The following is a 57,671-nucleotide window of genomic DNA, read 5'->3' on the forward strand; positions in this document are numbered from 1 at the left end:
TGGGACGACCGAGCGGTTTCACGATCTGGCGACAGTCGATTTGGGTCCGGAGGGTGGCCGCACGTTGGTCAACGTATTCCGGGGTCAGCCCAGAGTGTTGCCGTACGAGGTGACGATGCTGGAGCGTCACCCGTTGGGCAGTCAGGCGTTCATTCCGTTGAAGAGCACGCCGTATCTGGTGGTTGTGGCGCCGGCGGGCGAGTTGGACGTTGGGAAGATGCGGGCCTTCGTCTCCGATGGCTGGCAGGGCGTGAACTACGCGAGAGGCGTGTGGCATCATCCGTTGTTGGCGTTGGATGAGGTGAGCGACTTCGTGGTCGTCGACCGGGGTGGCGAGGGTCACAACTGTGACGAGCAGGATTTGCCGGGCGTGTATGAATTGACGCAGGCGGGGTTGGACGCAGTGCGGCTGGCACAGAAGGCAGCGTAGGCAGAGAAATACCGAGAGAAAAAGCGGAGACGCCGGGCAGACGCTCGGCGTTTTGCATTGGGGGGGGAGAAAACGAAGTAAGCGTGTGGAAGATGGGGGGTGAGGCGGGGGGAGGGACAGGAGGCGTGTGGGCGACGGCACGGCCGTCCCGCAGCAGTTGCGGAGCACGTGCGGGGCGGCTGTGGCGTCGCGATGGCGCTGGATGAGAGCGGTGTCGACGGGACGTGGGGGTGGGATAGGGGGTGGGAAGCGGGCGGTGTCGGTTGAGGGACTGGGGGAGAGGAGGGAGACGGACCGGGGCCCCTTTCTGCGGCGAGTTGGGTTTATGTCTGAGCGGCGGAAAGGGGCTCCGGTCCGTCAGGGGGGAGGTTTCAAGGGGGGGGGGGAGCCAGAGGCATCAGAAAAGAAAACAAACCAGAGGGGTAAAACCAGAGGGGTAAACACACTCGACTGAGGGGAAAACCAACTCCTATACTTCCGGAATCCCCTGCGTGGTGCGGTAACGGAGGAGGGTGGCACCGAAAGCGTGCGTGAGGGGAGTCAAAAGGGTGAAAAACAGCTCGGGCATGGATATTGCTCGATCTCGACACGGCAATCTGCGGAGAAGCGTATGGTCGAGAGCTATAACGAAATGGCGAGCATCACGGGTGCGACGCGCGCGCACTATCGGCGGTTTGACGATTGGCTCAAATGTCAGCCGGACGATGTCTTGCACCACAAGCGAGCCGAGGCCGATCTGGCGTTCCGGCGCGTGGGGATCACATTTGCTGTTTATGGAAACGAGGCGGGCACCGAGCGTCTCATCCCCTTCGACCTGATTCCAAGAATCATCCCGGCGCATGAGTGGCAGACCTTGCAGACTGGGTTGCGTCAGCGTGTAGAGGCGTTGAACCGGTTCATACACGACGTCTACCATGAGCAGAACATCTTGCGCGCGGGTGTCATTCCGGCTGAGCAGGTGTTGAAGAATGCGCAATATCGTCCTGAGATGCAGGGCGTCGACGTTCCGGGCGACATCTACTCCCATATTGCGGGGGTGGACGTTGTGAGAGCGGGAACCGGCGACGACGGCGTGTTCTACGTGCTTGAGGACAATCTGAGAGTGCCGTCCGGGGTGTCATACATGTTGGAGAACCGCAAAATGATGATGCGGTTATTTCCAGAGTTGTTCGCGAGAAACCGAATCGCGCCTGTAGAGCATTACCCGGATCTGTTGCTGGACCACCTGCGCGCAGTGGCGCCCATTGGCGTTGACGATCCCACCGTCGTTGTCATGACCCCGGGCATATACAACTCCGCCTACTTCGAGCATGCCTTTCTGGCTCAACAGATGGGCATTGAACTCGTCGAAGGCCAAGACCTCTTCGTAGAAGACAACCTCGTCTACATGCGGACCACCAACGGTCCCAAGCGAGTCGACGTCATCTATCGTCGAATCGACGACGACTTCCTTGACCCGCTTGCATTCCGTGCCGACTCCACCCTCGGGGTGCCCGGCTTGCTGAGCGTGTACCGGGCGGGACGCGTCACTTTGGCCAATGCCATCGGCACCGGCGTGGCCGATGACAAATCCATCTACCCCTTCGTGCCCGACATGATCGAGTTCTACCTTGGGGAGAAGCCCATCCTCAACAACGTGCCGACCTACCAGTGCCGCCGGCCGGACGAACTGGCGTACACCCTCGACAACCTCGGCGAGCTTGTCGTCAAAGAAGTTCACGGGGCGGGCGGCTACGGCATGCTCGTTGGGCCTGCGTCCACCAAGGCCGAGATCGAAGCCTTCCGGCAGCGGCTCATTGCCAAGCCAGACGGCTACATCGCCCAGCCCACCTTAGCCTTGTCCGCGTGTCCCACCTTCGTTGAAGCGGGTATTGCGCCACGCCACATCGACCTGAGACCCTTCGTCCTGTCGTCCGGCAAAGGTGTGACCATGGTGCCGGGAGGCCTCACCCGCGTGGCGCTCACCGAGGGATCGCTCGTCGTCAACTCCTCGCAGGGCGGGGGGACCAAAGACACCTGGGTTCTGGAGAAATAAGCGGCGCTAGTCAGAGATAACAGACAACCTATCGGGAAGAGATCATGCTCAGCCGTACCGCCGACCACTTATTCTGGATGGCTCGCTACATGGAGCGGGCCGAGAATACTGCGCGCCTGCTCGACGTCAACCTGCAAAACCTGCTGCTCCCGCAAGACCCCATCGACGACGAAGACGACACCGATATTGCGCATGCGCTCGCGGGTGGCATCGACAACGAAGCCGGATGGCGCGCCACCTTGCGCATCTCCGAGCTCGAACCCGCCTTCAATCGAAAACATGCGCGCGCCACACGGGCCAACGTGCTCGACTTCGTTGTGCGCGACCGGGACAACCCGTCCAGCATCGCCTGCTGCCTGGCGGCCGCGCGAGAAAACGCCCGCGCCGTGCGGGGCACATTGACCACCGAACTGTGGGAGACCGTCAACAGCACCTGGCTCGAATTCCCTCGCATGCTCGACCTGCTCGAGCGCGACCCCGCTCATCTGTTCGAGTGGGTCAAAGTGCGCTCCCACCTCTCGCGCGGCGTGAGCTTCGGCACCTTGTTTCAGGACGATGCCTTCTACTTCACCCGTCTCGGCCTCTTCCTTGAGCGCGCCGACAACACCGCGCGTATCCTCGACGTGCGCTTTCACGAAGCCGCGCACAAAGCCGGGCCGGACCCCTCGCATCCGACAGACTTCTACTACTGGTCCGCCGTGCTGCGCAGCGTGTCCGGGTTCGAGATTTACCGGAAAGTTTACCGGGACGTCATCACCCCCGAGCGCGTCGTCGAACTGCTCATGCTCAACGCCCATATGCCGCGCTCATTGCTCGCGTCGCTCACGGGTGTGTGCGAAAACCTCGCCACACTCTCCAATGCCCAGTCCGGCGACGTTGAACGATACGCCGGGAAACTCCAGTCCGAACTCAAATACACCGACATCCAGCAAATCCAGCAACAAGGCTTGCACCCCGTCCTGACCGAGTTTCTCGAGCGAGTGTCCGTGCTCGGCAACAAGATCAGCCAGACATTCCTGATCCCGCTCGCCGCCTGACGCCATGCGCCTCACCATCCGCCACGACACCACCTACCGCTACGACACGCCGGTGCGCTACACCATTCAGCAGCTCCGGCTCACGCCCGCGGCGTCCCAAGTGCAGCGCGTCGTACATTGGCGGCTCAGTGCGCCGGGCAAACTCACGCCCGCGCGCGACGCCTACGGAAACGACATGCACACCCTCGTGCTGCACCAGCCGCACAACGAAATCCATCTGCTCGCCGAGGGCGAAATCGAAACCGTGCCGCTCGTCGACGGCAAGCTCGGGGAGACGAGCCACGCCGTCCCAGTGTTATCCTTCGCCAGCCCCACACCGCTGACCGGACGCAGCGACGGCATCGACGCACTGGCCGCCGCCGCTGGCGTGACCACGCCGGGCGAACTGCTCGCGCTCGCCGCGTCCATCTGCGAAAACGTCGACTACGAGTCTGGCATTACCGCCGTCACCAGCACCGCCGCACAGGCGTTGGCGCTGGGGCGGGGCGTCTGCCAGGACCATGCTCACCTCATGCTCGCCGTGTGCCGGGCGCGGGGCGTGCCTGCAAGGTACGTTAGCGGATACATCGATCCGGGCGACGTGCCGCACGCGGCCAGCCACGCGTGGGTCGACGTCTGGGTGGCGGGAGCAGGGTGGGTCAGCGTCGACGTCACCCATGCGTGCTTCGCCAGTGGCAACTACTGCCGGCTGGCCGTGGGGCGCGATTACGAGTCCGCGGCGCCCGTCAGAGGCATGCGCAGCGGCGGGGCGACCGAAGCGCTGCACGTGTCCGTGACCGTCGAGACCGTGTCGCCCGATCAACAACAATAGATTTCAACATGACGAGGCTGAGTGCCTCGTTTGGCAAGACAGGAACGACATGACGTATTGCGTGGCCATGAAGCTCGATGCCGGGCTCGTCTTTCTCTCCGATACCCGTACCAATGCGGGTGTCGACCACGTCAGCACCTTTCGCAAGATGCTCGTCTTCGAGCGTCCGGGCGAGCGCGTGCTCGTGCTGCTCTCCGCGGGTAACCTCGCGCTTACGCAGGCCGTGCGCCAGCAACTCGTCGAAGCGCGCGATACCGACACCCTGTGGACCGCCAAGACCATGAGCGACGTTGCGCGCGTTGTGGGCCAGGCCATTCGCGATGTCTACGCGCGCGACGCCAAGGCGCTCGAAGCCTTCGGCGTCGACTTCAACTGCAGCTTCCTGCTCGGCGGACAAATCGCCGGCACGCCGAGTCGCCTGTTCCAACTCTACTCGGCGGGTAACTTCATCGAAGCGTCGTCCGTCAATCCGTACTTCCAGATCGGCGAGTCCAAATACGGCAAGCCCATCATCGACAGGCTCGTCACGCCCGCCACATCGCTCGACGATGGGGCCAAATGCGCGCTCATCTCCATGGACTCCACGCTGCGCTCCAACGTCTCCGTGGGGCTGCCGCTCGATCTGCTCGTCTACGAAGAAGACAGCCTGCGCGTAACGCGTTTCGCGTCGCTCGACGACGAAAACGTCTACTACAAGATGATTCACGACACGTGGGGCTCGCGACTGCGTCAGGTGTTCGACGAACTGCCCGAGCCGCAATGGGCCGCCGGCGACGTTGGCGTGTCCGCCTTGCCGCCGCCGCGTGCCACGCCGCCCGACGGCGCGCCCGGTGCCGATGACGAGGCCAACGTCCAGTCGCTCGCGCAAACCTTCTCGCTGAAGATGCCGAGCTGAGCTTTCGCAGCGTCACAATGAAAAAACGGCGTGACTACGAAGTCACGCCGTTTTGCGTTGCGCCTGCGCGTTAGCCAGACGTTGCCGGTGCCAGCAACGCTTCGCTGCGGTGACTCCGCCAGTACAGCCATGCGCTGATCGCCAGCGTCAGCACTTCGGTAATCAGCAGCGTGTACCAGATGGCCGCGCCGCCGAGCCAGACGTTGAGCAACCACAGAATGCCCAGCAACACTACCCAGCTTCGCAGCATCGCGATGGCTGCCGACGGGCCCGGCGCTTCCACGGCGGTCAGAAAACCCGCCACGATCAGATTTCCGGCGGCCGGCAGAAACGCCAGCGCGTACCAGAGCACGGCGTGCTCGAGAATCGACCACGCCTGAATGCCCGCAGGCAGGAACAGGAACGTGAGTGGACGAGCCAGCGTTGCCATCGCAACAGCCACCAGCACCGAGAAGCCCGTCACTGCAATCGCGCCCAGCCGGAACGACTCGCGCAGCGCCTTCAGGTCACGCGCGCCACGATAGAAGCTGATCATCGGCTGCATACTTTGCACCAGCGCGACCATCGTGACCGAGGCGCCGAGTGTCATGTACTCCAGAATGGCGTAGGCCGCCAGCCCGGTTTCACCGAAGTTCGACAGAATTACGCGGTTGAACGCGAATACCGTCACCGCCGGCGCGATCGCTCCGAGAAACTCCGACGCGCCGTTGTACATCGCACGCCAGACGTGGACCTCGCCCTTGCCGAACGCGCGCCATGCGGGCACCACGTGTCTGGCCAGCACGAAGTGATACGCGAGCATCACGCTGCTGGAGACCATCATCGACAAGCCCGTGGCGAGAGCGGCGCCGTACATGCCCATTCCCTTCACGGCGATGAACCAATAGTCCAGTCCCACGTTGGCGAGCGCACCCATGAACATCGCGTACAGGCCGAAGCGCGCGGCCGGTGCACCTTCCACGCGCAGGAAAAGCTCCAGCGCATAAAGACCGTTGGAGAAGAGCACGAACCAGCCCCAGCCCGACAGATAGTCCACCACGTCTTGCGTGATCGGACCCTCTGCACCGAGCGCGGCGGCGATTTCGTGGCGCAAGCCCAGCACGCCGGCACTCATCACAATGCTGAAGGCGAGCATGATCCAAAGCACCTGCGAGAACGCACGACGCGCTTCGGCCTCCCGTCCCTCGCCAAGCAGACGGGCAATGAGCGTGGCGCCGCCCACCCCCGCCATCACGCTGAACGCGTAAGGCACGTACAACAGCGGCACAACGAGGTTGAGCGCGGCCAAGGCCTGTTCGCCGGCGTATCGGCCGATGAAGATCCCGTCGATCAGCGTGTAGACGGTGTACACCCAACCGGAAAGAATGGTCGGGATTGCGAGTGAAGTGAATTGTTTGAGCAGCGACGTCCTGACGCCCTGCGTGGATTGGCAGAAAGTGGAATGAGACATGGTCCCCCCGATGACATATCGCCGCGTCGTGTCGGGACGCAGCTCACCGTGGCTTGCACATCGAAAACTTACGAATGGGAGATTGATCGGGCGCGCGCAAGCGATGGCGCACCCGTCCCGCCCGACACATCACGCGCAGCATCAGTGCGCGAGAGACGTTGTCAGGCAGACAGATCGGACGGAGGGAACATCGCCTGATGCAGATGCACCCAGACGACGCCTTGCCGCGAAGCGGAGAAGACGAGGAAGTTCATGGTGTTGTTTGCGTGACGGGCCTGCCGTGGAAAGGCATCGCGCCGGTAGTTGAACGTCATGGGAAGGTTGGGCGGATGCCGTCCTGACAAAACGTCACGCCCGGACTGCCGGGCGCGTAGTACAGACCTGCGTACCTATGCCGAAGTTCCCCAATGGCGGTTTCGGTGTCCTTGCCCGAGGGCAAACCGAACATTCGGCGGTGTTCGCGAGTGAACTGCTGCACGCTTTCGTAGCCCACGGCGAACGCCGCGCGACGGGCCGAAACGTCGTCTGATGTCATCAGCCGTCGCGCAAAAAAGGGGCGCAGAAGCGCCCCAACATGGGTCCAGCAAGAAAGACAGGCGTCGCCGTTATTGTTGTGCGCCGCCGTTGAACCAGGCGGCGATCTTCTGGCGTTCCTCGTCGGTCATCTGCGTCACGTTACCCAGCGGCATTGACTTGAGCGCCACGGATTGCTGATAGATCCGTTGTGCGTTCTGAGAGATCTCCGCGGGCGTGTCGAGCATCACGCCTGCCGGTGCACTGCCCATCATGGTCGGCTTGGCCGAGTGGCAGGTCGCGCAGCGTTGCGTGAGGATCGGCGCAATCTCCGAGAGCTTCACGGCCGGGGCGGCGGTTTCACCGTGAGCGCCGGCGGCCGGCGCCGGGGCGGGGCGCGGTGCGGCGAACACGGCAACGCCTGCGAGCAGTGCGGCGCCGGCGATCGGCAGGGCGTACAGATTCTTGCCTGCGTGACGCAGCACGAAGAACTGACGAATCATTGCCCCTGCGGCCATGATGATCGTGAGGATCACCCAGTTATACGGGTTGCTGTACGTGAACGCATAGTGGTTGCTGATCATGATGAACACGACCGGCAGCGTGAAATACGTGTTGTGCACCGAGCGCTGCTTACCGAGCTTGCCCCAGATCGGGTTCGGCACTTCGCCCTTCGCGAGGGCGTCCACGCTCTTGCGCTGACCCGGAATGATCCAGAAAAACACGTTGGCGGACATCGACGTGGCCATCATCGCGCCCACGATCAGATACGCGGCACGACCGGCAAAGATGTGCGTCGTGGCGTACGTGGCGGCCACCACGAACAGGGCGACGGCGATACCCAGCACGCGCTCGTTCTTGCCCAGCAAGCGGCACATGAAGTCATAGACGAACCAGCCGCCGATCAGGAATGCCACCGCGAGGCCCACGGCCTGGCCCGGTTGCAGATCCATCACGTTCTTGTCGATCAGATACGTCTGCGGTTGCAGCAGATACAGCACGCAGAACAGCGCGAAGCCCGAGAGCCACGTGGTGTACGACTTCCACTTCGACCAGTGCAGCGCTTCCGGCATCTGCGGCGGCGAGTTCAGGTACTTCTGCGCGTGGTAGAAACCACCGCCATGCACCGACCACATCTCGCCGTACACGCCTTTCTGTTTGTCTTCGGCAGCCTTGGGCGGCTTCAGACCGTTGTCCAGCATCACGAAATAGAACGACTCGCCAATCCACGCAATGGCCGCCACCACATGCAGCCAGCGCAGCAACAGATTGACCCAGTCGGTAATAAACGCTTCCATCTTATGTTCTCCTCAACTGCCTGACATTCACGCTCGCGATTTAGCTGCCGCGATACGTGGAAAAGCTCCACGGCGACACCAGAAGGGGCACGTGGTAATGCTGGGCGGGCTCGGCAATGCCGAAGCGCAGCACAACGCGATCGACGAAGCGCGGCGTTGGCACCTCCACGCCCTGGGCGGCAAAGTAGTCGCCCGCGTGGAACACCAGTTCGTATTCGCCCGCGACGAACTCGTCGCCTTCGAGCAGAGGCTTGTCGCAACGGCCGTCGGCATTCGTTTGCACGTCGCGCAGCGAGCGGCGTTCGCCGTCCACGCGCCACAGCTCGACACGGATGCCCGTGCCAGGCTTGCCGTGCGATGTATCAAGTACGTGGGTAGTCAGTCGTCCCATGATGTCTCCTGTGATGGATGGGTGCATTGTAGGGAGATGGCGGCCGGGCAACGGGCGCAATAACAAAGATAAAAACGTGCACATACCGTGTCACGCCAGACAAAAAAATGACGCACATCAACGGGGCACGTCGAGGTGCTGAGCGTGAGCAGCATGCACCGTGTTCGGGGTTTTGGGGACCACTATGCGTTTGCGTTATCCGGGCTATAACGTGGTACGTATGAAGCGTTATCGCAGCGCGAGTCGACTCGTCCGGAAAGTCCAATGGTTACGTGCATTCTTGGGGAAAACCCGGCATGCATCATAAGCATTCATGCATACGTTCCCTGAAAAAAACACTATAGGCCCTGATGGTCTTGCCGCAAAAGGCGTCGACCTGCACCATTGAGTCACCCTAAAAATAGACAACAGCCCCGCGAGGGACGGAGACGCAATGAGTGTGACAACCAATGCCGTAGATCCGGTCGACGAGCGACTGCCGATCGGAAAACTGTTCATGCTGGGCCTGCAACATGTTCTGGTGATGTACGCGGGGGCAGTCGCCGTGCCGCTCATCATCGGCGGCGCCCTCGGTTTGCCCAAGGATCAGATTGCCTTCCTGATTTCCGCGGATCTGATGTGCTGCGGTATCGCCACGCTGATTCAGAGCGTTGGCGTGGGCCGCTTCGGGATTCGCATGCCGGTCATCATGGCCGTGACCTTCGCGGCCGTTGGACCGATGCTCGCGATTGGCACCAATCCGTCGCTGGGGCTGCCCGGGATCTTCGGGGCGACCATCGCCTCGGGCATCATCGGCACGCTGATCGCGCCGCTTGTCGGCAAACTTTTACGATTCTTCCCGCCCATCGTCACCGGCATCGTGATTACCTCCATTGGCCTGACGATTATCGGCGTGGGCATCAATTGGGCGGCCGGTGGTGTGGGCAACCCCGATTACGGCGATCCGGTCTACCTGGGCGTATCGTTTGCGGTGCTCATCTTCATTTTGCTGATCACGCGTTTCGTGAAGGGCTTCTTCTCGAATATCGCCGTGTTGCTCGGCATTCTCTTCGGCTTCGTTATCGCATTGATGCTGCACAAAGTGAACTTCGACGGTCTCGATCAGGTGAAGTGGTTCGACGTCGTGCTGCCGTTCCATTTCGGCATGCCGGTGTTCGATCCGTGGGCGATCGTCACGCTCACCATCGTGATTCTGATTACCTTCATCGAGTCGACGGGCATGTTTCTGGCGCTCGGCGAGATCGTCGGCAAGCCGGTCGATGAGAAGGCGCTGGTGGCGGGGCTGCGTGTCGACGGCGTGGCGACGGTGATCGGCGGGCTGTTCAACACCTTCCCGCATACCTCGTTCTCGCAGAACATCGGTCTGGTTGGCGTGACGGGCGTGAAAAGCCGCTGGGTGTGTGCGTCGGCCGGCGTGATCCTGCTTGTGTTTGGCCTGATTCCGAAAATGTCGGTGGTGGTCGCGTCGATTCCGCAATTCGTGCTGGGCGGCGCCGGTGTGGTCATGTTCGGCATGGTGCTCGCCACGGGCATCAAGATCCTGTCCAAGGTCGACTACACGGATAACCGCTACAACCTGTATATCGTTGCCATCAGTATCGGGATGGCGATGATCCCGGTGGCGTCGAACAAGTTCTTCGCGAAGATGCCGGAACAACTTGCTCCGTTGCTGCACAGCGGGATTCTGCTCGCCACGCTGTCGGCCGTGATTCTGAACGCTTACTTCAATGGCTTCAAGGCGCCGCTGGCCAACGGAAACGGCCACGACGAGAAGAACGGCACAGGTATCGGGCTGGAGGCGCACTGATGAAAACGCTGCTCGTCAAGAATGCCGAAGTGCTCGTGACGATGGACGCTGGCCGCCGCGAGATTGCCCGCGGCGGGCTGTACGTCGAGGACAACCGGATCGTGGCCGTCGGCACCAGCGACACGCTGCCCGATACGGCCGACGAAGTGCTGAACCTCGCCGGGCATGTCGTCATCCCCGGTCTGGTCAATACGCACCATCACATGTACCAGAGCCTCACGCGTGCCATTCCGGCCGCGCAGGACGGCGAACTGTTCAACTGGCTGACAAACCTGTACCCGGTGTGGGCCAATCTCACGCCGGAGATGATTCGCGTCTCCACGCAGACGGCGATGGCCGAGTTACTGCTCTCGGGCTGCACTACGTCGAGCGACCATCTCTACATCTATCCGAACGGCTGCAAGCTCGACGACAGCATCGAGGCCGCGGCGGAGATCGGCATGCGCTTCCATGCGAGCCGGGGCAGCATGAGCGTTGGGCAGAGTCAGGGCGGCCTGCCGCCCGATCGTGTGGTCGAGCGCGAGGACGACATTCTCAAGGACACCCGGCGCCTCATCGAGACGTATCACGACGAAGGCCGCTATGCGATGTTGCGCGTGGTCGTCGCGCCGTGCTCGCCGTTCTCCGTGAGCCGCGATCTGATGCGCGAGTCGGCGACAATGGCGCGTCACTTCGGCGTGTCGCTGCACACCCATCTGGCGGAGAACGTCAACGACATTGCCTACAGCCGGGAGAAGTTCGGCATGACGCCGGCCGAGTACGCCCAGGATCTGGGTTGGGTCGGTCACGATGTGTGGCATGCACACTGCGTGCAGCTCGACGAAGCGGGTATCGCGCTCTTCGCGAAAACCGGCACGGGCGTGGCGCATTGCCCGTGCTCGAACATGCGGCTCGCGTCCGGCATCGCGCCGATTCGCCGGATGCGCGACGCCGGCGTGCCCGTCGGGCTGGGCGTGGACGGCTCGGCATCGAACGACGCGGCCAGCATGATCAACGAAGTGCGTCAGGCATTGTTGCTCCAACGCGTGGGATTCGGCCCGAATGCGATGACCGCGCGCGAGGCGTTGGAAATCGCCACGGTGGGCGGCGCACGCGTGCTCGGCCGTGACGATATCGGCGTGCTCGCCGCGGGCATGGCGGCGGACTTCGTGGCGTTCGACACGCGTGGCGTCGGCATGGCCGGTGGCCTGCATGACCCGGTGGCGGCGCTGGTCTTCTGTAATCCTGGACAAGCTGCGTACAGCGTGGTGAACGGACGGGTGGTGGTGCGCGAAGGGCGTCTGGCGACGCTTGATCTGCCGTCGCTCGTCACGCGTCACAACGCGCTGGCGCGGCAACTGGCCGAGGCTTCCCGATAAGGCGTTGCCACACCGGCCCTCTGTTCATGGCAGGGGGCTTGAGGGCCGGTTCACCCCAATCTCAGGATTCGGGTGAACCGGCCTTCACGTGGCGATGGGTAAACGGGAAGTCGGGGGGCGTTCCTGTGCATGAGGAACGCTGCTGTGCGGTTCGGCGGAGCGGTGGGGGCCGCTCCGTCGGTAAAAACCGGTGTGCAACCCAGAAAGGCATCAACGAATTACGGCTGCGTACGCGATTCGAGTAGTGTACGCGTCGCGTCGGAAATGACGCTACGCAGCCAGCGTACCTCGTCCGAGTAGTGCGTACGCTCGTGCCAGAGTTGGTAATACTGCATCGGCGGGAAGTCGATGGGCGTCTCCAGCACGGTGAGCGGCAGGAATTCCGCGTAATGGTCGGCGAACAACCGCGTCGTCGTAAAGATCAGATCCGATTTGAGCAGCACGTACGGCGCCAGATTGAAGTACGGGATCGTGACGACCACATTGCGCTTGAGACGCTCGCGCGCGAGATGCATATCGATGGCGCCCCGTTGCGCGACGGAATAGGGCGTCGGTGCGAGATGCGGGCTACCGAGATATTGGTCCAGCGTGAGGCCGCGTTTCGCATACGGATGCGTATTGCGCACCAGACACACGATCTGGTCGACGAAAAGATTCGAGAGGTGGAGCTGCTCGGGCGGTTCGGGCCAGTTGCCAATGACGATATCGACCTTGCCGTCTTCTAGCGCATGCTCGTAATCGAAGGCCGGGCCGAGCGAATGCAGTTCGAGTTGCGCGTTGGGGGCCTGCTGGCGGAAGCGTTCGACGACCGTGGGCACGAAGAGCGTATTGAGATAGTCGGGCGAGCCGATGCGGAAGGTGCGCACCGTTGTGGCCGGATCGAAATTCGATTGCTGCACGGTGATGCGCTCGATTTCACGCAACGCGTTCTGCGTCGGCTCCAGCAGCGACTGTCCGTATTCGGTGGGCACCATGCCCGATTTGCCGCGCACCAGCAGCGGGTCGCCGGTGATGTCGCGCAAGCGCCGCAGCGCCGCGCTGATCGCCGGCTGCGACTGGTTCAGTTTGACGGCCGCACGCGTCACACTGCGCTCGATCAACAGGGTGTGAAGAACGCGCAGTAAATAAGTGTCAATCGGTTCGCGGTTTTGGCTCATGAGAAATATAACGATCCGAATATGTCGGACCCTGAATTGCATAAGTAAATCATTATGAAGGACAAGATCGGGGGGCTCTATAGCGGAAACTCCCTATCACCAAAATAGAGGCTTGTCGTTCGTAAAGGAGTTGTAGATGCCGTGTTATTGACACACGCTCGACATTTCTCTGCGAATTGGGTATTTTCGGACCGCCCAAGCCCCGAACTCAGACTCAGTCAGACTCCGCCAGTGACACTTTCCCTGCAATCGACGCCACGTCTGGCGCTGACCGGCATCACCAAACGCTATCCGAGCGTGGTGGCTAACGACGACATCGCATTGAGCGTATTACCCGGCGAGATTCACGCCGTACTCGGTGAGAACGGCGCAGGTAAGAGCACGTTGATGAAGATCATCTACGGCGCCGTGCGCCCGGACGCGGGGGAAATCCGCTGGGAAGGGCAGCTGGTGCGCATCGACAGTCCGGCCGCCGCGCGCAAGCTGGGCATCGGCATGGTGTTCCAGCATTTCTCACTCTTCGAGACGCTGAGCGTCGCGGAGAACATTTCGCTCGCGCTCGATGACGCCGGGCACGACCTGAAGGCGCTGTCTCAGCGGATTCGCGACGTCTCGGCCCAATACGGGCTAGAAGTCGATCCGGCGCGCCATGTTCATAGCCTGTCGGTGGGCGAGCGTCAGCGCGTGGAAATCGTGCGCTGTCTGTTGCAGAATCCGCGCCTGCTCATCATGGACGAACCGACGTCGGTGCTCACGCCGCAGGCCGTCCAGAAACTCTTCACGACCTTGCGGCGGCTGGCCTCCGAAGGTTGCAGCATCGTCTACATCAGTCACAAACTCGACGAGATTCGCGATCTTTGCGACCGCGCGACGGTGCTGCGCGGCGGACGCGTGTCCGGCCACGCCATTCCTCGCGAGGAGACGGCCGAGACGCTGGCGCAAATGATGATCGGGCGCGCATTGCCGCAGATCGAGCGGCGCGCGCATCAGCCGGGCGATGTGCTGCTGTCCCTGCGGAAGCTGTCGATGACCAGCGACGACCCGTTCGGCACTTCGCTGCACGAGGTCAATCTCGACGTGCATGCGGGCGAGATCGTCGGTATCGCGGGCGTGTCCGGCAATGGGCAGGCCGAGTTGCTGGCGGCGCTCTCCGGGGAAACACGTGCACCGCAGGCTGAAGCCATCGTATTGAACGACCGCGCCGTCGGACGCATGGGGGCCGCGACCCGGCGGCGTCTCGGGCTGGCCTTCGTGCCGGAAGAGCGCCTCGGGCGCGGCGCCGTGCCGAGCATGTCGCTCACGGACAATGCGCTGCTCGGCACGTCCGGCACGGCATATCTCGGCTTGTTGCGCGGCGGATGGATTCGCCGCGGCACGCTGCGCAAGTTCGCGTCGCTGTGCATCGAGCGCTTCAACGTCAAGGCCGGCGGCCCGGACGCCGCTGCGCAAAGCCTCTCGGGCGGCAATTTGCAGAAGTTCATCGTCGGACGCGAGATCCTTCAGGAGCCTCGGGTGCTGGTGGTGGCGCAACCGACGTGGGGCGTCGATGTGGGGGCCGCCGCCTTCATCCGTCAGCAACTGCTGGACTTGTCCGCCCGCGGCGTTGCGGTGCTGGTGCTGTCCGAAGAGCTCGACGAGCTTTTCGAGATTTGCGACCGGATCACGGTGCTCGCGCAGGGGCGTCTGTCGCCGGTGCGCAAGCCCGAGCAGACCGATGCGCGCGAGATCGGCCTGTGGATGGCGGGAATGTTCCCCGGCGGTGCGGGCGAGCGTGCAGGGGCTCCGGCCTGAGTTCGTCAGCATCGGCAATACCTGCATCACCCGTTTTTCTCTTTGCGCCAGTGTCTGATTTGCGCTGGCGCGAACGCCGTAACGTTTTCATCGGCTTACCTCGGTTTTCATCGATTTCCAGACACCATGTTCGATTTCACGCTTGAGCCACGGCCAAGTCCTTCGCGCACCATGCGGCTCGCCATGCCGTTGGTGGCCACGCTCATTACGCTCGCTGGCGGCGTGCTCATCTTCAGTTTCCTCGGCAAGAATCCGGCGCAGGCGATGGCCGCGTTCTTCCTCGCGCCCATTAGCAGCCTGAACGGGTGGTCGGAGTTGCTGCTCAAGGCGTCGCCGCTGTGTCTGATCGCGCTCGGGCTGGCCATCGGCTATCGCGCCAACGTGTGGAACATTGGCGCGGAAGGGCAGTTGCTGCTGGGCGGCATCTTCGCGTCCGGCGTGGCGATTCATTTCGACGGTCATGGCGGCCCGTGGCTGCTGCCGCTGATGATGGCCGCCGGTGCGCTGGGCGGCATGTTGTGGGCCGCCATTCCTGCGCTGTTGCGCGTGCGCTTCAATGCCAACGAGATTCTCGTGAGCCTGATGCTCACGTACGTCGCCACGCAGTTGCTGATCTATCTGGTCAGCGGTCCGTGGCAGGACCCGCACGGCATGAACTTCCCGCAGTCGATCAACTTCAGCCGCGACGCGCTGTTTCCTCGCTTCTTCGGCGACTGGCACTGGGCGCCGTGGCGGGGCACGCGTCTGAACGCGTCCGTCTTCATGGCCGTGGTTGCTGTGCCCGCTGCATGGTGCTTCATGCGCAAGAGCTTCGCGGGCTACCGGATGGAAGTGGGCGGACTCGCGCCGCTGGCCGCCCGTTATGCGGGGTATTCGGAGCCGCGCGCCGTCTGGCTCGCGCTGCTGATCGGCGGGGCTGCCGCCGGGCTGGCGGGCACGGGTGAAGTTGCCGGTCCGGTCGGCCAGTTGCAGGCGACGTGGGCGCCGGGGTATGGCTTCACGGCCATCATCGTGGCGTTCGTCGGCCGTCTGCATCCGGTGGGAATCGTGCTCGCGAGCCTGCTCATGGCGCTGCTTTACCTCGGCGGCGAAGCGGTCCAGACATCGCTCCAGTTACCCAAGGCCATCAGTGGCGTCTTCCAGGGGCTGCTGCTGTTCAGTCTGCTCGGCTGCGACGTCTTCGTGAACTACCGCTTGCGCCGTCGCGTTCGTGCGCAGGCGAGCGGCGTCTGAGGAGCGCGGCATGGACTGGATCAATTTGCTGACGCCGCTGGCCGCAAGTGCCGTGATCGCGGCCATCCCGCTCATGCTCGCCGCGTTGGGCGAACTGGTGACGGAGAAGTCGGGCGTGCTGAACCTCGGCGTGGAAGGCACCATGCTCATGGGCGCCATCGGTGCGTTCGCCGTCACCGTGCAGACGGGCAACCTCTGGCTCGGCGTGCTGGCGGGCATTGCGTCGGGCGTTGCCATGTCGGCCATCTTCGCGTGGCTCACGCTCTCGCTCATGGCCAATCAGGTGGCCACGGGACTGGCGCTGACGATCTTCGGCATCGGCCTCTCGGCGTATGTCGGGCGTCCGTACACCGATGCCACGATCCCGATGCTGCGCGATATGCCGATTCCGGGGCTGTCGTCGATTCCGGTGCTGGGGCCGTCGGTCTTCTCGCTCAATCCGCTGGGCTATCTCTCGGTGGCGCTGCTCGCGGCGATTGCCTGGTTTCTGTACCGCACGCGCGCCGGACTGGTGCTGCGCTCGATTGGCGAGGCGCCGTCCGTGGCGCATGCCATCGGCTATCCGGTGGTGCGTATTCGTTATCTCGCGACGCTGTTCGGCGGTGCGATGTCGGGGCTCGCGGGCGCTTATTACTCCGTGGGCTATCTGCGTCTGTGGCAGGAGAACCTGACCGCAGGCCGCGGCTGGATTGCGCTGGCGCTGGTGGTGTTCGCAACGTGGCGTCCCGGCCGTACGGCGCTCGGCGCGCTGCTCTTCGGTGTGGTCATGGCGCTGCAATTCCAGGCGCAGGCGATGGGCATCCGTATCCCGTCGCAAGCGTTGGCGAGCCTGCCGTATCTGGCGACCATCGTCGTGCTGGTGATCATTTCGCGCAATCGTCAGACGATTCGCCTGAATGCCCCGGCGTCGTTGGGGAAGCCGTTCTTTGCGGGGTCATGATTCGCAGATGGGGCGCTGATGCGCCGCTGTCTGCGGGCAGCGCGAGGTGGTGTGCGACACAAGAATTCAACTGAAACAATCGATGACGAGGAGAAAATCGATGCGACGTAAAGTCCTGATCACGATGGCGAGCCTGGCGGCCGCCATGCTGGTTTCCGCCTGCGGCAAGCAGGAGAACAATACGGCGAACGCGCCCGCGGCCGCTTCCGACGCGCAAGCCTCGGCGGCCCCCGCCGGCAAGGGCCCGATGGGCGTGGCGTTCGTCTATATCGGGAACCCGGGCGACGCCGGCTGGACCTATGCCCATGAGCAAGGCGCGAAGGCCGTCGAAGCCAAGTACGGCGACAAAGTTACCGTCACCCGCGTGGAGAACGTGCCGGAAGGGGCGGATTCGGAGCGTGTGTTCCGCGATCTGGCGAGCAAGGGCAACAAGCTGATCTTCGGTACGTCGTTCGGTTACATGGACTCGATGGTCAAGACGGCTGCCGATTTCCCCGATGTCACGTTCGAGCACGCCACCGGCTTCAAGTCGGCGCCGAACCTTGGCACGTACGACGTGCGTACGTACGAAGGTGCACATCTGGCTGGTGTCGTCGGCGGTTATGTCACCAAGTCGAACGTGATCGGCTACGTGGCTTCGGTACCGATTCCCGAAGTGATCCGCAATATCGATGCGTTCACCATCGCCGCGCGCGAAATCAATCCGAAGGTCAAGGTGAAGGTCGTCTGGATCAATAGCTGGTTCGATCCGGGCAAGGAGCGCCAGGCGGCGGAATCGCTCGTCGGTCAGGGCGCAGATGTGCTGATGCAGAACGTCGACTCGGCCGTGGTGATGCAGGTGGCCGAAGAGAAGAAGATCCACGCCTTCGGCTGGGATTCGGACATGAGCAAGTTCGGTCCGAACGCACACCTCGGGTCCGCGGCCATCGACTGGAGCAAGTACTACGTGCGCACCGTCGATGAAGTCATGCAGGGCACGTGGAAGAACACGCCGGTCTGGGGTGGCATCAAGGAAGACGAGATCAACCTCGTGGCCATTAACGACAAGGCCGTATCGGAAGCCGCCCGCAAGGCGGTGACGGCGCGCCACGACGCGATTCGCGACGGCAAGTACGACCCGTTCACCGGCCCGATCAAGGGCCAGGACGGCAAGGAAATCGTGCCGGCCGGCAAGACGCTCAACGACGACGAGAAGCACCAGATCAACTGGTTCGTCGACGGCGTCGAAGGCTCGCTGCCAAAGCAGTAACGACATCTGCCGCCTGTGCGGCGCTCTGTTGTGAGAAAACCGCCGGGGTTTGCCGGCGGTTTTTTTATGCGTGGACGTCTGCAAACGTCCGGGCGCGCGTTATTCGCATTACTCGCTTTACTCGCGTTACCCGCGTTACTCGCTGACGGTTTTCGCGACTTCGTCCAACGCCAGTTTGCCGGTCGGCGGCGACGCGACCGAGAGGGGTTGCTGCACCACCCGCGTGTAGAACACCAGCAGTTCCGCGCCCGCGTCACCCGCCCAGCCCCGGTGCGGGACATCGACCAGCTCCGCGATCGTCTGCCCCGCCGTGAATGCGCGTTGTGCGCCGTTGTCCTCGCGTTCGACCGTCAGTTGGCCCGCCGTCACATAGCCGATGGCGGGCATCGGATGCGCGTGCCGGTCAAACCGGGCGTTCGGGGCGACGGTGATACGCACGAGTGTCGGCTCGGGAATGCCCGAGGGGTACGCCGAGTAGCCGGTCTGGTCCCATGCGGTGGTCGATTGGGACAGGGTCTGGAGGGAGATACCCGATGGGGCGGGGAGGGCGGTCTGGCTGGATAGGCTGGGTTGGCTGATTTTGCCGGTTTGAGCGTTGGGGGCGGTCTGGCTGGTCTGGTGGGTTCGCTCGCCCGGCGCGGTCAGGGGCTCGTCTGCCATGGCGCCGGTCGATACGCCAAGCAACGCGGCGAGGCTCAGTGTGGCGAGGAGGCGGGAAGGACGGGATGGGCTCAAAGGGCTGGCTCGGAGGGTGCGAAGAGCACGAAGAGCACGATTGGCGGACGTCGGAACGAGGATGGTGGTCATCGAAGGCAGGTCGCTCGAAAAAGGGTGACGTGATGGCCGGAGCAAACGTGATGCGTCGTTCCGGCAGGTTTGGCCGCACGGACCAGTCCCGACCGTGAGAACCCGTCGGGGCGCGTCGGACGGCATGTGTGCGGTTCCGGGTATCGTGAGGCCATCGAAATCCCGCCACCGCCTGATGCGTCACAAATCAGAACCTTCACAAGGCGTAGGGCACAGCGCAGGGGCGCGTGACACGCATCGGTGTTAAAATGTCAGGTTTCGTGGCGCAATTTCGTGCCGCCGCACTATCTCTTCCGGATACCGCCTGTGCTGTCTACTGCCAATATCACGATGCAATTCGGCGCCAAGCCGCTCTTCGAGAACATCTCCGTCAAGTTTGGCGGGGGCAACCGCTATGGCCTGATCGGCGCCAACGGTTGCGGCAAGTCGACGTTCATGAAGATTCTCGGCAGCGATCTTGAGCCGAGCGGCGGTAACGTCATGCTCGAACCCAACGTTCGTCTGGGTAAGCTCAAGCAGGACCAATTCGCGTACGAAGACATGCGTGTTCTCGACGTCGTGATGATGGGCCACACCGAAATGTGGGCTGCCATGAGCGAGCGCGACGCGATTTACGCCAATCCGGAAGCGACGGACGACGACTACATGCACGCGGCCGAACTCGAAGCGAAGTTCGCCGAGTACGGCGGCTACACGGCCGAATCGCGTGCGGGCGAATTGTTGCTGGGCGTGGGCATTCCGACGGACCAGCATCAGGGCCGGATGAGCAACGTCGCGCCGGGCTGGAAGCTGCGTGTGCTGCTCGCACAGGCGCTGTTCTCGAATCCGGACGTGCTGCTGCTCGACGAACCGACCAACAACCTCGACATCAACACGATCCGCTGGCTGGAAGATGTGCTCAACGAGCGCAACTCCACCATGATCATCATTTCGCACGATCGCCACTTCCTGAACGCCGTGTGCACGCACATGGCCGATATGGATTACGGCACGCTGAAGATCTACCCGGGCAACTACGACGACTACATGCTGGCGTCGGCACAGGCCCGCGAGCGTCAGATGGTGGCCAACGCGAAGGCGAAGGAGCGCATTACCGACCTGCAGGACTTCGTGCGCCGCTTCTCGGCGAACAAGTCGAAGGCACGTCAGGCGACGAGCCGTCTCAAGCAGATCGACAAGATCAAGGTCGAGGACATCAAGCCGTCGTCGCGTCAGAACCCGTTCATTCGTTTCGAATTCGAGAAGAAGTTGCATAACCTTGCGTTCGAATTTGAGAGCATTTCGAAGGCATACGACCGCCAGATCTTCAAGAACTTCACCGGCGCGGTGCGTGCCGGCGAGCGTGTGGCGATCATCGGCGAGAACGGTGCTGGCAAGACCACGCTGCTGCGCAGCCTGATGGCCGAACTGCCGGTCGACGCCGGCAACGTGAAGTGGGCCGAGAACGCGAACATCGGTTACATGCCGCAGGATACGTCCGAGGCATTCCCGCAAGACCTGACGCTCACCGACTGGATGACGCAGTGGGGCAAAGAAGGCGACGACGATCAGGTGATTCGTGGCTCGCTGGGCCGCCTGCTCTTCGGCGGCGACGACGTGGGCAAGTCCGTGCGCGTGCTCTCCGGTGGCGAGAAAGGCCGCATGATCTGGGGCAAGCTGATGCTCGGCCGTCACAACGTCATGATGATGGACGAGCCGACCAACCACATGGATATGGAATCGATCGAGTCGCTTCAGATCGCGCTCGACAAGTATCCGGGCACGCTGATCTTTGTTTCGCACGACCGTGAGTTCGTGTCGGGCCTGGCCACGCGCATCATCGAAGTGAAGAGCGATGGCACGCTGATCGATTACGCCGGCACCTACGACGAGTATCTGGCCAGCCAGGGCGTGGAAGTCTGACGCTCGCGAGCTAAGGCGTTAGGCAGTACCCCGCAGGGCGCTTGCATGGCAGGCGCCCTGTTTGCGTTTACGCCATTGGCGATGTTTGCGACATGGGGCGATGTCGTGGCATCCGATTGCCGTCTCGGAATATCGGAAGACATGCATCGGAGCAGACCGATTTTGTCGTGAGCATGCAAAGCCTGGCGGTGAGCGGACTACAATGACCGTTCGTCGCTAACCTGCCTGCAGGAGGCATTGCATGAAGACATACGACAAGTTTTTCATCGACGGACAGTGGGTCACGCCGATCGGCCGTGGCACGCTGGACGTCTTCCACTCTGCCGATGCGAAACTCATGGGGCGCATTCCTGAGGGCGCGGCAGAAGATACGGAAGCTGCCGTTGCCGCGGCGCTGAAGGCGCGCGATGCCTGGGCTGCCACGCCGCCTGCCGAGCGTGCCGAATATCTGCGCAAGATCGCAGCGGGCCTCAAGGCGCGCACGGAAGAATTGGCACAGGTCATGACGGGCGAGACGGGCATGCCCATCAAGCTCGTGCGGGCCATCCAGGTGGGTGGCCCCGTCTATCACTGGAACAAGTACGCCGAGCTGGCGCTGGCGTTCGAGTTCGAAGCGCGCATCGGCAATTCGCTGGTAGTGCGTGAGCCGGTGGGGGTAGTGGGTGCCATCACGCCGTGGAATTACCCGCTGAATCAGATCACGTTGAAAGTGGCACCGGCGCTGGCTGCTGGCTGCACGGTCGTGCTCAAGCCCTCGGAGGTGGCGCCGTTCAATGCCTTCATTCTGGCCGAGGTGATTGCCGAGGCGGGTCTGCCCGCCGGTGTTTTCAATCTGGTCACGGGCCTGGGGCCGGTCGTCGGAGAGGTGCTGGCACGGCATCCGGACGTCGACATGGTGTCGTTTACCGGATCGACGCGCGCGGGCAAGCGGGTGTCGGAAGTGGCATCGCAAACGGTCAAACGGGTGGCGCTGGAGTTGGGTGGGAAATCGGCATCGGTGGTACTCGACGATGCGGATCTCGGCGCTGCCGTCAAAGGCACGCTGAGCGCCTGTTATCTGAATTCGGGGCAGACGTGCTCGGCGCACACTCGCATGCTGGTGCCTGCGTCGCGCTATGACGAAGTCAAGGCGCTGGCGAAAGAGGCGGTGGCGCGCTATACGCTGGGAGATCCACGCGAGGAAACAACGCGTCTCGGGCCGTTGGCGTCGGCGGCGCAACGCGAGCGCGTGCAAACCTACATCCGAAAAGGCGTGTCGGAGGGGGCGGAATTGATCGCGGGGGGAGACGCCGTACCCGAGGGCTTCGAGGCAGGGTTTTTCGTCCAGCCGACGGTCCTGGGGCGTGTCACGCCGGATGCCACGGTGGCGCAAGAGGAAATCTTCGGCCCGGTGCTCTCGATCATCACCTATCAGGACGAGGCCGATGCGGTGCGCATTGCCAACGACTCCATTTACGGACTCGGCGGCGGGGTGTGGTCAAAGGACGAGGCGCGTGCGGTGCGTGTGGCGCGTCAGATTCGCACCGGACAGGTGGATATCAACGGCGGGGAGTTCAATGTGCAGGCCCCGTTCGGCGGCTTCAAGCAATCGGGGCATGGGCGTGAGAACGGCGTCTACGGCTTCGAGGAATTCCTCGAATATAAGTCGCTTCAGTTCAAGGCTGCGAAGTCGTAGCGCTGTTGTCGCAAAAGCGCATCGCCGTGCCCTCGCGGGTGATGCGCTCCCACACGGCCGCCTTCTCTTGGTCGGAGAAGAACACCCAGTTCGAGACTTCGTGAGCGGTGCGGCCGCACCCTTTGCAGACGTCGTCGAAAAGCGTCGAGCAAACGCCAATGCAAGGGCTGTCGGGGCGGTCGTGCAATTCGGACATAAAGGGCAAATTCGGCCGGAGGCGGCTGGGGTATCACAAGATGCCGCCATTATCGCACCGATGGCGGACCCGGCCCGGATTCCCCTACGCCCGGGTATCGGCGGTAGACATTCCGGCGGGTTTCAGGTTGGGGCGAACAATCTTTGATGGGTGACAATCGTTATGCTGCGTAGCTGGCAACTTTTCGCGCTGGGTTCGGCATTCTTTGCCGCGCTGACGGCGATTTTCGGCAAGCTCGGGGTGGCGCAGGTCAATTCGAACATGGCCATGCTGATTCGTACCGTCATCATCTTCGGGGTGACGCTGGCCATTGTCGGCATGCGGGGCGAGTGGCAGCGTCCGACGAGCCTGAGCGCGAACACGTGGATTTTCCTCGTGCTTTCGGGTGTGGCGACGGGGCTGTCGTGGCTTTGCTACTTTCGGGCATTGCAATTGGGGCCGGTATCGGGTGTCGCGCCGCTCGATAAACTCAGTGTGGCGATGGCCATGTTGATCGGCTGGGTGGTGCTTGGCGAACCGTTCTCACTCAAGGAGGCGCTGGGTGGTGCGTTGATCGTTGCGGGCGCGCTCGTGCTGGTGTTGTGATCCATCGTGGGGATGGCATCGTGAGATGCGCATCCCCACGATACTGTGGCTGCGGCGGCGACCTCGGTATTACCAGCGGAATACGCTGTAGCCGATCCGTACCTGAGACGGGGAGTGACGGTTGTAGTCGAGCATGTCTTCGCCGTAGCCGGTGAAGTAGCCAAGCCAGATGTAGCCGCCGGTGCCAGGGATCAGTTTGCCGAGCGGATACGTGACCTGCACGTCCACGCTGCCATAGTTGCGCTTCATGCCCTTGCGAAGCGTTGCCCCGATCTGCCAGCCATTCGGCTTGCCCCATAGCACGAGCAGATCCATGTAGCCGCGATAGTTCTGGATGTCGGGGTTGTCGTTCTTCTCCAGATAGGCGTACAGCTTCGGTGCCACCGTCCAGTGGTACTCGGAGGGATTGCCGAACGTGAGGATCGGTTTGACGAAGACGGTGTTGATGCTGCGGGAGTCGCTGCCTGCCTTGCCGTTGGACTCATGTTCGATACCCGCTGCGATGCCGAGCGACGTGAACCAGCCGGCGCGCGCACCGGTGTCGGGGATGTAGTAGAAGAGGCTCGGCCGATAGTTGGAATCGCGGAAGGGGGCGGATTGCGCCTCCAGATCCCAGATCGATAACTGGGTGTAGCCGAAATACAGATTGTCGAGGAAGGACTTCGACGAAGGATTGTCCGGCTTCAGGATGTGGAACTTGAAGCTGAGCTGAAAGCGCGCATTGGCGTCGCCGTTCTTGCCGAAGGCGATATACATCGGCTCGTTGGACGAGATGCGGGCGAATTCGGCGTCGGTCGTCGGTGGAATCGCGTCGGCAGATACGGTAGTCATGCCACCCGATGCCGGCGCTGCCGCCGTCGTGCCTGTCGGGGGCGTTGTGGAAGTCGCAGCACCGTCGCTTGCCGGGAGCGGCGAGGCGGCGACCATCGGTTCGGCGGGGGCGGCGCGATCGAGCACGATGGTCGTGGCCGAGGCGTCCCAATCGACGGCCTCGATGCGGACCGTGCCGCGCAACTCCTTGGGGAGTGCCGCCGAGTAGGTGATGCGACGGAACTGTCCGGTGGCGAGCGTGACTTGCGTGGGCGCAATGGCCGTTCGCTTCAGGTGCAACAGCGTGGGCTTGAAATCGTCGTTGGAGATGCGCACGACGATTTCGTCCGGCAGCTTGATCGTTTTGTGGCCAGGGGCGTCTTGCGTGGCCAGCAGTGTGAGTTGCAGCGGTGCGCTGCCCGTGAGGGCGCGGGGCGGTTGCAGGAGCGAGAGATCGGCGCGTGCGGTGCTGCTCATGGCCAGGCAGAGAGCTACGGCACTGACCTGGATGGCGCGTAGCGGCGATGGGGCGAATGTGGCGAGATTCGTCTTGGGCATCGGTCCGGTCTGGGTTGACGACCCCGGGCCGGGGCGCCGGAAGTCGGTTACGGCTTGCCTCGGGTGAGTACCCGAAGGTCGGATTCGCGGGCGCAGCGATCGCGTCCGCGAGATTTGGCAAGGTAAAGCGCCGCGTCGGCACGTTGCAGCCACGCGTTGTCGTCGTCTCCCGTGTGCCACTGGGCTACGCCGGCACTGATCGTGAATTGCAGCGTCCGTCCTTCGACATTGATACGTGTTGTGCGAACCGCTTCACGCAAGCGCTCAGCGGCGTCGAAGGCTCGCGCCTCGTTGGCACCACTGAGGATAATAGCGAATTCTTCGCCCCCCAAACGACCGCAGATGTCATCTTCGCGTAACGATTCGTGACAAAGACGCACAAAGGTGGCCAATACCGTGTCTCCCAGTGCATGGCCCCATGTGTCGTTGATCTGCTTGAAATGATCGAGGTCGACGAGGATGACGCAGGTCGGCACATCCGCCGCATCGGCCTGCAGGACTTCTGCGCGCAAGCGCTTGAGGAAGTGCCCGCGCGATAGCGCGCCTGTGAGGGCGTCGTCTTTGACCTCGTGTTCGAGGGCCGCGTTCTTGGCAAGTGTGTCGGTCAACTGAAGTTTTTCGCGACGCAGATAGCGAACCAGCAGGTATAACGCACCGGCAGAGCTGAGCAGCAGGGCGAATACCAGCGTGGCATAACGGCGTCTCTCGACGGACAGGCTGCCGAGCGTGGGGGCCTCGTTCATGGTGTAGATCACCAGTTCGCCGTCTGACGACGGTTCGGCATCCATCAAATACGGCTGATTGTCGGGGCGCACGCGCACCAGCCGAGCATTGTGGTCACTCGGCTCGTCGTCCGGCGTCTGATGCAGGAAGTCGGGGGTGCCGGGCGCGAGGTCGTAGTCCTCGATGGGTGCGACGGTGAAGTCTTCCTGCAAATAGAGATGGCGGCGCTCGGTGCGCGTCAACTTGAACACGGCGGCGCCCGGGACCGCGAGGCCGGTGAACGTGGGGTCGTTGGCGAGCACGATCACGCCATTGCTGTCGGTGATGAACGACGCGCCGCTATCGACCCAGTGCGACAACCGACGAATGCCGAGCTTGATGACCATCACGCCGACGAGCAGCCCCTCTCGATACACCGGGGCTGTGAAGAAAATGCCGGGCAGCCCGGTCTTGCGGCCGATCACGTATTGCTGACCGGCGCCACCGAGTACTGCGGTATTGAAGTAGCCGCGATCACCGTAACTGTCGCCGACCAGCGGGTTTGCCGTGTTGGCATCGCTTGACGCGATGGTGATGCCGTCAGGCGTGCCCAGCCACACGAGATCGGCGCCGAAATACAACTGCGCGGCGCGCAGCAGTTCGTTGACAGGCTTGAGCACCGGGTTCGCTAGTAGCATCTCGCGAGCCTTCTCTTTCGGCACATGGGTGAGCGGATGTGAGGCAATCGCGCCGGCGGCGTCTTGAATCTGCTCGACTTGGGCAAGCACCTGCGGAATGCCGCGAATGAGCATCAGGTCTTGATTGACCGTATGGACAGTGCCGTGAGCGAGCCGGCTGGCGACGCTGCGTTCTTCGTATAGCAGACGCGCCGAGCGGTTCGCCACCAGTTGATCGGCGGCGAAGCGCGCCAGCCCCCACGCGATGAGGATGCACACGAGAATGGCCAGGCCGCGCAGGAAAGCAGAAGCGGCGTGGCGGCGATTGGGAAGAGCGTTGGCCAACGGCAGAGGCGGTTGCTGACGCGATTACAGGCGCCCGTGCCAATCTCGAATGAACGTCTCGATGTGCCCGGGCGGTAAGGGACGCGTGCAATGATACCCCTGCCACGCGTGACAGCCCAGCGACGCGAGCGCGTCGCGTTGCGCGCTGGTTTCCACGCCTTCGGCCACTGTCTCGATTTCGAGTTTACGAGCGATGGCGATGATGGCGCGGATCAACTCGGTATCGTAACCGCCGAGCAGTACGCCAGCGACGAACTGGTAATCGATCTTGACGGTCCCGAACGGCCAGCGCTTCAGACGCACGAAACTGGAATAGCCGGTGCCGAAGTCGTCGAGCGACAGGCGAACGCCCATCGCCACGAGTTCGTTCATCAACGTGGCGGCTTCATCGAGGTGAGAAATCAGCGACGATTCGGTGATCTCGATTTCCAGCTTGTCCGGCGGCACGCGATGGTGTTTGAGGGCGTAGCGAACCGTCTCGAGCGTCTGGACCCGCATTTGCTGAGCGGACAGATTCACGGCGACGCGCGGATACTCCTCGCCGTCCGTCTGCCATTGGTCGAGTTGACGGCAGGCCTCGTGCAGCGTCCACTCCCCGATCGGGCCAATGACGTCGCACCGCTCGGCTGCCGGGATGAACTCGCCCGGCATGATCAGTTCGTCGTCGCGCTGCCAGCGGATGAGCGCTTCGAGACCCGTCAGCCGGTGCGTGCGCATGTCGATTTGCGGTTGATAGTGCAGACGGAATTCGGAGCTCGTCAGGGCGCGGCCGATGGCATTACGCCAGTAATGCTCATTGCCGGCCTCGTCGGGCGGCGCAATGCCTTCGGTTGGCGCCACCGGCGCTTCGGTGACGAGAAAACGCGACGCACTCTCGCGAATGGCCTGATCTGCCACCTCCGACGTGTGCTCCAGCAGCGTGGCGGGCCATACCGGGACCTGAGGCAGATGCGTTATGCCCGCCGAGAGGATTGGGTAGAGCAGCCCATTACCGCACGGCACAGGCGATTCGCCGGCGCGGATAAAGCGGCGCGTGATCTGGATGGCGGCCTCGCGGCTGCCGAGATCACGTAGCAGGATGGCGATCTGCTGGTCCGACACGCGGCCGATGAGGTCGCGACGGCGAATGCGCGAGCCGATGCGAAATGCCACCGTCGCGATCAGGTCGGCGTCGGAAATGGCCGGTTGGTTGGTGGCCTTGCGCTGACCCCGGCCCACGTGCAGCACGACAAGCGCACTGTGGCTGTTGGGCGGACTGGGGGTACGCAACTCAAGGCTGAGGGCGCGCAAAAGCCGCTGGCGATCCAGCAGCAGATCGGCGAGGACGACTTGTCGTCGCAGCGCGTTCGTATCGTTCATCTCGGCAGGCAGGCAGACATCGCCCGAACGGTTGAACGTTTGTCATTGCCGCATTTAATGCTGGCGAGGCCATCGAGCAGGAAAAGCCCACGCGTCGAACAGGTCGTGCCGCCAGAAAACCCTTGAATCATGTTCTGCATAAGACGCGTAAATGTGTCGGCCGAAGTGCTCGGGGCGCTCAGGGCGCGCCAGCCGGTGCGCCGCATCCCTCCGCGCTCCGGCAGACCGCGCGCAAGGCGTGGCCCGACTAGAAGCTCGTGCCCGGTTGCGAGACCGGGTCCTTTGACCATTAACGGCACCCGTCCTCGAAAATTGAGTGCGGGTTTCACCTATAGACGGGTCAGCGGGGTCGCGCCAGCCACTCGCGTCCCCGAAGCATGAAGTCCCAATAAACCTTTGGCAGCACGTACTTTTTCAGCACCCATGCGAAACGGTTCGCGTGCGTACCGTCGATGGGGAACGTGGGCAGCAGTTTGCCGCCGTAGCCGAACTCCGCGAGCACGATCTTGCCATGCTCCACGGTGAGCGGACACGCGCCATAACCGTCGTAATGCAATGAAAGGGGGCGGCCATCCATTGCCGCGAGTAAATTCTCTGCGACGACGACCGCTTGCTTGCGTGCTGCGGCAGCGGTCTTGGCATTGGGCGCGGAGATCGCGTCGCCCAGACCGAACACATTGGCAAAGCGCGCATGACGCAGTGTGGCCGGGTCGACTTCGCACCAGCCGGCCGCGTCGGCCAGGGGGCTTGCGCGCAGCACGTCCGGCGCGCTTTGCGGCGGAACCACATGCAGCAGATCGAAGGGCTTGTCGACAAACTGCGACTGACCGTCGGCATCGAACATCTCGAAGCGGGCAACGCGACGCTCGCCGTCCACCGCGCGCAGATGCGAGAGGTGATGCACAGAGATGCGATAGCGCTGCACGTACTCCATGAGGGCGGGCACATAATCCTTCACGCCGAAGAGCACCGGTGCCACGAGATGAAACTCGATCTTCGTCTTCTCCAGCACGCTGTTCTTGCGCCATGTATCGGCCGACAGATACATCGCCTTTTGCGGGGCGCCCGCGCATTTGATCGGCATGGGCGGTTGTGTGAACAACGCGTTGCCGCCCTTGAAGTCGCGAACCAGCGACCACGTGTAAGGCGCGAGGTCGAAGCGGTAGTTGGACGTAACGCCGTTGCGCCCGAGCGTGTCGGTGAGGCCGTCGATGGCCTCCCAGTTCAGTTGCAGGCCCGGCGCGACGATGAGGAAGCGATACCCGAGACGGCGGCCGTCCGAGAGCAGGACGCGCTGGTGTTCCGGCGCGAACGCGGTGATCGCAGCCTGTATCCAGCTCACGCCTTCGGGGATCACGCTTGCCATCGGGCGTGCCGTGCGCGCGGCGTCGAATTCACCGGCGCCGACGAGCGTCCACGCGGGCTGATAGTAATGGGTGTCGGCCGGATCTACGATCGTGATCGAGAGCGATGGACGGCGGCGTCGCAAGCTCGCGGCCACGGAAATGCCTGCCGCACCTGCACCCATGATGACGATGTCGGCGTTGGTTTCCGTCGCGGGTGCTGGCGTAGCGGATACATCGCTGGACATAAGATCTCCGACAAATGAGCAAAAATTGAAACGGATTACGACATATCGGTGCGTATCCCGAACGGCGCGCAACGTGCCGGTCACGACGGGTACGACGTGTGCGGGACATTGTATAGAAACTGAGCAGGTTTGCCCCTGTTTTCGCGGGAAAAGCCGCGATTCCTCTCGCAAATTACAGCGTGCCTTACTACGCGAATTGCGAAAAGCTTATGAGGCAGGAGCGACGACTTGTCGTTGGGATCACGCGGTCGTCTGGCGTTGAGGGGGGAAGGTCAGATACCGAGGGCGTGGAGGCGGGGCGCCACAATCGCGCCGCCCGGAGCGCGAGGCGCTTATGGGCAAGTCGGCGGGGGACTCGCCAATGGCAAGTCAGCGGTGAGCAAACCACGAGCAGGAGGCGGGAGACATACATGCGACATACATGATGTCGACCCGCCTTCGCGGGCGTCTAGCAAGGCACTGCCGAGTGAGCGTCAGTGATCTGCGAGAGACCGATGAATGCCGATAACAGACTAACTAACAAGTGGCTTGATCGGGACGGATCAGGACGCTTGCCGTGATGAGTGCAAATGCTCGTGCTCGCACGCGACGTCGATCGGATCGGTTTCAGTGTGGCAGGCGCAGGCTTCGCCGTGTGCGCCTTGCATCAGGGCGCGCAGGATGCCGCAATCGCTCGTCTCGTGACGGCTATGGCATTGCGCCTGCAGATGCAGCAACTGTTGCTCCAGCGCCTGCAATTCGTGAATGCGTGTGTGTACCCGAGCCAGATGGGCTTCGATGAGTTGATTCGCGTCTTCGCACGTCACGCTGGTGTCGTGGGCGAGTTCGCCGAGCCGCTTGGCATCGGCGAGCGGCATATCGAGCGAGCGGCAGTGACGGATGAAGCGTAGCGCTTCCAGATGGTCGTCGCCGTAGGTGCGATAGCCCGCGTCACTGCGCGGCGGGGGCGGTAGCAGGCCCGCACGCTCGTAATAGCGGATGGTTTCGACATCGGTACCCGCCGCGCGGGCCAGTTCTCCGATTTTCATGCTTGACTCCGTAGTCACTACAGGGTTTTGAATGAAGGGTAACACGAATCAGGAAACCAGGAGTTCACATGTCCAACCCCTCGGATTCGACCCGTCTGGCGGGCTCGATGGAGACCGATCGCAAGGCGTCTGGCCTCGGGGAAGTCCCCGGCCAGGCGCATCGTCACGATCATGGGCATCCGCACGATCACGATCACGATCACGATCACGAGCGCGAACCGCAAGCACATCAGCATGCGCATGGACGTGACCACGGCCACAACCATAATCACGGCCACGGCCACGGCCACGGCCACGGCCACGGCCACGGCCACGGCGATGCCCATGACCATGAGCACCCCCATGGCCAGGTTTATGTGCGCGGTCATGACCACGATCACGGGCATAGCCATGACCACGATCACTCGTCGACCGAGGCGTCGGGCGCCGCGCATGCGCATGGCGGCGCGTCGTGCTGCGCGGGTGGGGCGAGTTTCGCGCCGTCCGAGCCGATGCCCGAGACGGGGGCTCCGCAGGCGCGTTTTCGCATCGATCAGATGGACTGTCCGACGGAAGAGCGCCTCATTCGCGATCAGCTTGAGCGTCAGCCCGGCGTCGACGCGCTGTATTTCAACCTCCTCAAACGTGAGTTGACCGTCGTTTTCGACGAGCGCGCATCGGCCTCCGACGTGACGCGTCACGGCGACGTCGTGGCCGATACGCTGCGCAAGCTCGGCATGACGCCTGTGCCGCTTTCCGGGGACAACGCGAACGCCGCGCCGCCGCCCGCGAGCCACAAGGGCGATGTCGTGCGTCTGGTGGCCGGCGGTGTGCTGGCTGCGGCCAGCGAAGCCGCTGTCTGGTCGGGCGTTCCGGAGCACAGCCCGTGGGTGGGGGCGATGGTGGTCGCTGCCATTCTGGCCTGCGGCTTGCCGACCCTCAAGAAGGGCTGGATTGCGCTGCGTCACTTCACGCTGAACATTCACTTCCTGATGTCGCTGGCAGTGATCGGCGCGATGTTCATCGGCCAATGGCCGGAAGCCGCGATGGTGATCGTGCTGTTCGCGCTCTCGGAGAAGCTCGAAGCCGCGTCGCTCACCCGCGCTCGACGTGCGGTCGAGGCGCTGATGCGTCTCGCCCCGGATCGGGCATCGGTCGAACAGCCGGACGGCAGTTGGGCAGACGCGCCAGCCGCATCGCTGACGGTGGGCACGCGAGTGCGGGCACGTCCGGGCGAGCGGATCGCCATCGACGGCGTGATCGAGCAGGGCAGTTCTGCGCTGAATCAGGCGTCGATCACCGGCGAGAGTGTGCCCGTCGACAAGACGGTGGGCGACGAAGTCTACGCGGGCAGCATCAACGAAAGCGGCCTGATCGTGTATCGCACGAGCGTTGCGCCCGGCGATACGACGCTCGCGCGCATCGTGCGAATTGTCGAGACGGCCCAACAGCAACGCTCGCCGACGCAACGCTTCGTCGACAAATTCTCTCGCGTTTATACGCCGGCCGTCGTGCTGTGCGCCTTGCTGGTCGCGCTCGTGCCGCCGCTGGCCCTGGGGCTGGTGTGGTCGCCGTGGATCTACAAGGCCCTCGTGATGCTGGTCATCGCTTGCCCGTGTGCGTTGGTCATCTCGACGCCGGTCACGGTCGTGAGCGGTCTGACGGCGGCGGCTCGCGCAGGCATCCTGATCAAGGGCGGCGCGTTTTTGGAAAGCGGTCGTCTGATCCGGGCCGTGGCGCTCGACAAGACGGGCACGCTCACTCGCGGCGAGCCGCGATTGACCGATGTAGTGCCGTTGGGCGAAACGTCAAGCATGTCCCACGACGAGGTGCTCACGCTCGCCGCTGCGCTCGACGCGCAGACAACGCACCCGATCGCCCGCGCCGTTGTCGACGGCTATCTCAAGCGTCAACCGGCAGGACTCGCCGCGTTGCCGTCCGTCACCGACTTCGAGGCGCTCGCGGGCATGGGCGTGAAAGGGCGCATCGGCCACACGCTGTACTACCTCGGCAACCATCGCCTGATCGAGTCGCTCGGGGTGTGTAACGCCGACGTGGAAGCCGAGTTGACGCGTCTTGAAGCGCAAGCCCGCACGGCTATCGTGCTGGCCAGTGAAACGCAGTCGCTGGCTGTGCTGGCGGTCGCGGACACGCTGCGCGAGGAAAGCCGAGAGGCCATCGCGCGACTCGCAAAAATGGGCGTTCGTACGGTCATGCTGACGGGCGACAATCGGGCGACCGCGCAAGTGATCGGCGAGCAGGCCGGTGTGAGCGACGTGCGCGCCGAGATGCTGCCGGAAGACAAGTGGCAGGCGGTGTCGTCCTTGCGCGAAAAGTACGGCCATGTGGGGATGGTCGGCGACGGCATCAACGATGCGCCTGCGTTGGCGGCTGCCGACGTCGGCTTCGCGATGGGCGTGACGGGCACCGACAGTGCACTTGAGACGGCCGACGTCACGCTGATGGACGACGACCTTCGCAAATTGCCAGCGTTTCTCGCGCTCTCGAAGCGCTCCGCGGCGGTGCTCAAGCAAAACATCGCGTTGGCACTTTCCATCAAGGCCGTGTTTTTCGCGTTGGCCATGGTGGGCCTGGCGTCGCTATGGATGGCGGTGTTCGCCGATGTCGGGGCGAGCCTGCTGGTGATTGCCAACGGCATGCGCCTGTTGCGTGCAAAAGTGGCGTGAGGGGAATCTGCTTGACTGCCCGACGCTTAACCCCGGCGCATGCCGCGCTCAAGGGTATGCGCGTCGGGCAACTGACACAGAACGTGGGCGGCCCGGCTGGTGGCGTTGACGATGATCGTGTCGAGACGTCCCGCCAGCATGTCGCGCTGTTCCTGCGCGATCGGGGCGTCTCCCAGAACTTGCTGAGCGACGACGGCGTCGTTGATCTGGCCCAGCAGCGTTTGCGCCGCGCGCAACGTGTCCTGATAGGGTGTGCGGACCGATTTTCGCATCCATGGCGTGAGCGCCTCGGCGCTATAGCGCGCCTTCTTGATCTTCACGCGCAACGCGTGCAATTGCTCGGTGTCGAGCATCGCCAACTGACGACAATCCGGAAACAGCGCAACGTAGCGCTCGCGCAGCACGTTGTGCGAGTGCTTCGCCAGGGCGCGTGGCCGCTTGCCGGGCGTGCGTGAGGAGCGCCGCAAAGCCTTGGCGGCGCGTACGTCGGCGCGCCCGTCCTCGCGGATACCGAAGGCATCGACCAGTCGCGCATACAACGCACACTGACGTTCGCTGGTCAGCGCTTCCCCGGCTTGCGCCCGGGCGTTGCTACGCAGCAAGCTGAGATGAGCATCGACCGCAATCCAGTCGACGTCGGGGTATTCGAGGCGCAGGGCGGGTAGCGTATCGCTGACCAGAACATCGGCGTCTCGCGTCGGACCCATCGACTGTCCCAGCCAGCGCAATTCGTTCTTCAGCCGACGATGCCAGCGAGGTTTGAGCCAGGGCGAAAAGACGTCGATCAGCGCGCGCAGACGACGCGTGGCAATGCGCAATTGATGGACCGCGTCGGGGGGAATGGCGCCGGCATCGCTCGCGCCTTCTGCTGTACTCGGCAGCGACGGCCATTGCACCAGGGGGGCGGCGGCGAGTGTGACCAGCAGACGCGAAGCCGACATACGCCGCATTCGGGCTGCGTCGGGCGGCACAACCGCCTCTGCGACGGCTGAACCGGCAGCGGACGATACCTCGGAAGAGGCGGCGATGGCCGCTTTCGGCGCGCGTGTCATGTTACGCAACATAGCATAGTTGCATGCGCATGTGAGACGCGCAAGCTGTGCTGCGACGCCGTGACGCGAGCGGCGTGAAGCCCATGGATTCGCGACAATCAGTCGGCGATTCGGTCACTCGGGGGATCGGCAGAAAGGCAGGGGAGTTCGCCGGAGACAACCGGCAGACAAGACAAGCCGAGGGCTTGGTACGAAGGTGAAGCGACTTCGTCGCGGGCGCCCGGTTTCCGAAGCACGGTGCGCAGGCTACCCGCGAGGCGCGCAGCGTCACATCAGTCGTGGACCTCGCGAGAGGATGATGTGACGGCTATCCATTGCTGCACGCCGCAGGGCGGAAACGCGAGCAAAAAAGATAGGCCGGCACGGATGCCGGCCTGCGCGCAACTGGTTTTACTTCTTGTTCACAGCGTCCTTGAACGCCTTGCCAGCCGTGAACTTCACCGTCTTGGCTGCCGGGATCTTGATCTCTGCACCGGTCTTCGGGTTGCGGCCGGTACGTTCAGCACGCTTGCCCGAACCGAACGAGCCGAAGCCGATCAACTGGATCGTGTCGCCCTTGGCAACAGTCGTCTTGACAACCTCGAGCAGCTTGTCGAGGGTTTCGCCGGTTTGAGCCTTGCTTGCACCCGTAATGCCAGCGACGGCGTCGATCAGTTCCTGTTTGTTCATGTGTGTTTCCCTTGAGAGGTGGTGAATACCGGCGACAACTCTAACACTTTCGTCATTTGACGAGTGTCGGTGTTGTATCCGCGCCATAAGGCACGCGGCTTACGCCAGAGTGTCGCCTTCGCGGCACGTAACGTGAACACGATCCGAAGACCTGTTTTGTTACGCATCGAGAGGGCGCCGGCACTGGCCGGGCTGCCGCATTATAGAGCCATCGGCGGGCTGTGGGCCAGTCCTGACAACGGTTTGCGGTGATTTTGTCGCGCTGTGCCGCGTATTTTCTTGTTCTTGGGTGTAAAACCCCGGTAAATGCGGGCATCTCCGGTCATGCTGCCGCGCAATCCCTTGCTGGGCGGGCTTTGGGGGTTTCCCTAGCGTTTAATGGCTTGCGTATGCGGGTGACGTTTGGTTGACATCGCTGTTGTCATTTCGCCGAATGGTGGGAATTCATTGGCGTGTCACTTGCAGTGGCTAGCGTGGCGCCGCCCGATAGATAACCGGCATCACCGGCGGCTGCGTGCGTCCTACACTCGAAGGGCGACGGCAGGCCTCGTCGGTGCGTCGTATTGACTCTCAAGGAAGCGCCTTCATGCTGCTCTGTCAGATCACCGATCTCCACATCACACGCCCCGGTGTGCTCGCATGCGGACGCGTCGACACCGCTCGCGCCCTGCGCCAAGCGATCGCCACCCTCAACCGCTGGACGCCGCGTCCCGACGCCGTCATCGCCACCGGCGATCTGATCGATACGCCATACCCATCGGAATACGAAGTACTTCGCGAGTGTCTGGCCGGCCTCGAAATTCCGTTGTATCTGCTCGTGGGCAATCACGATCATCGCGAAGGGTTGCGCGACGCATTTCCGGAGCATGCCTATTTGCGCACCGGCAACGAATTCGTGCAGTATCGCGTCGATCTGGGGCCGCTCACCGTGCTGGCCCTCGATACGCAGGATCCGCCGAGTGCCGGCGGCCATTTGTGTGACGCTCGTCTGGCCTGGCTCGACGAGCAACTTCACGCCTGCGCCGGCCGCCCGACCATCATCGCCATGCATCATCCGCCGTTCGACACGGGCATCGAATTCATGGACGGCTATGGTCTCTCGGCACAAGGGCGCGAAGGTTTCGCTCGTGTGACATCACGTCACGGTCACATCGAGCGGGTGATCTGCGGGCACCTGCATCGCAGCATTCAGGCCGGCGTGGAAGGGGCGCCCGGAATCATGGCGAGCACCTGTGTTTCGACCGCGCATCAGATCACGCTGGGGCTTGCGCCCGGTGAACCGGGGTCGATCACGCTCGAGCCCCCGGGGTTCGCCCTGCATCTGTGGCAACCGGGCAGCGGATTGCGCACGCATCTGGCCTACGTCGGCCCGTACGATGGCCCGTTCACATTCGAGGGTAAATCGGTATCCTGACGGATTCATGCGGGTTTGCGGCGCGCAAAAATGGGGACGAAAGTGGGACTGAGCGTGTGTAAAGTTCACTTCTGTCAAACATAAGAGATCAGTTCGGATCAGCAGTCAAAGGCCGTCCCGGCGCGCAGGACTCGCGGGACGGGAACGACGGGGCTTTCCATGGGAACTGTCGATCCGTCGCCCTGGACCCAGGCATGAATCACGAAAAGGCCGGGCCGGGCACCTTCTGATAACGGGGAATCATGCCAATCGCCATCGCGCAATTTCTGCGCGAGCGCCCGCGTTTCATATCGGGCATTTCGATGGCTTGCGTCTGTAGGGTGCGTTGTTTTCGGCACCCGGGTACCCGGTTGATCCCCATTTCCGTAAACGTCACGTGACTGCCGCCACGCCCAACGACGCCGAACAGGCGAGCGCTTCGCCCTCGTTGCCTTCGTCGACCTCGTCGCGTTCATCGCCTTCCTCCCCCTCGTTCGCTTCGTACGCTGCGTCGTCATCGTCTTCCGCGTCCTCTGCGTCTTCCGCGTCATCGGCGTCCGCCACGTCGGCCACCTTCACGTCGTCCGCGCGCGTGCGGCGCTCCCAGCCGCTCGGCAATCTGGGCGGGTGGGGGCGACGAATCGCGCCGGCCGTTGCACGTCCCTTCGCGCTGCTTGAGGTTCTGGCAATCACACTGCTTGCCGTGCTCATCGCGTGGCGACTGCGTCCCGACGATCCCTTGCTGCTCTCGGCGCAATTCCCGTGGTTGTGGCTGGTCGCTTTCGTTGGCGCCCTGCGGTACGGCTCGCTGGCCGGTGTCGTGAGTGGGGTAACGCTCGCGGTGGCTTGGCACTTTCTCTACGCGGCTGGCGGACCGTTCCCGATGGTGCATTTCGCCGGGGGCATGACGGCGACACTGATTGCGGGGCACTTCTGCGACATCTGGTCCCATCGTGCGCAACGGTCTCAGGGCATCAATGCGTACTACAGCGACCGCCTCGTCGCGATTACACACAACCACTATCTGTTGCGTGTCTCGCACGAGCGGCTGGAGCGCGATTTGCTGGCGCGCCCGGTCACGTTGCGCGATGCGTTGACACGTCTGCGCGAGCTCACGGCGCGGCGCGCGGGCGACCTGCACGGTCCTGCGGGAGGGTTGCCGAACGCTCAGCCGATGCTCGAATTCGCTGCGCTGACGTGCCAGATCGAAGTCGCGTCGATGTTCCTGGTGCGTGGCGACCGGCTCGTGACGACTCCTGTCGCGCGCGTCGGCGAGGGCTTCGAGCCGGATGCCGACGACCCACTCGTGCGGCATTGCCTGCGAGAGGGCACGCTTGCCCACGTGACAGGCGACGACACCGCGAGCGACGCCAGCCCCTATCTCGCCTGCGCACCGTTACTTGACGCGGATGGCTCGCTGACCAGCGTGCTGATCGTGCGTCGCATGCCGTTTCTCGCGCTCAATCACGACAATCTGCAATTGTTGCTGGTGTTGCTCGCTTACTACGCGGACGGCGTGGCGCATCAGCCGCTGGTAGCGGGCGTCCGGGCTTCGGTGCCGCAAGCGCCATACGATTTCGCGCTTGAACTGGGGCGTTTGGCGCGGCTCAAGCGGGCGAGTGGCATCGAGTCGTCGCTCGTGGCGCTGGCGTTCCCGCGCGGCGCTCGCGGCGACTCGCTCTTCGAGCAGACGGTGCGCCAGCGCCGGGCACTGGACGCCATGTGGACCATCGGCACGCCGCGCAAGCAAATCGCCATCGCGTTGATGCCGATTACGGACGAGCACGGTATCGACGGATACCTGATGCGCGTCGAGACACTTTTGCGCGAGCAGTACGAAGTCGATTTTCAGAGCGGTCACATTGCGGTGCATACGGCGCACGTCGACGCCGAGGCGCCCGGCGACGGCCTGCTCAAACTGATGGAGCGTTGCGTCGACCATGCCTGAACGCGCTCCCGATCCCCCCTTTGATCTCGGCGCCGAGCACACCGCTGAGCGCGTCTGCGCCCCCGCGATTGAGCATCCCGCTGAACACCGCTCACCCGGCGGCCACGCGAAGCCGAGCTGGCGGCTGCGGCGGCGCGGCGATGCGCCCGACGCGCGCTGGTTGCGATGGGGGCTGACGCCGGGGCTGGCGGTGCTCGCGTTGGCTGCGCAGTTTCAGGCGCTGCGTGTGGTGCTGCAAACCGGCGTCTGGGAGGCGCTGGCCAGTGCTTCGGTTGCCTCGTCGGCCTCGTCCGCCACGGCCATCCTGCCCGACGCCATGCCGGCCGGGCTCGCATGGCAAGCCGTAGCGGCGCTGCTCGCCGGTGGTTTCGTCACCTGCGTGCTGCCAGCCAGTTACCGCGCGAGACGCCGCGTGTTCTGGCACATCGCGCTATTCGCCTTTTTCTTGCCGGCTGCGGGGATGGTGGTCGTGGGCGGCGTGTTGCTGCTGGGCTATCTGTTCCCGCCGCCGCGTACTTCGCTGGCCGCCGGTAAGGTAGAGACGCCGGGGTTCGTCTCGCATCTGGTCACGCGCGTACGGCACGGCGCGGGGATGCGGTTGCGCGCGCGATTGCGCAACGTCCGGGGTGAGCGCGACGACCGGGTGGCCGCGTTGATTTCGGTGCAGGCGCTGCCCTCCCGGGTGACGAGCGAGATTGCCCGCGACCTGCTCGCCGATCCGGTGGAGGAGGTGCGTTTGCTGGCATACGGCATTCTCGACGGGCTGGAGAAACGCATCATGCAGCAGATCTACGCGATGCGAGAGCGCCACGAGAGCGCGCCGGACGAGGACGAACGCGCGCACGCGTGCCGGTGTCTCGCGCAACTCTACTGGGAGCTGATTTACCAGAATCTCGTGCGTGGCGAAGTGCTGCGCTTCACGCTTGAGCGCGTCGAGCAGTTTGCGCGCGAGGCGCTGGAGCAGCACGAAGACGACGCCTCCATGTGGTACTTGCTCGGCCGGTGTGCGCTGCTGCGCGAGCGTCCCGAGGTGGCCGAGATGCACCTGCGTCAGGCGCAGTTCCACAGCTTCCCGACCGAGCGTCTGCTGCCGTGGCTGGCCGAGGCGGCGTTTCAGAAACGCCGGTACGATCGCGTTGCGCAATTGCTCGGCGGACTCGGCGCGGGGGTGTCGGGCGCCAAAGGCTCGCCCACCGCGACGGCCTCGCCCGTGGTCCAGCCCGCCGTGCGTTTCTGGACACGCTAGCGCTCATGTCCTCGTCCACACATAGCGATTCTCCCGGGTCGCCATCCACGCAACCCCCGGCGGGGTTGCCGCATGCCGCGCCACAAGCCGACATTGCCGACATCGCGCTACTGCTGGAAGGCACGTTCCCCTACGTCCGGGGCGGGGTGTCGTCGTGGGTCGACCAACTGATTCGCGCGTTCCCCGAGCTCACGTTCTCCGTCGTATTCATCGGCAGCCGTCGCGACGACTACGGTGCCCCGGTCTACGCGATGCCGGGGAATGTTACCCATTTCGAGGCGCATTACCTTTACGAGACGTCCAGCGCCTCGCCCGACACGAGCGAGCGCGTACGCCCGTCGCGCCAAAATGTGTCGGGCGCAGACGCTTTCGCGCAGATCTCACGAATGCACGATCTCTTTCGCCAGCGTCACGAAGCGCGGCCCGACGCGGCGCCCTTCATGGAGGTCGACGCACTGCGCAGCATGCTCGCACGCATTCTGCCGATGTTGCGCGACGGGCAACCGCTGGCGCAGCCGGAGTTCCTTCACAGCGAGCGGGCGTGGGCGTTCATCACCGAGCGCTACGAACGTTTCTGCCACGACCCGTCGTTCACGGACTACTTCTGGACGATTCGCGCGATGCACAAGCCGATCTGGCAACTGGCAACGATTGCGCGGTCCATGCCGGCGGCGCGCATGTACCACACGGTCTCGACGGGATATGCCGGGCTGCTGGGGGCGATGCTGCGTATGGCGACGGGGCGTGCGCTGCTGGTGACCGAGCACGGCAGCTATACGAAGGAGCGCAAGCTCGATTTGCTACAGAGTGAATGGCTGCGGGACAACCGTGGCCCGTTCGAGCGCGATATTTCGCGTGTGGGCTACTTTCAGAGCCTCTGGATGCGGTTTTTCGAGGCCATTGGCAGGGTGTGCTACGACACGGCGGACGAGATCGTCTCGTTGTACGACGGCGGGCGTCAGCGTCAGTTAAGTGACGGCGCGCCCGAGCACAAGACGCGCAGTATCGCCAACGGCGTCGACATCCCTCGTTTTGCGGCGCTACGCGTTGCGCGGCGCGAGCCCTGGGCCGCGTCCGGCGCAAAGACTGAGCAGGACGACATTGCGCCGGTGGTCGCCCTTATCGGGCGCGTGGTGCCGGTCAAGGACATCAAGACGTTCTTGCGCGCAATCTTCATTGCCTACCGCGCTCGGCCGGACATACAGGGCTGGATCGTCGGGCCCGAGACGGAAGACCGGGCCTATGCGCAGGAATGTCGCGACATGGCGGCCAGTCTGGGGATGGCGTATCAGGTGAGGTTTATGGGATATCGCGCCGTCGAATCGGTGTTGCCGCAAATCGGCGTGCTCGCCCTGTCGTCCGTCTCCGAAGCGTTGCCCCTGGTCATGCTCGAAGCCGCCGCCGCGGGTGTGCCGGTTGTGGCGACGGACGTGGGTGCATGCCGGCAACTGGTCGAAGGCAACGGCGCGAAGGACCGCGCGCTCGGTCGTTCGGGACGCATCGTGCCCATGGCCGATCCCGAAGCGCTGGCCGCCGCCATCGTCGAGGTGCTGGAGCCGGCGGCGTGGCACGCGGCGAGCCGGGCTGGCATCGCGCGTGTGGAGCGGTACTACCGGCTCGATACCATGCGCGACGCCTACCGCGCGCTGTACGAGCGGTGGATGGACGGGGCGCATGGGCGGGATGAGGGTGCGCCAGCCGTTCAGACAACCACGGAGGGCGAGGGCTGATGGCGGGGATCGGTTTCGAGTTGAGGCGTCTGCTGCGCAGCGACACGCTGTCGGGCACCGTTGCCGCGTACAGCTACGCGGGGATCATCAGTGCCGGGCCGCTGGTGTTATCGATGGTCGGGGTGGTGCTCGTCGGGTTGATGAGTTTGACGCACATTCAGCCACAGGCCGTGCTCATGCAATTTCAGGTATCGGTGACGTATCTGATCGCATCGAGCGTGATCGTCACCGGATTGATTCAACTGGCCTTCACGCGCCACCTGAGCGATCGGCTCTTTGCCGGTGATCCGCACGCGGTGATGCCGTCGTTGAACGCCGTGTCGCTGGTGACGACGGTCGTGCTCGGTGGCATGGGGCTGGTGCTGTCGCAAACGCTTTTTGCCGCTCAGCCGCTCGCGTATCGCTGGCTGATGTGGATCGGCTTCGTGCTGCTCGGCAATCTATGGATCGTGGTGCTGTTCCTCACCAGCGTGAAGCAATATCGCGCGATTCTCGGCGTGTTCTGCGCGGGTTACAGCCTGACGGTCGTTTGCGCCGTGCTGTTGGGGCGCTTTGGCCTCACGGGCCTGCTCGGGGGCTTCGTCATCGGCCACACGGCGTTGCTGCTGGGGTTTACGGTCATCGTCGCGCGTAATTACCGGACCACCACATGGCTGTCCTGGGCGGTTTTCGTGCCGCGCAATCTGCGGCTCTCGCTGGTCGGCGTCGGCTTGTGCTTCGGGCTGGGGATCTGGATCGACAAGCTGATGTTCTGGGCGTGGCCCGCGACGGGCATGGTCATCATCGGTCCGCTGCGTGCGGCGCCGCTCTACGATCTGCCGGTGCTGCTGTCGTACCTGTGTGTCATTCCGGGCATGGCGGTGTTCCTGCTGCGTATCGAGACCGATTTTGCCGAAGCCTACTCCGGGTTTTTCGACGCCGTGCGTGACGGCGGCACGCTGCGGCAGATTTCGTCCTCGCGCGTGTCGATGGTGCGCTCGGTGCGCACCGGGCTTTACGAAATCTTCAAGGTGCAGGCGGTCGTGACGCTGCTCGTTTTCGCGTTCGGGGAAGATTTGCTTCGGTTCGTCGGTGTGCCCAGCGCGTGGCAGCCGCTGCTGCGCATCGACGTCATCTCGGCCGGGTTACAGGTGCTCCTGCTCGGGGTGCTCAACGTGCTGTTCTATCTGGACCGGCGGCGCGACGTGCTACTTCTCACCGCGCTGCTGCTCGTACTTAATGCCGCCTTCACGGGGATCAGCCTGCATTACGGTCCGGTGCTGTACGGCTACGGATTCGCGCTAGCGCTACTGTGCGTGGTGGGGCTCGGGATGCACCGTCTGTGGCGACGTCTCGGGGCGCTCGAATACGACACCTACATGGGAAAGCGCGCATAGTTTTCCCCGACGCGACAATCCTGGGCCGCATGACGACAGCACGCGTCACCCGCGAGGGGAATGGCCCGTTGGCACGCCCATCGTGGCTGGAGTAACATCCCCGCTTCCGCAATTGCAACCGTCGCGCACCTGTGTGCGAATCGGTGGCGCCACACGGGCGTCGCCAGGGCTTCCTCATGAACAATCTGGGCACCATTCTCGTTACCGGCGGGGCCGGCTATATCGGCTCGCATACGTGCGTCGAACTGTTGACGGGCGGGTATGACGTCGTCATCGTCGATAACCTCTGCAACAGCCGTCGCGACGCCGTCGAGCGCATCGAACGCATTGCCGGACGGGCGCCTGTGTTTGTCGAGGGCGACGTGTGCTCCGCAGACGTCATGGAGGCCGCTTTTTCGCGCCACCGGATCGATAGCGTGATTCATTTTGCGGCGCTCAAGGCGGTGGGCGAGTCTGTGGCGAAGCCCACGCGCTACTATCGGAACAACATCGGAAGTCTGGTCACGCTGCTCGAAACGATGGAGCGTCACGATGTGCGCGATGTCGTATTCAGCTCGTCGGCGACGGTGTATGGCAACCCGGACAGTGTGCCGATCGTCGAGTCCGCCCCGTTGCGCGCGACCAACCCCTACGGCCATACCAAGTGCATGGCCGAGCAGATGTTGGCCGATCTCGTGAGTGCCGACCCGCGTTGGCGGGTGGCGGTGCTGCGGTACTTCAACCCGGTGGGTGCGCATGAAAGTGGCCTGATTGGCGAAGATCCGAACGATATTCCCAATAACCTCATGCCGTTCGTTGCGCAGGTGGCCGTCGGGCGCCTGGCGAGGCTCAAGGTTTTCGGGGGCGATTGGCCAACGCCTGATGGCACCGGCGTGCGCGACTATCTGCATGTGGTGGATCTCGCGCGAGGCCATCTGGCGGCGCTATCCCGGTTGAGAGAGGGCGACGAAGGCTTCACCGTCAACCTCGGTACCGGGCAGGGGAGCAGCGTGCTCGACGTCGTCCGGGCGTTTTCGCTGGCGAGCGGACGCGAGATTCCTTACGACATCGTCGGGCGGCGTCCCGGCGACATTGCCACGTGCTACGCCGATGCGTCGCGCGCGCAGGCACTGCTGGGCTGGCGCGCGCAGTACGACCTGGCGCGCATGTGCGCCGACCACTGGCGCTGGCAGCATCAGAATCCGGACGGATACCGCTGATCGGATAGCCCCGCGTGATATGCCTGACAGGTATATCGATATGCCGGAAAAGACGTTGGGGACAAATGAAAGCAATTCCCAATTGGGGTAAAATAGTCGGGTTTTCCCGTCCATAATCGAAAGTGCGTACACCTGATGCGCCTGGAGTTCGGGCATCAGGGCCGTCAAGGATGGCTCGCGAAAGCACATCTCAGGCGATTCCGGCCGTTCGGGCAGTCTGCCCGGCCAGCCACGCCGATGTGCCGTGCCCCCGTCCTCTGCCAAACGTCAAGTCAATATGAGCATTCAGAATCAACAGACCGTGCTGGAAGTCCACCACTGGACCGACACGTTGTTCAGCTTCAAGACCACTCGCGACGCTTCGTTCCGTTACGTCAATGGCCAGTTCACCATGATCGGCCTGGAAGTGGAAGGCAAGCCGCTGCTGCGCGCCTACAGCATGGCGAGCGCGAATTACGAGGAAGCGCTGGAGTTCCTGAGCATCAAGGTGCAGGACGGCCCGCTGACCTCGCGTCTGCAAAACATCAAGCCGGGCGACAAGGTCATCGTTGGCCGCAAGCCGACCGGCACGCTCATCAACGACAACCTGCTGCCGGGCAAGAACCTGTACCTGCTCTCGACGGGCACGGGTCTCGCGCCGTTCATGAGTATCATCCGCGATCCGGAAGTCTACGATCGCTACGAGCACATCATTCTGGTGCACGGCTGCCGTTTCGCCAGCGAGTTGGCGTACCGCGACCTGATCACGCAGCATCTGCCCGAGCACGAGTACCTGGGCGAGTATGTCCGCGACAAGTTGATCTACTACCCGACGGTCACGCGTGAAGAGTTCGAAAACCAGGGCCGTATTACGGAGCTGGTGGATTCGGGCAAGATGTTCACGGACATCGGTCTGCCGGAGTTCTCGCCGGAAAACGACCGCGTCATGCTGTGCGGTAGCCCGGCCATGCTCAAGGACACGCGCGAGCTGCTGGAAAAGCGCGGCTTCGTCGAAGGTCACAACCATGCCCCGGGTCATTACTTGGTCGAGCGCGCGTTCGTCGGCTAAGATCGGCTAAGGACTGACGCCGCCGCTGCTTGACAGCGCCAGCGTGAAAAATCCCCCAAGGACCGGCCATTGGCATGCCCTTGGGGGATTTTTCATTGCCGCAGCCGTTCAGGCTACTGACGTGGGAAAAACGTTCGCGCAGAGGAAATCCACCAGTGCCCGAACTTTGGGGGAGGGATGTTTGCTCGCTGGCCACAAGACATGGAACACGCCGGTACGCTGCGTGTAGTCGGCGAGAACCGGCTGGAGACGGCCGTCGTCGAGCGCTTCGCGGACTGAAAAGTCCGGCAGGTGGGCGATGCCGAGTCCGCGAAGGGCGAAGCACATGCGCGTCTCGATGTTGTTGCAGACCATGGAGATGGGAATCTGCACCGCAGGCTCGCCGGGTGCTGGCCTCAACCCCCACGGTTCGAGTTTGCCGCTGTTCGGATAGCGGTAATGCAGACACGTATGTTGCGCGAGATCGGCCGGGGTCACCGGTGCGCCGCGCTGCTGCAGATAGGCCGGCGAGGCCACGAGGTGCGAGCGAAATTCGCCGAGTTTGCGGGCCGTCAACCGGGAATCGACGGGCTCGCCCGTACGCACCACGGCATCGAATCCTTCTTCGATGACATCCACCAGACGATCCGAGAAGTCGAGATCCAGCTCGATGTCCGGGTATCGACGCATGAAGTCGCCGAGCACAGGCAGCACCAGTGAACTGACCATCGGCAGGCTCACGCGCAGGCGTCCGCGCGGCGTGCCGCTCGCTTGCGACAATTCCAACTCCGCGCGCCGTGTGCCGACGCATCCGTCGTGAATCGATCTTTTTTTGTGGGGGAGTGCAGGCAATGACCGCGACGGGCTTGCCTGCGTCTGCGCTCAATTCGCGCGGGATCCGGCTGCTCGGGCAGCGCTGTTGTTTTATCGGTCCAGTCTTTGTGCTACGCCTTGGCCTCGCTGTCCGAGGCGGACGCCGCCACGTGTTCGCTGGCGGCCGGTTGCGCCCAGACGCTGTTGGGATCGCCGCGACGCGCGCGACGCCACGTTGCGCGGGCAAACAGCGCGAAGATCGCGGCACTGACGATGGCGGTCAGATCGATCCCGGCGAGCACCCAGTCGCCATCGGCGATCGTGCGCACGAGATTGTCGGCGGTGAGCAGCGCATCGGCCACGGGGATGGAGAGGCAAACGAGCGCCGTCGCCACCAGCAGGCCGGTCGCAGCGACTGCCGGGGCAGTGAGCGCCGCGAAGAGCAGCGAGAGCGCAATCGTGACGACGAAGATCGACAGCGCCGTCGTGCCGGGCGCGACGAGCGCGCCGACGAATGCCACGGCGATCCCCAGACACGTGCCGAGAAACACCCCGGCGGTAGCCTTCGCCATCCAGCGCAAGTTGGCGGGCTGAAGGGCGGTATTACGTTTGCGGCGCGACTCGAGCCAAAGCAGATTCCCGCTGTAGACCAGCACCGCGCCCATCAGGCCGAGGACGAAATACACCCAACGCATGGCGTCGCCCGCGAAGTTGCCGAAGTGCGCACCGTAAATCATGCTCAGCACGGCGTGGTTCACGTCTCGCACGCCGGGGCTGTGCTGGCCGACGATGGCGCCGTCATTCAGACGCACGGCCACCGCCGCGAACACGCCGAGCGAATCGTTGGCTTCGCCGTAGACCTCGGCCACCGCGTCCGGCTGGCCGTAGCGCGACCACGCGACGGCCGTCGCCTCCACGTCGGGAGCGGCATGTTCGGCGCGCGCGAGTACCGCCTGAAGATCGAGCGGCTTGCCGTCGACCGGTGCCATCTTCGCGGGCACCGAGCCCGTCATCTGCTCGAACTGCGGCGTGAGCTTGTTTTGGAACGTCAGCACGTTGAACGCCATCATCAGCGGCACACTCAGGCACAACAGGGCGCCGGTCAGCGCGAAGATGATGTGAAACGGCAGACTCAGCACGCCAATGGCGTTGTGCGCGTCTTGCCAGAAGCGCTTGAGGTTGCGTCCGGGGCGCAGTGCGAAGATGTCGCGCGTCACGCGCGGCAGATGCACGATCACGCCGGAGATCAGCGCCATGCCGTAAAAGAGCGACACCACGCCCATCAGATACAGACCGTACGTGGGCACCAACAGCGAGTAATGCAAGGCGTTGATGGCGTTCGACAGGCCGGGGCGAGCGTCTCCCGTCACGAGCGACGCGGCGCTGCCGTCGGCATTCAGACGCAGCCTCGCCTGCATCCACGCTCCGCTGGGCTGGAGCCAATAGGCGAAAGGCACCGAGGAGTGACTGGGTAGTACCACGCCCATGTGCTCACGCGCGGCGGGAAACTGCGCGCGCACCATGTCGGCAAGTTGCTCTGTCTGGGCGAGTGAGAGCGGCACGTGGCGCGTGGCCGGTTGCTCCCAGCGTTCGATCTCGTGATGGAAGACGGTCAGGGCGCCGCCGAGCATGGCGACGAACAGCGCGAAGCCGGCAACGATGCCGGCCCACGTATGGACACTCAGGTATTGACGCAGGGTTTGGGCGCGCATCGGATGATCCTTACCAGACAGCGCGTGCCAACAACAGCGCGGCCCAAGCGACAACGGTGGTGGCACCCAGGCCGATCCACGCGTGTGCGGCGGTGCGGCTCGCGTAGACCACGGCGAACAGGCCGAGCCACACGAGCGGGAAGAGGGCGATGACGGGGATGGCGGCATGTTGCCAGCCCGCAGGCGTCATGTACGCGAACGCGCCGCACAGCGCGATCGCGGCGAAAAAGCCGAGCACGAGGCCCGCGAAGGTTCTACTCCACATGGGTGTCTCCGCGCAGCCAATGCCAGCCGCCAGCGGCGTAGGGCCAGAACAGCAGACCGAAGCACAGCGACATGAAGGCCGATGCGATGCCGGCCGACGCGCCGGCGGCCAGCCACCAGCACACGAGGCAGGCGATGGCAGCGGCCAGCGCGAGCGCTCGCGCCGGTTGGGCAGCGAGGCGTTGTGCGCGCAATCGCTGGTGTTCCGAAGTGAGGTAGCAGGCACCGCCCGCCAGCCATGCCAGTGCAATGGCCAATACAATCAACATGCTCGGGAATCGCTAAAAAAAGAGGCCGCGCAAGCAAGAAATGAAAACGCCGCCCTTGGGCGACGTGGCTGGCGAAACAAATCCACAAACGGTTCCCGTCAAACGCTTCGGTCAGATATTCAGGAGAACGACGGCCAAAACGTTAACGAAAACGATTCGCATTTATATCACGATTCAAAAAAATCCCGAAATATTCCTATCAGATTCGATAGATGCGGGGAGGTAATGCGCAGTGGAGAGACAACGACGCGCAAGGCGTCGTCGTCTGGCAGGCGGGCTGAACGAGTGGCGGCCGAAGGGTGATGCTTACGCCGCACCCGCGGCGTAAGCATCAGCAACAAGACTGCTGGCCGGCAACGGCCCTTGAAACTGGCGAAGCACGGCGCGCCAATAGGGGATCACGGGGCCGGGGGTTGGTTGCGCGGCATGGATGGCCGGCAGCAGATGCCACGGTGCGGTCGGGTACTGGTGATGCACGCGATGCAACTGGTGATTGAGCACGAGCACGCGGCCGAGAGACGAGGCGTGGAAGTTGCGGGCGCGCGCCGGTTCGTCCATCGCCACGCCGTAATGCGGCAAGTTGTCGGCAATCGACAGCCACATGCCGCGCGCAACGAAAGACGCGACGAACACCGGCCACCACGGGCCGTAAGCCCATACCGCGAGACCCAGCGCGACGAGCATGACGAGAAAGTCGCGTTGCACTCGGCGGCGTCGCACCGGATCGGAGGCGAACATCACCGCGCGACGGCGCACGTCTTCATCTTGCGGATCGCTGCCGAGTGCGCTCAGGGCGAGCGCAGGCAGACGTTTGACGGGTATCCACGTGATGAGCGGGGCGAACACTTCCGCGAGCCACATCCCCCCGAGCAGGCGCGATTGGTAGCCGAGCCATTGCTTCGCGCGCGGCGCCAGCGGCGCATTGGCGGGCAGCGTCGAAATATCGGGCTGATCGAACGGTTGACGCGTGAAACGGTGATGCATCAGATGCCCGAAGCGCATGATTTCGAAGGGCAATCCGAGAAACAGGGAGAGCGCGCGGCCGGTGCGCTCGTTGGCGCGAGGCTTCAGGCGCAGTTGTCCGTGAATGGACTCGTGAATGAGACCCCAGTGCATGGGCGTGAGCAGCAGTACGGGCAGCAAGGTCAGGGCGGCCATCTCGCCCCAATGGCGCAGCGCCCATCCCAGCCCCAGCCACTGCCAGAGTCCGGTGAGCCCCGTCAGGCCGATCAGCCAGGGATTCCAGCGCGACGGTTTGGCGTGACGCCACAACGCCGGCGAGGCCATCGTTTCGGCTGCGACGGTGGCGCTGGGGGCGGGCGTGGCGGTGTCGATCCCGGCCGAACGCGCAGCGACATGCTCCATGAGGTCTCCGTGACTTGACGTAACGTAACGCAAAGCAAAGAAAAAGCCCTGTGCTGGACGCCATACTACGCAAATCGGGTACGGCCCGGTACTGTGGCGACGAGAGTGTATGTCGCGATCCGGGATGGAAATGTGTCAGTCGTGTTGCAGCTCGTTGCCGCGCCTTACTTTCGTTGCATTTCCGTCATAGGCGGCCGGCCGGGTATTGGCGCATTAGTGGCGCATTATTGGCGCGCTACGGGGCCGCTATTGCAGGCTGTCGTACTGCGCGGTGCCCGCCTCCGTCAGACGCGCAAGACGCAGGCCTCGCTCGCCGTCTTCGAGTGCGACCCAGCCCGCTTGCGTGAGCACGTTGAGATAGCGCAGCAGCGTGCTCATGGGCAGCGTGCTGCGCTTGGCCAGGCGCGCAAGCGAGAGGGATTCGCGGCCTTCGCGCCGGGCGTCGGCCAGTGTTTGCAGCAGACGTGCGAGGTCCTGCTCCGCTTGCGCCAGTTCGACGCCGTTATCGGGCAAGACCTCCGCCGGGGTGTCAGGCAAGACGGCGCTCCAGCAACACCGGTATCGACTTGGATGTCGGCGTGCCCGCGCCATCGGCAATGGCGTCGAGCGGCACCAGCCCGTTGGTCTCGGGGTAGTAGGCGGCGATGCAGCCGCGCGGAATGTCGTAGGCGACGAGCAGGAAGTCGTCGGCACGGCGCGCAATGCCATCGTTCCACACACCGACCACATCCACACGCTCGCCCGCGCGCAAGCCACGCGCGTCCAGATCCTCCACGTTCGCGAAGACCACGCGGCGCTGCCCGAACACGCCACGATACCGATCGTTCAACCCGTAGATCGTGGTGTTGTACTGGTCGTGCGAGCGAATCGTGGCGAGTTGCAGCACGTCGGCACCGCGTGCGCCCGCTTGCTTGCGGGCCACGTCGATGGGCAGTTCCTGCGGCAGCGGGTGCGTGGTGAAGTTCGCGCGTGCGTTGGCGGTGAGCCATTGGCGCTCCGACGGCGGAACCGACAGACGGAAACCGCCCGGGTGCCGTACACGACGGTTGAAATCGGCGAAGTCGTCGAACGTGGCGGCGATGGCGTCGCGAATGCGGTCGTAGTCCTCGGTGTACCAGTGCCAGTCGTCGTGACCGCCGACGGCACGGCCCATCGTGGCCTGTGCCATGCCGGCGACGATGGCCGGCTCCGAGCGCAGATGTTCGGACGCCGGGGCGTTGATGCCGTATGACAGGTGCACCATGCTCATCGAATCTTCGACGGTCACGCCTTGCACGGCGCCGTTCTGCATGTCGATTTCCGTGCGTCCGAGGCAGGGCAGGATCAGGGCCTCGCGGCCATGCACGAGATGGCTGCGGTTGAGTTTCGTCGCGACGTGCACGGTCAGATCGCACTGACGCAACCCGTCCCAGGTGCGCGGCGTGTCGGGCGTGGCCATTGCGAAATTGCCGCCCATGCCGATGAAGACCTTGATGCGAGCGTTGAGCATGGCCGAGATCGTGTCGACCACACCGAGGCCTTCGTGTCGCGGCGGGGTGAAGTCGAACACTTCCCCGATCCGGTCGAGGAATGCGGCCGTGGGCTTTTCGTTAATGCCAACGGTGCGATCGCCCTGCACATTGCTGTGGCCGCGCACCGGACACAGCCCCGCGCCCGGCCGGCCGATATTGCCTCGCAGGAGCATGAGGTTGACGATCATCTGGATGGTTGCAACGGCCTGCTTGTGCTGCGTGATGCCCATGCCCCAGGTCGCGATGACACGCTCGCCACGCAGATAGACGTCGGCAATCTGGCACATCTGCGCCTGCGAAATGCCGGATGCGCGTTCGAGATCGTCCCAGCGCTCGGCGCGCACGTCGGCGGCGAAGTCATCGAAGCCGTGCGTGTGTTCGGCGATGAAGGCGTCGTCGAGCAGGGCGGGCTCGCCGTTCGCGCGGGCTTCGGCGTCACGTTCGAGCACGTGCTTGATGACGCCCTTCACAAACGCGAAGTCGCCGCCGCTCGCGGGGGTGACGTAATGACCGCTAATGGCCGTGCCGCCCATGCTCAGCATTTCGCCCGGGCTTTGCGGATCGGCAAAGCGCTCCAGCCCACGCTCGTGCAACAGGTTGATCGACACGATGGTCGCGCCACGCTTGGCCGCCTCGCGAAGCTCGCCGAGCATGCGCGGATGGTTGGTGCCGGGGTTCTGCCCGAACAGCAGCAGCGTGTCCGCCAGCTCGAAGTCTTCGAGCGTCACGGTCCCTTTGCCCAGACCGACGACAGGCGGCAGGCCCACGCTCGTGGGCTCGTGACACATGTTCGAGCAGTCGGGGAAGTTGTTCGTGCCGTACTGGCGTACGAAGAGTTGGTACAGGAAGGCCGCTTCGTTGCTGGTGCGCCCGGAGGTGTAGAACGCGGCCTGATCCGGATCGGGCAGGGCGCGCAGATGTTCGCCGATCATGGCGAAGGCGGCGTCCCAGGCGATGGGCAGGTAGCGGTCCGTGGCGGCGTCGTAGCGCATGGGATGCGTGAGGCGTCCATAGCCTTCGAGCGTGTAATCGTCGAGTTCAAGCAATTCGGTCACGCTGTGCGCGGCGAAAAACTCGGGCGTGACACGGCGTTTGGTCGCCTCGGCAGCCACCGCTTTGGCCCCGTTCTCGCAGAACTCGAATGTGGAGGCGTGCTCGCGGTCCGGCCAGGCGCAGCCCGGACAATCGAACCCGCTGGGCTGGTTAGCGCTGAGCAGCGTGCGCGCGCCTTTGAGCGGGATACCTTGGGTGACGAGTTGGATGGCGACGTTCTTGAGCGCGCCCCAACCGCCGGCGGGGCGATCGTACGGGGCAATTTTCGGGGCAGACATGACGCGGGCTCTGACAAAAGTGACTGACGTGCTGCGTCGACTTAAGGGGGGGCGCAGCGGCCAAAGGAAACGATTGACGTCAAATAGGCAAATTGATGCATAATTACGAGACATTGCGCCGATGCTTGCGCACGAATGTCGATGCTTAGATGCCTGTTAAATCGACGTTTTCAAGCATCTTATCAGGATTTTGCATAGATTTATTTATGCAATGAATAGCATATAAGGTGAGCCCATGAAGCGTATTTCCATTGCACCGCAGCTCCGTTTTCGTCACGACGGCAGCGATCTCCCGCTCGACAAGGTGCTGTCGTTGCTCACGGAGGTGCAGGCGCACGGCAATCTGCAAGCGGCCAGCCAGGTGCTCGGCCAGTCCTATCGGGGGGCGTGGGGGCACGTGAAGGAAGTCGAGTCGCTCATGGGCGCGCCGTTGCTCACGATGGCACGCGGGCGTGGCGCGGTGCTCACGCCGCTCGCGCAACGGCTGCTGTGGGGCCAGAAGCGCTTGCAGGCGCGGCTGGGGCCACTGCTGGAAACGATGGCGTCGGAATTGCAAACCGAACTCGACGCCCTGCTGCTTCAGGAAAGCGATCAATTGCGGCTCTTCGCCAGTCACGGACTGGCCGTGGCGGCGCTGGTCGATTTCGCGGGACGCGCCGCGTTGCCGATCGACGTGAGCTATCGCGGCAGCATCGAGGCAATTGCCGCGCTGGCGAAGCACGAATGCGAAGTGGCGAGTTTTCACGTGCCCATCGGTGAGCTCGCGGAGCCCGTGCTGGATCACTATGTGTCGCTGCTCAAGGGCAAGTCGTACCACGTGGCGGACGTCGCGACACGGCGCCTCGGCCTGCTCGTCGCGCGCGGCAATCCGCTCGGCATTCGCACGCTTGCCGATCTCCCGCGCACCGGCGCACGGTTCGCGAACCGGGAGCGCGGCTCGGGCACGCGTATCATTTTCGATCTGCTGCTGGCGCGCGACGGCATCGATCCGTCCACCATCGCGGGGGCAGAGAACATCGAGTTCACGCACGCCGCCGTGGCTGCCTATATCGCGAGCGGCCGTGCGGACGCCGGCCTTGCCATCGAAGCCGCGGCGAGCCAGTTCGGGCTCGATTTCATCCCCATCCTCACCGAACGTTATTGCCTGATGTTTCCAGAGAGCGGCAGCGATTCGCCGCACTTGCAGGCGCTGCTGGAGATTCTTCAGAGCGGCGAATACCGCCAGGCGGTGCACGCCATTCCCGGATACGGCGAAGGGACGACCGGCCGTGTGACGCCGCTGTCCGAGGCGTTCCCGTCGTTAGGGTGAGCCTCATATGTAATTGGATGCATATTGGATGCACAACGATTTTCCGCGGTAGACGTCGGCCCCGCGCGGTGCATGCGTTCGCGGCATGCTGCTATGCATCGAAAACAGTTGAGTCGGGCCATCGGTATTTCCACGAGGCTTGTTGCGCTAGGGCGTTTGCACTAATGTCCTAATGACTGAGCCCCCAGAAACGTGCCGCCATCATATGCAATCAAGAACATATGAGGTGCCGTTTTGCCCCAGGAGACCGTTCGAGATGGTGCCCACCCCTCATGCGACGCTCGCGCCGCTGCTGGCGCGTTACGCCAGCGGTATGCATGAGTTGTTGCCGCTGCTCCATGCGTTGCAGGACAGCGAGGGCTACGTCGATCCGGCCCATGTGCCGGCCATCGCCGCAGCCTTGAATCTCTCTCGCGCCGAAGTGCACGGCGTCATCACCTTCTATCACCACTTCCGCAGTGCGCCGCCGCCACCGACCGTCGTGCAGGTCTGCCGCGCGGAGGCGTGTCGCAGTCGCGACGGCGAAGCGCTCGTCGCGCATGTCGAGGCCTGCACCGGCGCCCGCATCGATGGCGAGCCGTGTGACGGCGTTGGCGTGGAGTCGGTGTATTGCCTCGGGCAATGCGCGTTGTCCCCGGCCGTCACCATCAACGGCGAGTTGCACGCCCGCGTCAGTCCTGCGCGTTTCGATGCGTTGCTCGCGGCGGCCTCCGTGCGTGAGGAGGGGCGCCATGACTGAATCGTCTAAGCAGGCACCCCAAGGCGTCTATCGCATCTACATTCCCCGCGATTCGGCGGCGCTGGCGTTGGGCGCCGACAAGGTCGCGCAGGCTGTGGCAGCGGAAGCGGCACGGCGCGGCGTGGCCGTGGACCTCGTGCGCAACGGCTCGCGCGGACTGTTCTGGCTGGAGCCGCTGGTTGAAGTGGCGACGCCGTCCGGGCGCGTGGGCTACGCCAATGTGCAGGCGGCGCAGGTCGCCGTGTTGTTCGACAGCGGCTGGCCCGTTTGCGCGACGCAGGATGCCGATCGCAACGTCCTCGCAGAAAATCCTGACGGCAGTTGGGCAGACGCCATGCCGGCGTGCGTCGGACGGGTGGAGGCGATCCCTTATCTGGCGCGTCAGCAACGATTGACGTTCGCGCGCGTGGGCGTGACCGATCCGCTGGACCCGGCCGACTACGAAGCGCACGGCGGTCTCGCGGGGCTGCGCGCCTGTCTCGCGCTCGATGCCGAGGCCGCCTGTCAGACCGTGCTTGACTCAGGACTGCGCGGACGCGGCGGCGCTGCCTTCCCTGCTGGCATCAAGTGGCGCACGGTGAGCCGGGCGGTGTCGACGCAGAAGTACGTTGTCTGCAACGCGGACGAAGGCGATTCCGGCACGTTTGCCGACAGGCTCATCATGGAAAGCGATCCGTTCGTGCTGATCGAAGGGATGGCGATCGCCGCGTTGAGCGTGGGGGCGAGCGAGGGCATCGTCTACGTACGCAGCGAGTATCCCCATGCCATCGCGACGCTTGAGGCGGCCATTGCCGTGGCGCGACGCGCAGGGTGGCTCGGTCCCGATGTGCTCGGGTCGGGGCGGGCGTGCGAGCTGCGCGTGGCGAAAGCGGCGGGGGCGTACATTTGCGGTGAGGAAACGGCGCTGCTCGAAAGCCTCGAAGGCAAGCGCGGCGTGGTGCGCGCCAAGCCGCCGATTCCGGCGCTGGCGGGGCTTTTCGGGCAGCCGACGCTCATCAACAACGTGATGACGCTCGCGAGCGTGCCGTTCATCTTCGCGCATGGCGCCGAGGTTTATCGCGAGTTCGGCATGGGCCGCTCTCAGGGCACGCTGCCGGTGCAACTGGCGGGCAATGTACGGCGCGGCGGGCTGGTGGAGCTGGCGTTCGGCGTGACGCTGCGCACGTTGCTCGACGACTTCGGTGGCGGCACGGCCAGCGGGCGTCCCGCCAAGGCCATTCAGGTCGGCGGGCCGTTGGGCGCCTATCTGCCGCCCGCTCAGTGGGATGTGCCAATGGACTACGAGGCGTATGCGGCCATCGGCGCGGTGGTCGGTCACGGCGGCGTAGTCGTCCACGACGATACGGCCGACATGGCCGGGCTTGCCAGCTATGCGATGCAGTTCTGCGCGCGTGAGTCGTGCGGCAAATGCACGCCGTGCCGTATCGGATCGACGCGCGGTGTCGAGGTGATCGAGCGCATCCGGCGCGGCGATGCGTCCTCGCGTCAGGTGCAACTGCTCCATGACCTCTGCGACACGATGGTGGCGGGCTCGCTGTGCGCGATGGGCGGCATGACGCCGTTCCCCGTGCGCTCCACGCTCGAACATTTCCCGGCGGACTTCGGTCTGCCCGATGGCGCCGGGTGCGCCGAAGCCGCCTGACGTTTGCACGTCAGACAGGGAGGGCAAGACATGAACTATCCGAACGCACGCGTTTCCTCGCACGTTTCCTCGACGGTCTCGCCGGGCCACGGTCCCGACATGGGCACGCCGCCGCGCCAGAGCGACGTCAGTGTCACGCTGGAGATCGACGGCCAGCCGGTGACAGTGCCTGCCGGTACGTCGATCATGCGCGCCGCCGCGGGCAACGACGTCAACATCCCCAAGCTCTGCGCCACGGATTCGCTGGAGCCCTTCGGGTCTTGCCGGCTGTGTCTCGTGGAGATCGAGGGACGGCGCGGATTCCCGGCCTCCTGCACCACGCCGGTCGAGCCGGGCATGAAGGTGCGCACGCAGTCGCCCAGGTTGCAGGACCTGCGTCGCAATGTGATGGAGCTCTACATCTCCGATCACCCGCTCGACTGCCTGACCTGCGCGGCCAACGGCGACTGCGAATTGCAGGACATGGCTGGGGTGACGGGGCTGCGCGAGGTCCGCTACGGCTTCGACGGCGATAACCACATCCATAGCGCCAAAGACGAGTCGAATCCGTACTTCACGTACGACCCGTCGAAATGCATCGTCTGCAATCGTTGCGTGCGCGCGTGCGAGGAGACGCAGGGCACGTTTGCGCTGACGATCTCGGGACGCGGCTTCGAGGCGCGTGTTTCGCCCGGACAGGATCAGCCGTTCATGGACTCGGAGTGCGTGTCGTGCGGCGCGTGCGTCGCGGCTTGCCCGACGGCCACGTTGCAGGAGAAAAGCGTTATCGAGATGGGGCAGCCGGAACACGCGGTGGTCACGACCTGCGCCTATTGCGGCGTTGGTTGTGCGTTCAAGGCGGAAATGAAGGGGGGCGAAGTGGTGCGCATGACCCCCTATCAGGACGGTCTCGCCAACGAGGGGCACGCGTGCGTCAAGGGCCGCTTTGCGTGGGGCTACGCCACGCACAAGGAGCGCATCACCAAGCCGATGATCCGCAGCAAGATCACCGATCCGTGGCGCGAGGTGTCGTGGGACGAGGCGCTGGACTATGCGGCGTCGGAGTTCCGGCGTCTGCAGGCGAAGTACGGGCGTGACGCCATCGGCGGCATTACGTCGTCGCGCTGTACGAACGAGGAGACGTATCTGGTGCAGAAGCTGGTGCGCGCGGCGTTCGGCAACAACAACGTCGACACGTGCGCGCGCGTTTGTCACTCGCCGACCGGCTACGGGCTCAAGCAGACGCTCGGCGAGTCTGCCGGCACGCAGACGTTCAAATCGATCGAGCACGCCGACGTCATTCTGGTGATGGGGGCGAATCCGACCGACGGGCATCCCGTTTTCGCCTCGCGGCTCAAGCGCCGGGTGCGCGAGGGGGCGAAGCTGATCGTGATCGATCCGCGCCGCATCGATATCGTCGACGGTCCGCACGTGAAGGCTGCGTTCCACCTGCCGCTGCGGCCCGGCACCAACGTGGCAATGGTCAATGCCCTGGCGCACGTGATCGTGACCGAAGGGCTGCTGGCGGAGTCGTTCATTGCCGAGCGGTGCGAAGACCGTGCGTTTGCCCAGTGGCGCGAGTTCGTGGCGCTGCCCGAGAATTCGCCCGAAGCGGTGTCTGTCGTCACCGGCGTGGCGGCCGGGCAGATTCGCGGCGCGGCGCGCCTGTACGCGAGCGGCGGCAACGCGGCGATCTACTACGGGCTGGGTGTGACGGAGCACGCGCAGGGATCGACCACCGTGATGGGCATCGCAAATCTGGCGATGGCCACCGGCAATGTGGGGCGCGAGGGCGTGGGCG

General features: G+C 63.8%; 46 protein-coding genes and 2 pseudogenes (1 of these 48 running past the window's edge). 26 read left to right on the forward strand and 22 right to left on the reverse strand.

The window, feature by feature from the left end; all coding sequences use genetic code 11:
• The 5 genes from ACIPHM_RS00005 to ACIPHM_RS00025 form a co-directional block, all read left to right on the forward strand.
• Positions 1 to 430: ureidoglycolate lyase (locus tag ACIPHM_RS00005; protein ID WP_400322958.1), on the forward strand; the 430-nt coding region annotated here is incomplete at its 5' end.
• Positions 431 to 1,040: 610 nt separating this feature from the next.
• A complete protein-coding gene (locus ACIPHM_RS00010) occupies positions 1,041 to 2,465 on the forward strand; it encodes a circularly permuted type 2 ATP-grasp protein (RefSeq protein WP_400322961.1) in 1,425 nt (474 codons plus the stop codon).
• 44 nt (positions 2,466 to 2,509) lie between these two features.
• Positions 2,510 to 3,502: an alpha-E domain-containing protein gene (locus ACIPHM_RS00015; RefSeq protein ID WP_400322963.1), complete on the forward strand. Its 993-nt coding sequence runs from the start codon at positions 2,510 to 2,512 to the stop codon at positions 3,500 to 3,502.
• A gap of 4 nt (positions 3,503 to 3,506) precedes the next feature.
• Complete coding sequence (locus tag ACIPHM_RS00020; protein WP_400322966.1) at positions 3,507 to 4,313, forward strand: transglutaminase domain-containing protein; 807 nt, start codon at positions 3,507 to 3,509, stop codon at positions 4,311 to 4,313.
• Between the two features lie 49 nt (positions 4,314 to 4,362).
• A complete protein-coding gene (locus ACIPHM_RS00025; RefSeq protein WP_400322969.1) occupies positions 4,363 to 5,208 on the forward strand; it encodes a peptidase in 846 nt (281 codons plus the stop codon).
• 70 nt (positions 5,209 to 5,278) lie between these two features.
• Here ACIPHM_RS00025 and ACIPHM_RS00030 read toward each other — a convergent pair whose 3' ends face one another.
• The 4 genes from ACIPHM_RS00030 to uraH all read right to left on the reverse strand — a co-directional run bounded on the left by ACIPHM_RS00030 (position 5,279) and on the right by uraH (position 8,860).
• Entirely contained in the window at positions 5,279 to 6,658 is a 1,380-nt protein-coding gene (locus tag ACIPHM_RS00030; protein WP_400322972.1) for an MATE family efflux transporter, read from the reverse strand.
• Between the two features lie 310 nt (positions 6,659 to 6,968).
• A complete protein-coding gene (locus ACIPHM_RS00035) occupies positions 6,969 to 7,193 on the reverse strand; it encodes a hypothetical protein (protein WP_400322975.1) in 225 nt (74 codons plus the stop codon).
• Positions 7,194 to 7,263: 70 nt separating this feature from the next.
• Positions 7,264 to 8,469 (reverse strand): urate hydroxylase PuuD, encoded by a 1,206-nt coding sequence (locus ACIPHM_RS00040; protein WP_400322978.1) that lies wholly within the window; start codon positions 8,467 to 8,469, stop codon positions 7,264 to 7,266.
• A gap of 40 nt (positions 8,470 to 8,509) precedes the next feature.
• Complete coding sequence (gene uraH, locus ACIPHM_RS00045) at positions 8,510 to 8,860, reverse strand: hydroxyisourate hydrolase (protein ID WP_400322981.1); 351 nt, start codon at positions 8,858 to 8,860, stop codon at positions 8,510 to 8,512.
• A 433-nt stretch (positions 8,861 to 9,293) separates the two neighbouring features.
• On the opposite strand from uraH, the gene ACIPHM_RS00050 reads away from it, so the two are divergent.
• The gene (locus ACIPHM_RS00050) at positions 9,294 to 10,667 is read left to right on the forward strand and encodes a nucleobase:cation symporter-2 family protein (RefSeq protein WP_400322984.1); all 1,374 of its coding nucleotides are present in this window, start codon (positions 9,294 to 9,296) and stop codon (positions 10,665 to 10,667) included.
• Complete coding sequence (locus ACIPHM_RS00055) at positions 10,667 to 12,025, forward strand: 8-oxoguanine deaminase (protein ID WP_400322987.1); 1,359 nt, start codon at positions 10,667 to 10,669, stop codon at positions 12,023 to 12,025. Before ACIPHM_RS00050 ends, ACIPHM_RS00055 begins: the two co-directional genes overlap by 1 nt.
• 218 nt (positions 12,026 to 12,243) lie before the next feature.
• On the opposite strand, the gene ACIPHM_RS00060 is transcribed toward ACIPHM_RS00055, so the two are convergent.
• The gene (locus ACIPHM_RS00060) at positions 12,244 to 13,182 is read right to left on the reverse strand and encodes a LysR substrate-binding domain-containing protein (protein WP_400322989.1); all 939 of its coding nucleotides are present in this window, start codon (positions 13,180 to 13,182) and stop codon (positions 12,244 to 12,246) included.
• A gap of 231 nt (positions 13,183 to 13,413) precedes the next feature.
• Between ACIPHM_RS00060 and ACIPHM_RS00065 the strand changes: the two genes are divergently transcribed.
• The 4 genes from ACIPHM_RS00065 to ACIPHM_RS00080 all read left to right on the forward strand — a co-directional run bounded on the left by ACIPHM_RS00065 (position 13,414) and on the right by ACIPHM_RS00080 (position 18,395).
• The gene (locus tag ACIPHM_RS00065; RefSeq protein WP_400322991.1) at positions 13,414 to 14,973 is read left to right on the forward strand and encodes an ABC transporter ATP-binding protein; all 1,560 of its coding nucleotides are present in this window, start codon (positions 13,414 to 13,416) and stop codon (positions 14,971 to 14,973) included.
• Positions 14,974 to 15,099: 126 nt separating this feature from the next.
• Positions 15,100 to 16,206 (forward strand): ABC transporter permease, encoded by a 1,107-nt coding sequence (locus ACIPHM_RS00070; RefSeq protein WP_400322993.1) that lies wholly within the window; start codon positions 15,100 to 15,102, stop codon positions 16,204 to 16,206.
• Between the two features lie 10 nt (positions 16,207 to 16,216).
• Complete coding sequence (locus ACIPHM_RS00075) at positions 16,217 to 17,146, forward strand: ABC transporter permease (protein ID WP_400322996.1); 930 nt, start codon at positions 16,217 to 16,219, stop codon at positions 17,144 to 17,146.
• A 100-nt stretch (positions 17,147 to 17,246) separates the two neighbouring features.
• Positions 17,247 to 18,395: a BMP family ABC transporter substrate-binding protein gene (locus ACIPHM_RS00080; protein ID WP_400322998.1), complete on the forward strand. Its 1,149-nt coding sequence runs from the start codon at positions 17,247 to 17,249 to the stop codon at positions 18,393 to 18,395.
• Positions 18,396 to 18,530: 135 nt separating this feature from the next.
• Here the strand turns inward: ACIPHM_RS00080 and ACIPHM_RS00085 are convergent, their stop codons facing one another.
• Entirely contained in the window at positions 18,531 to 19,202 is a 672-nt protein-coding gene (locus ACIPHM_RS00085) for a cupin domain-containing protein (protein WP_400323001.1), read from the reverse strand.
• A 306-nt stretch (positions 19,203 to 19,508) separates the two neighbouring features.
• On the opposite strand from ACIPHM_RS00085, the gene ACIPHM_RS00090 reads away from it, so the two are divergent.
• Positions 19,509 to 21,104, forward strand: coding sequence for an ABC-F family ATPase (locus tag ACIPHM_RS00090; RefSeq protein WP_400323003.1), 1,596 nt, complete (start codon positions 19,509 to 19,511; stop codon positions 21,102 to 21,104).
• A 241-nt stretch (positions 21,105 to 21,345) separates the two neighbouring features.
• Positions 21,346 to 22,779 carry an aldehyde dehydrogenase family protein gene (locus ACIPHM_RS00095; RefSeq protein ID WP_400323005.1) on the forward strand — a complete coding sequence of 478 codons (1,434 nt, stop codon included), beginning with the start codon at positions 21,346 to 21,348 and terminating at the stop codon, positions 22,777 to 22,779.
• On the opposite strand, the gene ACIPHM_RS00100 is transcribed toward ACIPHM_RS00095, so the two are convergent.
• The gene (locus tag ACIPHM_RS00100) at positions 22,760 to 22,975 is read right to left on the reverse strand and encodes a DUF1289 domain-containing protein (RefSeq protein WP_400323008.1); all 216 of its coding nucleotides are present in this window, start codon (positions 22,973 to 22,975) and stop codon (positions 22,760 to 22,762) included. The two genes, ACIPHM_RS00095 and ACIPHM_RS00100, sit on opposite strands and share 20 nt — an antisense overlap.
• Before the next feature lie 162 nt (positions 22,976 to 23,137).
• Between ACIPHM_RS00100 and ACIPHM_RS00105 the strand changes: the two genes are divergently transcribed.
• Positions 23,138 to 23,560 (forward strand): EamA family transporter, encoded by a 423-nt coding sequence (locus tag ACIPHM_RS00105; protein ID WP_400323011.1) that lies wholly within the window; start codon positions 23,138 to 23,140, stop codon positions 23,558 to 23,560.
• 69 nt (positions 23,561 to 23,629) lie between these two features.
• Here the strand turns inward: ACIPHM_RS00105 and ACIPHM_RS00110 are convergent, their stop codons facing one another.
• From ACIPHM_RS00110 to ACIPHM_RS00130, 5 genes and pseudogenes are all read right to left on the reverse strand, one after another.
• Positions 23,630 to 24,928, reverse strand: a complete 1,299-nt coding sequence (locus ACIPHM_RS00110; protein WP_400323013.1) for a phospholipase A — start codon at positions 24,926 to 24,928, stop codon at positions 23,630 to 23,632.
• A 47-nt stretch (positions 24,929 to 24,975) separates the two neighbouring features.
• Positions 24,976 to 26,652 (reverse strand): diguanylate cyclase, encoded by a 1,677-nt coding sequence (locus tag ACIPHM_RS00115; RefSeq protein ID WP_400323016.1) that lies wholly within the window; start codon positions 26,650 to 26,652, stop codon positions 24,976 to 24,978.
• Between the two features lie 24 nt (positions 26,653 to 26,676).
• The gene (locus ACIPHM_RS00120; protein ID WP_400323019.1) at positions 26,677 to 28,011 is read right to left on the reverse strand and encodes a putative bifunctional diguanylate cyclase/phosphodiesterase; all 1,335 of its coding nucleotides are present in this window, start codon (positions 28,009 to 28,011) and stop codon (positions 26,677 to 26,679) included.
• A 340-nt stretch (positions 28,012 to 28,351) separates the two neighbouring features.
• A pseudogene (locus tag ACIPHM_RS00125) lies at positions 28,352 to 29,581 on the reverse strand (FAD/NAD(P)-binding oxidoreductase); the annotation flags it as partial.
• Between the two features lie 563 nt (positions 29,582 to 30,144).
• Positions 30,145 to 30,630: a Cd(II)/Pb(II)-responsive transcriptional regulator gene (locus ACIPHM_RS00130; protein WP_400323022.1), complete on the reverse strand. Its 486-nt coding sequence runs from the start codon at positions 30,628 to 30,630 to the stop codon at positions 30,145 to 30,147.
• A gap of 68 nt (positions 30,631 to 30,698) precedes the next feature.
• Between ACIPHM_RS00130 and ACIPHM_RS00135 the strand changes: the two genes are divergently transcribed.
• A complete protein-coding gene (locus ACIPHM_RS00135; RefSeq protein ID WP_400323025.1) occupies positions 30,699 to 33,296 on the forward strand; it encodes a heavy metal translocating P-type ATPase in 2,598 nt (865 codons plus the stop codon).
• A 26-nt stretch (positions 33,297 to 33,322) separates the two neighbouring features.
• On the opposite strand, the gene ACIPHM_RS00140 is transcribed toward ACIPHM_RS00135, so the two are convergent.
• Both ACIPHM_RS00140 and ACIPHM_RS00145 read right to left on the reverse strand, forming a co-directional pair.
• Positions 33,323 to 34,237 carry a CHAD domain-containing protein gene (locus ACIPHM_RS00140; RefSeq protein ID WP_400323028.1) on the reverse strand — a complete coding sequence of 305 codons (915 nt, stop codon included), beginning with the start codon at positions 34,235 to 34,237 and terminating at the stop codon, positions 33,323 to 33,325.
• 501 nt (positions 34,238 to 34,738) lie between these two features.
• Complete coding sequence (locus ACIPHM_RS00145; RefSeq protein ID WP_400323031.1) at positions 34,739 to 35,017, reverse strand: HU family DNA-binding protein; 279 nt, start codon at positions 35,015 to 35,017, stop codon at positions 34,739 to 34,741.
• Positions 35,018 to 35,603: 586 nt separating this feature from the next.
• Between ACIPHM_RS00145 and ACIPHM_RS00150 the strand changes: the two genes are divergently transcribed.
• On the forward strand, positions 35,604 to 36,431 hold the full coding sequence (locus ACIPHM_RS00150) for a phosphodiesterase (RefSeq protein WP_400323034.1): 828 nt from the start codon (positions 35,604 to 35,606) through the stop codon (positions 36,429 to 36,431).
• Positions 36,432 to 36,803: 372 nt separating this feature from the next.
• On the opposite strand, the gene ACIPHM_RS00155 is transcribed toward ACIPHM_RS00150, so the two are convergent.
• Positions 36,804 to 37,121, reverse strand: a complete 318-nt coding sequence (locus ACIPHM_RS00155) for a hypothetical protein (RefSeq protein ID WP_400323037.1) — start codon at positions 37,119 to 37,121, stop codon at positions 36,804 to 36,806.
• Between ACIPHM_RS00155 and ACIPHM_RS00160 the strand changes: the two genes are divergently transcribed.
• From ACIPHM_RS00160 to ACIPHM_RS00185, 6 genes are all read left to right on the forward strand, one after another.
• Entirely contained in the window at positions 37,114 to 38,358 is a 1,245-nt protein-coding gene (locus tag ACIPHM_RS00160; RefSeq protein ID WP_400323040.1) for a PelD GGDEF domain-containing protein, read from the forward strand. The genes ACIPHM_RS00155 and ACIPHM_RS00160 overlap by 8 nt on opposite strands.
• Entirely contained in the window at positions 38,351 to 39,604 is a 1,254-nt protein-coding gene (locus ACIPHM_RS00165) for a lipopolysaccharide N-acetylglucosaminyl transferase (protein WP_400323043.1), read from the forward strand. The genes ACIPHM_RS00160 and ACIPHM_RS00165 overlap by 8 nt, the downstream gene beginning before the upstream one ends.
• Before the next feature lie 5 nt (positions 39,605 to 39,609).
• Positions 39,610 to 41,334 carry a GT4 family glycosyltransferase PelF gene (gene pelF / locus ACIPHM_RS00170; RefSeq protein WP_400323046.1) on the forward strand — a complete coding sequence of 575 codons (1,725 nt, stop codon included), beginning with the start codon at positions 39,610 to 39,612 and terminating at the stop codon, positions 41,332 to 41,334.
• The gene (gene pelG / locus ACIPHM_RS00175; RefSeq protein WP_400323049.1) at positions 41,334 to 42,710 is read left to right on the forward strand and encodes an exopolysaccharide Pel transporter PelG; all 1,377 of its coding nucleotides are present in this window, start codon (positions 41,334 to 41,336) and stop codon (positions 42,708 to 42,710) included. The genes pelF and pelG overlap by 1 nt, the downstream gene beginning before the upstream one ends.
• Before the next feature lie 176 nt (positions 42,711 to 42,886).
• Entirely contained in the window at positions 42,887 to 43,909 is a 1,023-nt protein-coding gene (gene galE, locus ACIPHM_RS00180) for a UDP-glucose 4-epimerase GalE (RefSeq protein WP_400323052.1), read from the forward strand.
• A gap of 277 nt (positions 43,910 to 44,186) precedes the next feature.
• Positions 44,187 to 44,957, forward strand: coding sequence for a ferredoxin--NADP reductase (locus ACIPHM_RS00185; protein WP_400323055.1), 771 nt, complete (start codon positions 44,187 to 44,189; stop codon positions 44,955 to 44,957).
• A 108-nt stretch (positions 44,958 to 45,065) separates the two neighbouring features.
• Here the strand turns inward: ACIPHM_RS00185 and ACIPHM_RS00190 are convergent.
• The 7 genes and pseudogenes from ACIPHM_RS00190 to ACIPHM_RS00220 form a co-directional block, all read right to left on the reverse strand.
• Positions 45,066 to 45,728, reverse strand: a pseudogene (locus ACIPHM_RS00190) (LysR substrate-binding domain-containing protein); the annotation flags it as partial.
• 152 nt (positions 45,729 to 45,880) lie between these two features.
• Complete coding sequence (locus tag ACIPHM_RS00195; RefSeq protein WP_400323058.1) at positions 45,881 to 47,461, reverse strand: PepSY-associated TM helix domain-containing protein; 1,581 nt, start codon at positions 47,459 to 47,461, stop codon at positions 45,881 to 45,883.
• Positions 47,462 to 47,471: 10 nt separating this feature from the next.
• Positions 47,472 to 47,726, reverse strand: coding sequence for a hypothetical protein (locus tag ACIPHM_RS00200; RefSeq protein ID WP_400323061.1), 255 nt, complete (start codon positions 47,724 to 47,726; stop codon positions 47,472 to 47,474).
• Positions 47,716 to 47,994 carry a hypothetical protein gene (locus ACIPHM_RS00205; protein ID WP_400323064.1) on the reverse strand — a complete coding sequence of 93 codons (279 nt, stop codon included), beginning with the start codon at positions 47,992 to 47,994 and terminating at the stop codon, positions 47,716 to 47,718. Before ACIPHM_RS00205 ends, ACIPHM_RS00200 begins: the two co-directional genes overlap by 11 nt.
• 306 nt (positions 47,995 to 48,300) lie before the next feature.
• Complete coding sequence (locus ACIPHM_RS00210; protein ID WP_400323066.1) at positions 48,301 to 49,359, reverse strand: fatty acid desaturase family protein; 1,059 nt, start codon at positions 49,357 to 49,359, stop codon at positions 48,301 to 48,303.
• Between the two features lie 246 nt (positions 49,360 to 49,605).
• On the reverse strand, positions 49,606 to 49,896 hold the full coding sequence (locus ACIPHM_RS00215) for a helix-turn-helix domain-containing protein (protein WP_400323068.1): 291 nt from the start codon (positions 49,894 to 49,896) through the stop codon (positions 49,606 to 49,608).
• Positions 49,889 to 52,201, reverse strand: coding sequence for an FdhF/YdeP family oxidoreductase (locus ACIPHM_RS00220; protein WP_400323071.1), 2,313 nt, complete (start codon positions 52,199 to 52,201; stop codon positions 49,889 to 49,891). The genes ACIPHM_RS00215 and ACIPHM_RS00220 overlap by 8 nt, the downstream gene beginning before the upstream one ends.
• A gap of 235 nt (positions 52,202 to 52,436) precedes the next feature.
• Between ACIPHM_RS00220 and ACIPHM_RS00225 the strand changes: the two genes are divergently transcribed.
• The 4 genes from ACIPHM_RS00225 to fdhF all read left to right on the forward strand — a co-directional run.
• The gene (locus ACIPHM_RS00225; RefSeq protein WP_400323074.1) at positions 52,437 to 53,510 is read left to right on the forward strand and encodes a substrate-binding domain-containing protein; all 1,074 of its coding nucleotides are present in this window, start codon (positions 52,437 to 52,439) and stop codon (positions 53,508 to 53,510) included.
• 256 nt (positions 53,511 to 53,766) lie between these two features.
• Positions 53,767 to 54,249 (forward strand): NAD(P)H-dependent oxidoreductase subunit E, encoded by a 483-nt coding sequence (locus tag ACIPHM_RS00230; RefSeq protein ID WP_400323077.1) that lies wholly within the window; start codon positions 53,767 to 53,769, stop codon positions 54,247 to 54,249.
• Entirely contained in the window at positions 54,242 to 55,891 is a 1,650-nt protein-coding gene (locus tag ACIPHM_RS00235; protein ID WP_400323080.1) for a formate dehydrogenase beta subunit, read from the forward strand. The genes ACIPHM_RS00230 and ACIPHM_RS00235 overlap by 8 nt, the downstream gene beginning before the upstream one ends.
• Positions 55,892 to 55,990: 99 nt before the next feature.
• Positions 55,991 to 57,671, forward strand: the 5' portion of a protein-coding gene (fdhF, locus tag ACIPHM_RS00240) for a formate dehydrogenase subunit alpha (protein WP_400324274.1). The gene runs 1,160 nt beyond the window's last position; the window shows 1,681 of its 2,841 coding nt (coding positions 1-1,681); its start codon is at positions 55,991 to 55,993; its stop codon lies off the right edge, out of view.

Origin of the sequence: Pandoraea sp. NPDC087047, assembly GCF_044745225.1 — a bacterium.
Classification (GTDB): domain Bacteria; phylum Pseudomonadota; class Gammaproteobacteria; order Burkholderiales; family Burkholderiaceae; genus Pandoraea.

What these genes read in the sequence shown, in the direction of transcription:
- ACIPHM_RS00010 (WP_400322961.1), top strand. Translation starts at nt 1,041, where the DNA reads ATGGTCGAGAGCTATAACGAAATGGCGAGCATCACGGGTGCGACGCGC.
- ACIPHM_RS00015 (WP_400322963.1), top strand. Translation starts at nt 2,510, where the DNA reads ATGCTCAGCCGTACCGCCGACCACTTATTCTGGATGGCTCGCTACATG.
- ACIPHM_RS00020 (WP_400322966.1), top strand. Translation starts at nt 3,507, where the DNA reads ATGCGCCTCACCATCCGCCACGACACCACCTACCGCTACGACACGCCG.
- ACIPHM_RS00025 (WP_400322969.1), top strand. Translation starts at nt 4,363, where the DNA reads ATGACGTATTGCGTGGCCATGAAGCTCGATGCCGGGCTCGTCTTTCTC.
- ACIPHM_RS00030 (WP_400322972.1), bottom strand. Translation starts at nt 6,658, where the DNA reads ATGTCTCATTCCACTTTCTGCCAATCCACGCAGGGCGTCAGGACGTCG.
- ACIPHM_RS00035 (WP_400322975.1), bottom strand. Translation starts at nt 7,193, where the DNA reads ATGACATCAGACGACGTTTCGGCCCGTCGCGCGGCGTTCGCCGTGGGC.
- ACIPHM_RS00040 (WP_400322978.1), bottom strand. Translation starts at nt 8,469, where the DNA reads ATGGAAGCGTTTATTACCGACTGGGTCAATCTGTTGCTGCGCTGGCTG.
- uraH (WP_400322981.1), bottom strand. Translation starts at nt 8,860, where the DNA reads ATGGGACGACTGACTACCCACGTACTTGATACATCGCACGGCAAGCCT.
- ACIPHM_RS00050 (WP_400322984.1), top strand. Translation starts at nt 9,294, where the DNA reads ATGAGTGTGACAACCAATGCCGTAGATCCGGTCGACGAGCGACTGCCG.
- ACIPHM_RS00055 (WP_400322987.1), top strand. Translation starts at nt 10,667, where the DNA reads ATGAAAACGCTGCTCGTCAAGAATGCCGAAGTGCTCGTGACGATGGAC.
- ACIPHM_RS00060 (WP_400322989.1), bottom strand. Translation starts at nt 13,182, where the DNA reads ATGAGCCAAAACCGCGAACCGATTGACACTTATTTACTGCGCGTTCTT.
- ACIPHM_RS00070 (WP_400322993.1), top strand. Translation starts at nt 15,100, where the DNA reads ATGTTCGATTTCACGCTTGAGCCACGGCCAAGTCCTTCGCGCACCATG.
- ACIPHM_RS00075 (WP_400322996.1), top strand. Translation starts at nt 16,217, where the DNA reads ATGGACTGGATCAATTTGCTGACGCCGCTGGCCGCAAGTGCCGTGATC.
- ACIPHM_RS00080 (WP_400322998.1), top strand. Translation starts at nt 17,247, where the DNA reads ATGCGACGTAAAGTCCTGATCACGATGGCGAGCCTGGCGGCCGCCATG.
- ACIPHM_RS00085 (WP_400323001.1), bottom strand. Translation starts at nt 19,202, where the DNA reads ATGACCACCATCCTCGTTCCGACGTCCGCCAATCGTGCTCTTCGTGCT.
- ACIPHM_RS00095 (WP_400323005.1), top strand. Translation starts at nt 21,346, where the DNA reads ATGAAGACATACGACAAGTTTTTCATCGACGGACAGTGGGTCACGCCG.
- ACIPHM_RS00100 (WP_400323008.1), bottom strand. Translation starts at nt 22,975, where the DNA reads ATGTCCGAATTGCACGACCGCCCCGACAGCCCTTGCATTGGCGTTTGC.
- ACIPHM_RS00105 (WP_400323011.1), top strand. Translation starts at nt 23,138, where the DNA reads ATGCTGCGTAGCTGGCAACTTTTCGCGCTGGGTTCGGCATTCTTTGCC.
- ACIPHM_RS00110 (WP_400323013.1), bottom strand. Translation starts at nt 24,928, where the DNA reads ATGCCCAAGACGAATCTCGCCACATTCGCCCCATCGCCGCTACGCGCC.
- ACIPHM_RS00120 (WP_400323019.1), bottom strand. Translation starts at nt 28,011, where the DNA reads ATGAACGATACGAACGCGCTGCGACGACAAGTCGTCCTCGCCGATCTG.
- ACIPHM_RS00130 (WP_400323022.1), bottom strand. Translation starts at nt 30,630, where the DNA reads ATGAAAATCGGAGAACTGGCCCGCGCGGCGGGTACCGATGTCGAAACC.
- ACIPHM_RS00135 (WP_400323025.1), top strand. Translation starts at nt 30,699, where the DNA reads ATGTCCAACCCCTCGGATTCGACCCGTCTGGCGGGCTCGATGGAGACC.
- ACIPHM_RS00140 (WP_400323028.1), bottom strand. Translation starts at nt 34,237, where the DNA reads ATGTCGGCTTCGCGTCTGCTGGTCACACTCGCCGCCGCCCCCCTGGTG.
- ACIPHM_RS00145 (WP_400323031.1), bottom strand. Translation starts at nt 35,017, where the DNA reads ATGAACAAACAGGAACTGATCGACGCCGTCGCTGGCATTACGGGTGCA.
- ACIPHM_RS00150 (WP_400323034.1), top strand. Translation starts at nt 35,604, where the DNA reads ATGCTGCTCTGTCAGATCACCGATCTCCACATCACACGCCCCGGTGTG.
- ACIPHM_RS00155 (WP_400323037.1), bottom strand. Translation starts at nt 37,121, where the DNA reads ATGAGCACGGCAAGCAGTGTGATTGCCAGAACCTCAAGCAGCGCGAAG.
- ACIPHM_RS00165 (WP_400323043.1), top strand. Translation starts at nt 38,351, where the DNA reads ATGCCTGAACGCGCTCCCGATCCCCCCTTTGATCTCGGCGCCGAGCAC.
- pelF (WP_400323046.1), top strand. Translation starts at nt 39,610, where the DNA reads ATGTCCTCGTCCACACATAGCGATTCTCCCGGGTCGCCATCCACGCAA.
- pelG (WP_400323049.1), top strand. Translation starts at nt 41,334, where the DNA reads ATGGCGGGGATCGGTTTCGAGTTGAGGCGTCTGCTGCGCAGCGACACG.
- galE (WP_400323052.1), top strand. Translation starts at nt 42,887, where the DNA reads ATGAACAATCTGGGCACCATTCTCGTTACCGGCGGGGCCGGCTATATC.
- ACIPHM_RS00185 (WP_400323055.1), top strand. Translation starts at nt 44,187, where the DNA reads ATGAGCATTCAGAATCAACAGACCGTGCTGGAAGTCCACCACTGGACC.
- ACIPHM_RS00195 (WP_400323058.1), bottom strand. Translation starts at nt 47,461, where the DNA reads ATGCGCGCCCAAACCCTGCGTCAATACCTGAGTGTCCATACGTGGGCC.
- ACIPHM_RS00200 (WP_400323061.1), bottom strand. Translation starts at nt 47,726, where the DNA reads ATGTGGAGTAGAACCTTCGCGGGCCTCGTGCTCGGCTTTTTCGCCGCG.
- ACIPHM_RS00205 (WP_400323064.1), bottom strand. Translation starts at nt 47,994, where the DNA reads ATGTTGATTGTATTGGCCATTGCACTGGCATGGCTGGCGGGCGGTGCC.
- ACIPHM_RS00210 (WP_400323066.1), bottom strand. Translation starts at nt 49,359, where the DNA reads ATGGAGCATGTCGCTGCGCGTTCGGCCGGGATCGACACCGCCACGCCC.
- ACIPHM_RS00220 (WP_400323071.1), bottom strand. Translation starts at nt 52,201, where the DNA reads ATGTCTGCCCCGAAAATTGCCCCGTACGATCGCCCCGCCGGCGGTTGG.
- ACIPHM_RS00225 (WP_400323074.1), top strand. Translation starts at nt 52,437, where the DNA reads ATGAAGCGTATTTCCATTGCACCGCAGCTCCGTTTTCGTCACGACGGC.
- ACIPHM_RS00230 (WP_400323077.1), top strand. Translation starts at nt 53,767, where the DNA reads ATGGTGCCCACCCCTCATGCGACGCTCGCGCCGCTGCTGGCGCGTTAC.
- ACIPHM_RS00235 (WP_400323080.1), top strand. Translation starts at nt 54,242, where the DNA reads ATGACTGAATCGTCTAAGCAGGCACCCCAAGGCGTCTATCGCATCTAC.